This window comes from Brucella daejeonensis, from assembly GCF_014199265.1.
GTDB classification, from domain to species: Bacteria; Pseudomonadota; Alphaproteobacteria; order Rhizobiales; family Rhizobiaceae; genus Brucella; species Brucella daejeonensis.
The window spans coordinates 400,459-455,591 of sequence record NZ_JACIJG010000001.1 but is presented as its reverse complement, the minus strand read 5'-3'; the positions used below and the strand labels follow the sequence as shown (position 1 = coordinate 455,591).

Here is a 55,133-nt window from a genome sequence, read left to right as displayed (position 1 = left end):
CAAGCTGCAGCAGCGACAGAAGGATCTCCAGTCGGACCTGCAGAAGCTGATGGACGACCTGAAGGGCTTGGGCATAGAACCCGGTAAGGATTTTTCGGATGCAGGAAAATCGATGGGCAATGCGACCGACGCGCTGGGCCGCAGCGAAGGTGCGGAAGCGAGCGACCAGCAGGGCAATGCACTCGACGCCCTGCGTCGCGGCGGACGCGACATGCTGCAGAAAATGCAGCAGGCCATGGGCCAGACCGGACAGGGACAAAGCGGAGCCGATGGCAACAAGGGCCGTGACCCGCTTGGCCGCCAGCAGGGTACGGGCGAAAGCGGTCTCAATGACGATGTCGAGATTCCGGGCGAGATCGACATTCAGCGCGCCCGCGAAATCCTCGATGAAATTCGTCGCAAGCTCGGCAATGCGCTGACGCCGCAGATGGAAAAGGAATATCTCCAGCGCCTGCTGAAATTCGATTGAGCCGGGAGGGCCGTCGCAGGGCGGCTTATTCCATCACGCGCCCGACATAGGGCAGTTGCCGGAAAGAGTGCCCGACATCCATGCCATAGCCGACAACGAAGTAATCGGGACATTCGAAGGCCACGAAATCGGCGTCGAGATCGACCTTGCGGCGTACGCTCTTGTCGAGAAGAACGGCGATGGAGACGCTGCGCGCGCCACGTTCCAGCATCAGTTCGCGGACGAACTTCAGCGTTTTCCCGGATTCCAGAATATCGTCGATGAGAAGCACGTCACGGTCGCGGACATCGCTGTCGATATCCCGCAGCAGACGAACCTCCGTGCTGGTCGTGCCCTTGCCATAGCTCGAAACGGTGATGAACTCGACATCGGGCTCCACGCCCGCATCGTGCATCGCGCGAATGAGATCGGCCGCGAAAATAAAGGAGCCCTTGAGGATGGAGATCGTCAGCAGGTTGTGAAATTTGCGTTCGGCAATTGCCTTTGCGAGATCGAGATTACGCTTCGCAATCTCGTCCGGGTTAAAGAGCACTTCTATCGTCTTGCCACCGACTTCGGGCATCTGCCGCTTCTCCTGATCGTTTCAATTCACGCGCCGCTATGGGAAGGCACGCTCTATACCACGCTTTCGCAAAAATGCATCTCGCCCTTTCGGCGCAGCTCCGCTTCTCCATTTCCCGACGCCGTGATTTGATATAGCGTGACTTTCATGCACCCGGACATCATCGAATTACGTTCATTCTACGATACGACACTTGGCCACCTCGCGGAGCGTGCCATCCGCATGGCTCTTTCCGGGCTGTGGGAACGGGTACCGGGAGAACGGCTGGTCGGCATGGGCTACAGCCTGCCCTTTCTCGACCGCTTCAGCGCCGATACGGAGCGCACTTTCGCCTTCATGCCCGCAGGTCAGGGGGCCGTTGCCTGGCCTTCTATGGAAAACCCGTCGACCGCGCTGGTGTTCGACGAAGAATTACCCCTGCCCGACTCGTCCATAGACCGCATCCTGATGGTGCACGCGCTCGAATATGCCGAAAACCCCACCGAAACGCTGAAAGAAATGTGGCGTGTTCTCGCGCCCAATGGCCGTCTCGTCATTGTCGTGCCGAACCGTCGCGGCGTCTGGGCTCGCTTCGAGCATACCCCCTTCGGCAGTGGACGCCCCTATAGCCGGACCCAGCTTGCGACCCTGCTGCGCGAAGCGAACTTTACGGTCAGCACGGTGAGCGACGCCCTGTATTTTCCACCCGCCACGCGCCGCTGGATGATGCGTCCCTGTCTGGCGCTGGAGGGTATGGGGCGGCGGCTCTGGCCCCTCTTCGCTGGCGTTTTGATCGTGGAGGCACAGAAGCGGCTCTATCAGGGGCTGCCTGTCGCCCAGCGTTCGTCCCGCCGCGTATTCGTCCCGGTGCTGGCGCCGCAGGGGACACCTGTCGGCGGATTGCGCAAGACGAACTCCAAGGCCCGCAAAACCTCGTGAGGCTCCGCAGGTTATACCGGGGCACCGAGATGCTAGCGCCATCCAAGCCTTGAAAATGCTCAGTCGCCGCACGGGCTTAACCGCACCCCTGCCCCTGCTGGAGGTACATTTGCGCATCATATCTCGTGAAATCGTGCTGCCTGACTTTCATCCGGCCCTGCCGAACAAGGTTTTTCTCGACTTGCAAGCGTCGGCGGGATATGCCGCCAGCGTAGCTTTAACATCGACCTTTTGGCGGAGCCAAAATCATGACCGATACGCAGAACCTCACCCGTCCCCAGCCCAAGGCAGGACTGCTCGACATTGCAGCCTATCTGCCCGGCAAGGAACATGTGGAAGGCGTCGCCAAGGTTTACAAACTCTCCTCCAATGAAACGCCGCTGGGTCCGAGCCCTCACGCCATCGAAGCCTATCGGCACGCGGGAGAAAAGCTCGAGCTTTATCCCGACGGACAGGCACTGGCGCTGCGGCAGGCCATCGCCGAGACGCAGGGGCTCAACATGGCCAATATTCTCTGCGGTAACGGTTCGGACGAGCTGCTCGGCCTTCTGTGCCAGACCTATCTTGCGCCCGGCGACGAGACCATCATCACCGAACACGGATTTGCGGTCTACAAGATCCAGACGCTGGGTGCCGGCGCCACGCCGGTCACCGTCAGGGAGAAGAACGAGCGGATCGACGTCGATGCCATTCTCGCCGGACTGACCCCGCGCACGAAGATCGTCTTCATCGCCAATCCGGCCAATCCGACAGGAACCTATCTGCCCTTCGAGGAAGTGCGCCGTCTCCATGCCGGTCTGCCGGGGCATGTGCTTCTGGTTCTCGACGCGGCCTATGCCGAATATGTGCGCCGCAACGACTATGAGGCGGGTCTGGAGCTGGTTTCGTCGAACGAAAACGTCGTGATGACGCGCACCTTCTCGAAAATTCATGGGCTTCCGGGACTGCGTATCGGCTGGATGTATGCGCCTCTGCACGTGATCGATGCGGTCAATCGCATTCGCGGGCCGTTCAACATGAACTCGGCCGCCATTGCCGCTGGCGCTGCCGCGATCCGCGACCGCGCGCATGTGGTCAAGTCCGTCGAATATAATGAAAAGTGGCTGTCCTGGCTGAACGATGAATTCACGAAGCTCGGTCTGCGCGTTACGCCGTCGGTGACGAATTTCCTTCTCATCCACTTCCCCGACGGTGCGGCGCATTCCGCCGACAAGGCCGACGAATGGCTTTCCAGCCGCGGTTATATCCTGCGTCGCGTCGGGGGCTACGGCTTCCCCAATGCGCTGCGGATGACGGTCGGTACGGAAGAAGCCAATCGCGGCGTTGTGGCCGCTCTTACGGAGTTTTTGAAGTAAGACGATGTCCACGATCCATTTCGATAAAATCGCACTGGTCGGTATAGGCCTCATTGGCTCGTCTCTGGCGCGTGTCATCCGGCGCGAAAAGCTCGCCGGCCATATCGCCATTGCCACGCGCAGCGCCGACACTCTCAAGCGTGCCGAAGAACTGCATCTCGGCGACAGCTACACAACGGACAGCGCGGAAGCGGTCAAGGATGCCGATCTCGTCATCGTCTCGGTTCCGGTCGGTTCGTCTGGAACCGTTGCACGACAGATTGCGGCAAGCCTCAAGCCCGGCGCCATCGTGACCGATGTCGGATCCACAAAAGCCTCGGTGATCGCGCAGATGCAGCCGGAACTGCCGGAAAACGTGCATTTCATCCCCGGCCATCCGCTGGCGGGTACGGAATATTCCGGTCCCGATGCCGGTTTCGCGGAACTGTTCGCCAATCGCTGGTGCATCCTCACGCCCTTGCCGGACACGGACGAAACGGCACTGGAAAAACTCAGCGCCTTCTGGGCGGCCTGCGGATCGCGGCTTGACCGGATGGACCCGCAGCACCACGATCTGGTGCTCGCCATCGTGTCCCATCTGCCGCACATCATCGCCTATAATATCGTGGGCACGGCAAGCGATCTTGAACAGGTGACGAAGTCGGAAGTCATCAAATATTCCGCTTCCGGTTTCCGCGATTTCACCCGCCTTGCCGCATCCGACCCCACGATGTGGCGCGACGTCTGCCTGCATAACAAGGACGCCATCCTCGAAATGCTCGGGCGTTTTTCGGAGGATCTTGCCTCGCTGCAACGTTCCATTCGCTGGGGAGACGGCGAAGCCCTGTTCGATCTCTTCACGCGGACGCGCGCGGTCCGCCGCGGCATTATCGACGCAGGTCAGGAAGTGGACGCGCCCGACTTCGGACGTCAGGCCGCCTCGCGCGGCGGCGAGCCGGTCAAAGCGCCGGCAGACGACCCAGAGGTATAAAGCCCGCGCTGACTTTTCCCTTGCGAACGGCAATTTCCATCACGGGGTTGCCGTTTTCGTCTTTCGGCATGGCTGAAAGGGCGAAAAGCACGGTCGCTATATTGCCGCCCTGCTCGGGGAATAGCGTCTGCCCCGCCTGCGCCAGCGATTGCGGATTGACCAGCGTCAGCTTCACGTCCGCATCGATCAGTCCGGCCTCATCGACCGAGAACGGGCCTGCGACCGAAATCATGGCTCCGTTGGGCATGGACAGGAAGGCCTGGTTGATGGTGCCGGAATGTCCGCGCAGCCGCTCCCTCAAGGGGGACGGGCTTTTTGCCAGCAGCGTCGCTGCATCGGATACATCTATATCCGCCAGACCGTCGATTTCAGGACTGTTTGCAGTGCCGATTGCCGCCTGGGCCAGTTTCAGCCCGGCAAAACGGCCGTCGATCTTCAAGCTGTCTCCCGCTCCGCTCATACGGAGGTTCATCTGCTCCAGTGTACTGAGAGGCTCGGTTCTGGTGGTTTCGATGCGAAGACCGACCGCTACCTCGCGCGCGACGAGTTCTATATCGGTCGGAAACGGGCGCGCCAGCCGTGTATTGGACGTGAACCTGCTCCAGTTGATTTCCAGAGGCTCCAGTCCGGGAAATTCGATGAAAGCCGGCCCCGTCAGTTCGTTCGTCAGGGAACGCGGCGCGTAAACCGGTGAGCCGGAAGTAAAACGACCGGCGCGGAAGGACATGCCTTCGGACGGGCGCTGCCATGAAATGCTGTCGCAAACAACATTGACCTGCAATGGATAGCCGCCCATGCGAAGGTCCTCGCATTTCACGCCGACGCCCTGTGCGACCAGCCTGGCCATATCCGTCCTGGCTCGCGCTTCGAGCCGGTTGGCAATATAGAACCAGCCCGCCGTGTAGCCCGCGATCAGCACAACGAGGATAACGATGAGCGTTATGGGACGCTTTCTGGATTTCGGTACGTTCATCCCAGTATGCGCCATTTAAAAAGCCTTACATTAATCAAACAGACTCTGAGGGCCGGCAGGGGCCGACAGCAAGTCTCCCGCTCAATATGTTTGCTCCTCCCGACTGTTGGCCATATTATGGCAGGAAAGAGTCCTGTGAAGTGGCGGCACAGAAAAATCGAGGGATATCCGTCGATTGTCGGTGGAAATCAGCATTCACTCAAGCAATATACCCGTTGTATGGCCATACTCCCTGATGAAAAGCGAATGAACGATTTCTGGGTCTTCGGTTACGGCTCGCTGATGTGGCGGCCCGGTTTTGCGCATGTCGAAACCGTACGTGCGCGCCTTTATGGCTACAGGCGCAGTCTGTGCATCTATTCCCATGTCCATCGCGGTACACCGGATCAGCCGGGGCTTGTCCTGGGGCTGGACGCTGGCGGCTCGTGCCTCGGCATCGCGTTTCGCGTGCCCGGCAATATGAGCGGCGAGGTCATGACCTATCTGCGCGAGCGTGAAATGTCGAACAACGTCTATCACGAAAAGCGGCTTCGCCTGCGTCTAGCCGACGGCCGCGACGTCGAAGCGGTCGCCTATGTCGCCGACCGCCATCATATACAATATGCCGGGTCGCTGCAGCCCGAGGATGCGGCGGTCATCGTCGCTTCCGCGCGCGGAGATTCCGGCGCGAATGTCGATTATGTCGCCAATACGCTGGAGCATCTGCGCAATATGCGCGTTCACGACCATGCGCTCGAGCATGTCCACGACCTGATTTTCAGGAGCGCGGGTCGGCAAAGGCATGATGCGGTCTGAGCCTTGCCGCGAGGCGTGGCATTCGTGTGCAATGCCGATCTGACCGGGCGAAACCCCCGGAAGTTCAATTGCCTGCAACACATGCCCTTGTTCTTGCCTCATGCAACCGCTACATCTCGGCTGAAGCACCGATGCCGACCGACTGGTCCGGACAATACGGTGCGCAGATTCAAAGAATTGGGACGTTCCCAGCCGGTCGGGTTCCGGCCTCCGCGTGCCAATCTCCAAGGAGACCTATATGATCGCATTGTTCCGTACCATCGATCTGGCGCTGGATATCTATACCTGGATCATTATCGCTAGCGCCATTTTCTCGTGGCTCTATGCGTTCAACGTCGTCAATTCCGGCAACCGTTTCGTGGCTTCGATAGGCGAGTTTCTCTACAAGGTGACAGAACCCGTCCTGCGTCCGATCCGCAACCTTCTGCCCAATCTCGGCGGCATCGACATTTCGCCGATCATCCTGCTTCTGCTCATCTTCTTCATCCGCCAGTTCATGTGGACGACGTTGCTGCCGCTCATGATGTGATCGTATAATCGGCGCCGCCAAAGCATGAAAAAACGCCCGGACATTGCCGGGCGTTTTTGTTCTAAAGCGGTTCCTGTTTTGACTGAATCGTCGGAACCGCTCTAGCTATTTGTTTTTACGCATTATCCTACGCAAAACCGCTTCGCACTTTTGCTGGAAATGCTCTAGACGGATCGGACGGCTATCGCTTACTTGCCCTTGGCGCGTTCGATAGCTTCGACGATGAACTTGCGGGCGTAGTCTTCATCGCCCCAATCGCCGACCTTGACCCATTTGCCGGGTTCCAGATCCTTGTAGTGTTCGAAGAAATGCGCGATCTGCTTCAGCGTGATCTCCGGCATATCGGTGTAATCGTGGATCTTTTCGTAGCGGCGCGTGAGATGCGGCGACGGAACTGCGATGATCTTCTCGTCCTTGCCGGAATTGTCTTCCATGACCAGAACGCCGATCGGGCGGACATTGATCACGGAACCGGGGACCAGCGGACGGGTGTTGCAGACGAGAACGTCGATTGGGTCGCCGTCTTCCGAAAGCGTATGCGGCACGAAGCCGTAATTGCCCGGATAGGTCATCGGCGTGTAGAGAAAGCGGTCAACGATCAGAGCGCCGGACTTCTTGTCCATCTCGTACTTGATCGGGTGGCCGCCAACCGGCACTTCAATGATGACGTTGACGTCCTCAGGAGGATTGGAGCCGATGGAGATGGCATCAATATTCATGATGTGTCCTTTCGTGTCGGGTTCTGATAACGGGTTTCAGGTTTGCGTGCAAGAAAAACGAAAGTTCAAGAAAACGCGGCGAATTGTCGTTCTCCCAGCCCGGTAAACCGTGATCAGACGATTGGATTTCTGTGAGGATCAGGCGCCGAGTTCGTTCAGTCTCTTAACGGCGGTCGGCGGCATCGGGGGAGGGTTCGGATCGCGGCTGGCGGCGACCAGAAATTCATCGCAGGCCGTCTCGGTCGACTCGATCAGCCGCCGAAGGAATTCGTCCTTCGGCAGACCCGGCGGGATGGGCGGCAGGATGCGGCTGCGAATGGTGCCCGGATAGCGCAGGAACTTACGGCGCGGCCAGTAGAGACCCGCATTGTGAGCAATCGGCACCACAGGCAGGTCAAGCGCCTCATAGAGATGGACGATGCCGTATTTGTACTGCGGCGGAGCGCCCGGCGCCCGTCGTGTCCCTTCGGGATAGATGAGGATCTGGCGCCCCTCGGCTATCGCTTTCTGGGCGCCCTGGGTGATGGAGTGAAGCGCTTTGACGCGTGAGCCGCGGTTCACGGGTATCATCTGCATCTTCGCGATGTACCAGCCGAAAAGAGGGATACGCATCAGTTCCCGCTTCAGGATAAGCACCGGATCGTCAAGATAGGGCAGAAAGGCATAGGTGTCCCACGCGGACTGGTGTTTCGGCGCACAGATATAAGCGCCTTCGGGAATGTTCTCGAGCCCTTCGATCACATAATCGGTGCCCGCAATATACTTGTGAAGCCAGTGATTGACCCGCGCCCAGAGCTTCGGCACGATCCAGGCCTTCTTACGCGGCAACAGGAAATAGAAGGGCGTATAGAGGATCATCTGAGCGAGCGTGCATATGTAAAACGCCGCGTTGAACAAGATTGAGCGCAGATAAAGAAGCATCGTGTCGATGAAGACCCTGGCTAAAGCACGTCCGGCGAGCGTGAAAGAGTTGTGCCGGCAAATGCATATAACAATCGGTATGTGTCTGAATCAATCTTGTCCGGCCTGTCGCGGGTTTTGCTCCCAGCGGGGCAGCAAGGAAACCGACGCGAATTCCAGACTTTCTCCAGAAAGTGACAGCACCGATATATCAGGAAGATCGGTCATTTCCATCAGGAAATCGAAAGCGGGCTGCATGTTTATGTTTGCGGCAAAGTGCTTTCTTCAAGCTGAATTCCAAGCAGTTCCGCAGTTCCCACGCGCACTGCCGCACCCAGATATTTTACATATTCGATGAGGAGCACGCGCAGCGTATCCCCTTCGGCCACCCAGCTACGCCCGTGGCGCTCGCCGTTGACGACGGGAAAGGGAATGAACTCCACATCCTTCATGCGATACGACATTTCAAGCGTGCTGCGCGGGATATGATAGTTGTTGGTGACCAGGATCACGCGACGATAATGGTTGGAGCGTATCCAGCGTTCGCTTTCCGCCGCGTTGCCGACGGTATTGAGCGCGGAACGATCCAGATCGACGCAGCAATCGAACAGGCTCTTGTCCGCATGAGTAGCGCGCTGCAGCGCCTTTTCGTTCGTCGCCGGATGCACGCCGCTGATCAGGAGACGTTTTCCGCGCTTGTCTTTCAGAAGATCGACCGCGGCCTGGATTCTGGATTGCCCTCCGGTCAGAACGATGATCGCATCGGCAGGCTCGCGGATGACCGGAGGCTGCATACCGGTGACCTTTTCGCTGAACGCGACGAAGCCGACGAGAAACGCCAGAAGGATTGCAAACAGAAAGACTGAAACGGGCTGGAAACGTCTGAACATGCGCATCATGACAGACCACAGGAAATCGCGGGATGCAATTGCAAAAACTTGCAGGGAGACGCCGTCCGCGCTGCGGCGCCAGACCACGTCTGCCGCGCGTAAGCTGTCTGCTGTTCGTCTTTGTGCCACTGCATCGTCATCCGACCGGTGCCCGCCCGATAGCGCGCGCGGGATTCGCGACTCGTTTTTTCTTCCATCATAACCGGCAATGCGGCGAGAAGTCGGAGAAAAAGTCGAAAATCGTGTGCGGAGCGCCCCGGTATCGGAGAAGGTCTTCATTCCGCGCGAACTCCCGGACCGTCCATTGTCGCAAGCTGCCGGATGACCGTAAGGCGGCTTGTCAGCATGGTCAGGAAGCTCACCAGAATGATGATGACGGCAGCGCCGATATAGCCCTCTCGCCCGATCGCGAAATTGCCGAACATGGCGGCAGCCTGATCTCCCTCCGGCGTGGCCATACGACTGGATGCCCACCATGAGAAAACCAGGAAGACCAGCATGGCGGCGGCGCCGCCGCACAATGCGCCCTTCAGGGCCGTGCGGAAAAAATGCCATTCGAACTCACGCGCTACGAATTTCGATTCCGCGCCGATGAAATGCAGCACCTCGATGATGTGCCCGTTGCCGGACATCGCTCCACGCGTTGCAAAAATGACGGTCAGTACCGTCGCCGCGATCACGAGCGACAGAACGCCGGTGCCCACGAGAACCGTCGTGCGGGCCATGGAAACGAGCCGGTCGACCCAGGTGCGGTGATCGTCGAACGTAGCGGCTGGAATGGCCCGTGTTATTTCGGTGCGCATGGTTTCGAAATCGGGCGGCGCGTTCTCATCGATGGTGACGATGACAAGTCGCGGGACAGGCAGTTCGTCAATATCGAGGCCGCTGCCAAGCCATGGCTCCAGAAGCCGGGCGGTTGCATCCTTGTCGACGATGCTGGTGCTCCTGACACCGGCAAAACCACGGGCGATCTCGCTCGCCTGCGCCAGCATGGCCTCCATATCCTGACCTTCGACCGGGCGAATCTGAATGGTCGCTTCGCGGGCGATCTGGCTCTGCCAGGCGGCGGCCGAGGCGCGGACCAGCGTCACTCCCCCCATCGTCAGACATGCCAGAAATGTCATGATGGCAATCACGATCACAAGCGCGGTGCCGGTGACGCTACCATCGGGGACGATGGGCGTCGGCCCCTGACGTTTCCTGCGCTTGCCGATGCGGACAAGCAGCATGTCCTTCAGGTCTTCAAAACGGACACGGATATCGTCCAGTGCGCGCTGCCAGGCTCTTCTTGCGTCAATCATAGATATCGAGCCGCCCATGTTCGAGGATCATACGCCGCGCATCGACCTGGTCCATGAGGGAAAGGTCGTGGGTCGCGATGATAACGGCCGTGCCGGAACGGTTTAGTTCGGTGAACAGGCGCAGGAGGCGTTTTGCGAGCGGCGGATCGACATTGCCGGTCGGCTCGTCGGCGAGCAGCAGTTCCGGCTGGTCGATCAGGGCGCGCGCGATTGCGGCGCGCTGCTTCTCACCGCCCGAAAGCACCGGCGGCAGCACATTCATGCGATCGCCGAGGCCCACCCAATGCAGCAGTTCCTCCACTTCGTGGCGGTAGGTCGCTTCCTCCTTGCCGCGCACCCGCAGCGGAAGCGCCACGTTCTCGTAGGTCGTCATATGGTCGAGCAGGCGGAAATCCTGAAACACGATGCCGATCCGGCGACGCAGAAGCGGTATTTCCTTGTGATCGAGCCGCGCAACGTCCTTGCCGAAAATGTTGATAAGGCCGCGTGTCGGCTTCAGCGCCATGAAAAGAAGGCGCATGAGCGAGGTCTTCCCCGCCCCGGAAGGGCCGGTCAGAAACTGGAATGAACGCGGCGGGATATGGAAACTGACATCCCGCAGGATTTCAGGACCCATTCCATATCGCAGGCCGACATTCTCGAAACGTATCACGGGTATGTTTCTCTTGGATTGTCCGCGCGCCGAAAGTCGCGCGGATGACATCGATATCGGATCGACCTTTATCCTCTATGGTTAATGTTGCGTTAAACAAACCCGCGGGAGCTTCAAAAAATCCCGTCATGATGGTCGCCCGAAACATCAGCCGTTGCGGAATTGGTTCGGCCCCGGTCGAAAGGCGCAAGGTGCAAAGGAAGATGACGGCATGATGGCGAGGCGTGAAACGATGCGCGCCCTTGCGGAAGCACGGCGTCGCCCGAAGCAGACACGCCCCGGCGCGCCATGAAAACAGGTCCTGACCGGCAAGCCGCCTTTCGGCGGGCAGACGAGGCTATTCCCAGCAGCCCAGATTGCGGCCCTTGAGATTGTGCGCGTCTATATCGACGACAAGGCGTGGGTCTTCGCGCAGGAGAACCAGCGTCGTGCGCTGTTTCAGATTGATTTTCTGCCAGCCTCCGCATTCGGTCGGCATTGGCGTGGAATCGATACGGACTTTTTCCGTCCATGCCGTTGCCGTACAACCCGATAGCGCAGCCACAAGCGGAACGATTTTGGCCGCTCGCCAGACGAATCCTTCTTCTCTCTCCCAAAGACGCGTTTTCAAGGCTGACGACTCCAATCTGCCCCGCGACAGCGACCGGCCCATCGGCAATTTCCGGCCCGCTTCGCCCATTCAGCACCCATGCTTATAGCGCGCCGGCGGAGGCTTCCGCAATATGGCAACGGGGTCGGAACGGAGCAAAGACAACCCCGAAACCGGCCTCTCCGCGCCAGCCCGCATCCCGATCTGGAAGATGTATAAAAGCAAATACGAATATACAAAGAATAGGCTCTCCGTTTACTGAAACTACAGAAAACATCCACGGTGAAACATCGGTTAATACAAGTTAAACCAGATTGCCGTAAGAAATATCCGATTATATATTTTTCAATGCATGATTCGCATTCGACAGTTGCGCTACACCAACTCAGGGGATTTCCATGTTGAATAAATTGTCGGCAGAGTTCTTCGGAACATTCTGGCTCGTTTTCGGAGGTTGCGGCAGTGCAGTGCTTGCTGCGGCTTTTCCTGATCTTGGCATCGGCTTCCTCGGCGTCGCCTTTGCGTTCGGCCTTACCGTGCTCACCATGGCCTATGCCGTCGGCGGTATTTCCGGCGGGCACTTCAATCCGGCCGTATCGCTCGGCCTCGTCATCGGCGGCAGGCTCCCTGCAAAAGACCTCATCCCTTACTGGGTTGCCCAGGTTCTCGGTGCTATCGCTGCGGCGGCGGTGCTCTATGTGATCGCTTCCGGCAAGGCAGGCTTCACGGCGGGCGGTTTCGCTTCCAACGGTTATGGCGAACTTTCGCCCGGCGGTTACGGCCTGACGGCAGCCCTGCTCATTGAAATCGTTCTGACGGCGTTTTTCATCATCATCATTCTCGGATCGACTTCTTCCATCGCTCCGGCCGGGTTTGCTCCGATTGCCATCGGTCTCGGCCTGACCCTGATCCACCTGATCTCGATCCCGGTAACCAACACCTCCGTCAACCCGGCTCGCTCCACGGGTGTTGCGCTGTTTGCAGAAACGGCAGCCCTGGGCCAGCTCTGGCTGTTCTGGGTCGCCCCGCTGATCGGTGCCGCCATCGGCGCGATCATCTGGAAGGGCCTGCTCGGCAAGGACTGAGCGAAAACATCGACTGCGAAAGGCCGGTTTTGACCGGCCTTTTCATTTTCAGGCCCGCAAACTTGCATATCCGCTCACAAGAAACAGATTCCGATCATGGGAAGGATGGGATAAGTAACGGGCATCTTTCCTCCAGAAGTCCAGAGCAATGTCCTCCTTCACCGATGCATCTACTGCGGATCGCTACGCAGCATTCCGGCATTCTGCCTTCAAGAAATACTGGGGCGCCCGTTTCCTGAGCGCATTCGCGGTGCAGATCGTGAGCGTGTCGGTCGGCTGGCAGATCTATGACCTTACCCGCGACGCCTTCAATCTCGGCATGGTCGGGCTGGTGCAGTTTCTTCCCGCCCTCCTGCTGGTTCTGGTGACGGGAGCCGCCGCCGACCGTTTCGGCAGGCGCTTCATCATGGGCCTGTCGCTCATTCTGGAAAGCATCGTCACGGCCTCGCTGCTGGGCCTCACGCTTGCAGGGCTCTTCGAACCGCTGATCGTCTTCGCCGCACTTGCGGTTTTCGGCGTGGCGCGGGCATTTCTCGGGCCGTCCTCCGCATCGCTGGTCGTCAATCTCGTGCCCGCGGAAGATTTTGCCAACGCGGTCTCCTGGAATTCGTCCGCATGGCAGGTCGCGACGATTGTCGGACCGGTCGCGGGGGGCCTGCTCTACGGCATTTCACCGGAAGCGGCCTATTCGGTCGCCACAGTCTTTCTGCTGCTTGGGTCGTTTTTGATCTTTTCCATTCCCAAACCCAAACAACACACAATTGCCGAACAGCGTTCGCTGTCGAACATGCTGGCGGGCTTCCGCTATATCTGGAAGGAAAAGATCGTCCTCGGCGCCATATCGCTCGACCTCTTCGCCGTTCTCCTCGGCGGAACGGTGGCCCTGCTGCCGATTTACGCGCGCGATATTCTCGATCTCGGCCCATGGGGACTTGGCCTGCTGCGGTCCGCGCCGGGCATCGGCGCAGTACTGACCGCCGTCTGGCTGGCCGGGCATCCGATCCGCGATCATGCGGGACGCGTGATGTTCCTCTTCGTCGGGTTCTTCGGCTTCTTCAATATCGTCTTCGGCGTTTCGACACTCACCTGGCTATCGATCATTGCGCTGGCTCTCGCCGGAGCCGCCGACATGATCAGTGTCTATATCCGCGAAACCCTGATCCAGCTATGGACCCCGGATTACGTCCGTGGCCGTGTGAATGCCGTCAACATGGTCTTTGTCGGCGCATCGAACGAACTGGGTGAATTTCGCGCCGGTCTCATGGCGGCGGCGGTCGGCGCCGTCCCGGCGGTCGTCATCGGCGGATTGGGCTCCATTGCCGTCGCCATCGTCTGGGCGGCGATGTTCCCGCAATTGCGCAAGGCCCGGCATTTGCAGGGGCGAACCTAGAGCATTTCCAGCAAAAGTGCGAAGCGGTTTTGCGTAGGATAATGCGTAAAAATAAATAGTTAGAGCGGTTCCAACGATTCAGTCAAAACAGGAACCGCTCTAAAGTGCGTTGCGTTCAATTATACTGAAGCAACACGCCTTGATTTTTGTTTTCACACATGGGGTTAGTCCCTAAACGATCGGGCCGTGCCGGAACGGTCAGGAAGCGGACGGGCTGCGGCTGGCTGCGCCCATCCGCGTTTCGATGGAGTTCCGGTCTTCTTCGCGAATGCCGACAAGCCCCGCCACACGCCACATGACATCGGCCTCGACTTCGCTCACCCTGCCATCGGCATAGACCATGTCCCACATCAGGGCGACCAGATCGAGACGGGCCTGATAGTCGAGCCGTCTTTTCAGCACCGAGGTGAAATCGGACAGGTCGACGGCTTCCTGATCGGCCTTCTCCGCCGCCCGGATCAACCGCTTCAGACTATCGCCTTTCAGGCCATATTTCTGCGACAGCATTGCGGAAAGCTTCTTGCGCTCGCTTTCCCGCGTTTCGCCATCGGCATCCATGATGTGATAGAGCAATGCCGCAGCGGCCAGTCTCGGATCGTCATTGGAAAATTTTTCGCTCCGGTCGCGAAAACCGTTGGCGGGTAACTCTTTCAGGAAATCCAGAAGACGATCGAACATTCACCCTCGCTGCTGCTCCGCCGGGGCGATACCCGGCACCTGTTTGTTAGCAACGCCGAAGGTAACGGGATGATTGCGTCAGGCAAGGCGACAAACGGTCCGGCAGACCGTTCATCGTTGGAAAGACGCCATGCGTTGTTTTTAGGCAACGATTCATGCCCAGGCGCCAAGATGCTGGCGCGATCCAGGCTGCGAAATGCTCAATCATCGCCGCACGGGAATCGCGGCACGGGCTTAACCAAAGCCAGACGACCGGGATCAGAAGAGCCTCAGGCCGCCCTGGGCATTCTGTGGAGCTTCGCTCTCCTCGACGCCCGGATCGTCCACCACGATATGGGCGCGCCGGGGTTCGTTCCTGCCATCGTCCTCGGAGATTGCGTCATCGCCCGCAGGCGGTCGGACTTCTTCCACCTTCTTCACCGGCGGCTCCGCCGCCTTGACCGGTTCAGCGGCCGGAACGATCACTTCGGCATCTTCGACTTCGGTGACAACCGACGGGCCGGTTTCCTGTTTTGAATCGACCACGACGACCGGATTGTCAGACTTTGCTTCCACCGCGCCCTTGATTTCGGGCTTCTCCGCTTCGATAGCCGGAGCAAGTTCGACGACGGGAACCTTCCACTCGAAGCTGTTCAGGCGACCGGTGACGGGAGATACCGGCGACCATTGTTCGGAAACATAGCCGTCGGCGGTCCAGGCCGGATCGCGTGGTGCCTTGACGGCACGCGCCAGCCATTCACGCACCTTGCCCTGATCGCCGGTTTCGGCTTCCTCGATGTCGGCAAGCAGCAGATAGGCACTTTCACGCGGCGAGGCGCGCAGAACCTGTTCGGCATTGTCGCGCGCCAGACGGTAGTCGCCCGCTTCATAGGCGGCGCGGGCAAGAGCGAGGCTACCCTCCACATTGTTCGATCGCAGCGAGACAAGGTGGCGGGCGCGCTTCAGGCGATCCTGAGTGGTGTCGCCCGCGCGGGCATAAATATAGCTCGAAGCGATGTCGGGATGCGGGAACCGCTTCCATGCCGCTTCGAGAATCTTCGAACCTTTGCGCACGTCGCCATCGGCGAAAAGCGCCCGCGCGGCGATCACGGCCGCCGGCACCAGATCGGGCGCGATCCTGTTTGCCTCCAGCGCCAGCGTCTTTGCCTGCGCGTGATCGACGTCGATCGCCGCCATGGCCTTGGCGGTCAAAAGCGCGGCGCGTTCCTTTTTGACCACGTCCTTGCCATGGGCCAGCGCCTGCTTGCGCGCATCGACGAGTTTCAGCGCCGCATCCCAGTCACCCTCGGCGCAGAGCTGCCCCATCATGGCCGACGAAGCCCATTCGAGCTGCGGCGCCTGCCGGGCAGCTTCGGTCGCATAATGACGGGCGGCCTCACAAGCGCCGACACGTTGCGCTTCGATATAAAGCCCGCGCAGGCCGAGGAGCCGGGTCTCGGGATCGTCCACCATGGCCTCGAACCCCTTGCGCGCATCCTCCGTGCGACCTTCCAGCATCGCCGTCTGCGCTTCCAGAAGCCTGATCAGCGGCTCCTGATCGGATCTCAGCAGCTTGCCTGCCTGTCTGGTCATGCGGCGCGCGGCTTCCGCGTCACCTGCACCGGCGGCAATCAGCCCGGTAGACAGCGACTGGTAGCCCCGGTCGCGCTTGCGCGCACGAAAATGCCTGCGCAGTGTGTAGGGCGACTGGATGATGCTCTTGACCAGCCACCACAGGATGAGAATGGCCGCGACCAGCGCGACAATTCCTGCAACAGCGGTAATGAGCGGCACGTTATAGTGGTTGCCCGCAAAAGTGATATCGAGTTCGCCGGGACGGTCGGCAAGCCAGGCAAAGCTGAAACCGAGCGCAGCAACGACAATGAGATAAAACAGGACGCGCAGCATTGGTCCGCCCCCTTACTGAGCGGTCGGAGCCGGGGCTCCGCCGGTTTCGTCTGCCGCTCTTGGCTTCAGGCTGTCGGCAACAAGGCGCTGCACCAGCGTATCGGCATCGCGCCGCCCCCGCATCTGATCGGCAAATTCCTGCGATACGGCTTTTGCATCGGCGGGCAATTGTTCCCATTCGCTCAAGGCCCGCTCCAGATCGCCGGACTGAAGCGCGGCCTCCATGCGAGCTGTCGTCGGGCCGACGCCAGTGCCGCTGACATTGCCTGCAACCGGACGCACGCTGACCAGACCCTTGGCGCTGGCGACAAGCTGGTCCCACATGCCTGCATCGGCTGGTAGCTTGTTTTCCGTCGCGACAATCCTGTTCGCGACCGGACCGAACCATGCATTCAGATCGGCGATCGTCGGGATGCCACGATCCGCCATGGCGCGTAATTGCCCGACGGTTGCGTCATTCGGTGCCACCGACGCGTAAGTGTCCAGTTCCGCCTTGAATGAACCGCCACGGTCGATTGCCATTTTCAGCGCATTCGCGGCAATCAGCGCCGTTGCGTCAGGCTGACGCGCCGACTGGCTCATCGTTTCCTGCAACGATGTCAGCTTCGATTCGAGCGAGGAGATCGTTCCACTATTACTGGAAACTTCCGCCGATGCCGCTTCGGCGCGGCTTTGCGCAGTCGTAAGCTTGCTTTCCAGCGCGTCCAGACGCTCGGTCAGCCCCGTCATATCGCCGATAGCTCCCGGCTCTGCTTCCTTCGGCAGAGCCGCAAACTGCTGTTGAAGCTCCGAGAAAGACCCAGCGACGGCTTCCGCCTTGATTTCAGCCGCCTGCACGTTTTTCTCCAGAGCCGCCAGTTGTGACCGGCTGGCATCGTCCAGCGGCGCTGGCGTCGGATTGTTGCGCAGATCGGCAATCTGCTGTTCCATTTGGGCGAATTGTTCCGCCGTGCCCCGCGCGCCGGGGGAAGGAATGACGTTGGCCCATTGCAGCGCAAACATGCCGCCAAGCGCGATCGCTCCACCCGCAACGCCCGCCAGAAGGTGGGACACGCCCGGACCGCTCTTTTGCGCGGGCTGGTGGATTTCCGGCTTCACGCCGGAGGTAAAAGGCGGCTTATCCGCTGTCGCGGTTTTTCCCGCTGTTTTTCCGGCAGCGGCAGCTTCCGGTTTTGGCTCGGCCGGTTTCGGGAAGCTTCCGACCGGTTCGGCCTCCGGTGTCGCCTTCGCCGGTTCATCGGCTCGCTTCACATCCGACGGATCGAGATTGATCGTCACAGGATTTCGGGCCGTTTTGGAATGTCGCGGAGTACCGGGTTTCGCCATGGATCCTCTCGAAAATGCCGATTGGTTGGATGAAGTCTAACAGATAAAATCCGCAGATGAAGGAAGGTTGCGTCAAAATAAGTCAAAGTTTGGCAACCAGCCGGAAAAGCGCATCCTCATCGGGATGTTCTGCAACAAGAGCATTTGCCCGCCAGAGCGGCGGCAACCGGTCCGCCACACGAGCCGAAATGCACAGAAAACGCGTTTTCTCATCGATTGGCGGCTCAATCCCTTGCATGACTTCGACGAAGCTTTCCGCCGCGACACCGGAATAAAGCATCACCGCGACAAAAGGCGCACCATCGAGCAGATCGCGGAGCACTGTCGGGGCATAGGAGACCGCCTGCGTGTCATAGACATCGATCGTCTCCATATCGAGGCCCGCCGCGCGCACTTCGTCCTCGAACACCGGCTGGCGCACTCGCCCGGCGAGATAAAGAACGCGGGCCTTTTCCGGAAGATCGCGGCGCATGGCTGCGGCCAGCCGCACCGCATCACCGCCACCGTCGATCACCTGCTGGAACCCCGCGGCGCGCCCGGCAGACGCCGTACCGCCACCGACGGCAAAGAGCGGCAGCCCAAGAAACGGCTTCAGCCGCTCTTCTTCAACATGGAGAAAGGCATTGGCGCTCGTGACGGTCAGGGCCGCGAACCCGTCTTCCGGGATAACGAAAGATAACGGTACCGTTCTGCTCAGCGGAAGCAGGAGCGGCTCGAATCCCTTCGACGCCAGTTTCAAGGCCGTTTTCGAGGCAGCCGGTTGCGGACGCGTCACCAGAACGCGTCCAGGCGAGACGGCCTGTATCTGGCCCGCCAAATCTAATTCCAGCCTTCGAAGAAATGCGGTCCGGCTTTGGCCCGCAGACGCGCCGCGGCATCCTCACCGAGCGCCGCAGCGTCCGAAGCGGAACCTTCCGCCCGCACCTCATGCGCCTCCGAACCGTCCGGCTTCAGGATCATGCCGTGGAAGGAAACCGCCTCGCCGTCGACAATGGCAAGACCGGCAATCGGCGTACGGCAGGACCCGTCAAGCGCTGCCAGAAACGCCCTTTCGCAGGCAAGGGCTATCCCCGTCTCACGGTGGGCCAGCGGTTCCAGCAGCGCATCGATGCGTGTATCGCCGATACGTGTTTCGATGCCGATGGCCCCTTGTCCCGGCGCGGGTGGAAAGCTCTCCAGGTCGACAAGCTCGGTAATCACGTCACCAAGCCCAAGGCGCCGCAGACCCGCACAGGCGAGAAATGTCCCGTCCACTTCGCCAGCTTCCAGCTTGCGCAGGCGGGTATCGACATTGCCACGGAAAATCACCACCTGAAGGTCGGGACGAAGACGGCGGATCAAAGCCTGACGGCGCAATGACGACGACCCGACGGTTGCGCCTTGCGGCAGATCGAGAAGCCGGGGAGCGGTGCGGCCGATAAAGGCGTCGCGCGGATCCTCGCGTTCAAGGAAGACGGAAAGATGAAGACCACCCGGCAGAACGGTCGGCATATCCTTGGTGGAATGGACGGCAAGATCGATTCGCCCGTCTGTCAGCGCCTGTTCGATTTCCTCGGTGAAGAGTCCTTTCCCGCCGATTTCGGAAAGGGAGCGGTCCTGAATGCGATCGCCCGCCGTCGACATGGAAATGATTTCAATCGCTTCTTCCGGCAGGCCGTGGGCCTGCATCAGACGACGGCGCGTTTCATAAGCCTGGGCCAGAGCCAGCTTGCTGCCTCGCGTACCTATCTTCAACGTGCCATTCTTCAAGGATGCTGTTTGCATATTGCCCCGTCCATGATACCGGATTTTTCAACGAATTATGAGACAGGCAGGGTCTAACCGCAAATGCGCATTCTTGGAATAGAAACAAGTTGCGACGAAACAGCCGCCGCCATTGTCGAGCGCGGCGATCACGGCGAAGGACGGATTCTGTCCAATGTGGTCCTCAGCCAGATTGCCGAGCATGAGCCCTATGGCGGCGTCGTGCCCGAGATTGCCGCACGCGCCCATGTCGAGGCGCTGGACCGGCTGGTCGAACGGGCACTCGACGATGCGGGCGTGAGGCTTGACGAGGTGGATGCCGTGGCGGCAACAGCGGGGCCGGGCCTGATCGGCGGGCTGATCGTCGGGCTGATGACCGCCAAGGCGCTGGCCATGGCGGCACAGAAGCCCTTTTATGCAGTCAACCATCTGGAAGGCCATGCGCTGACGGCGCGTCTGACCGACGGGCTGCAATTTCCCTATCTGCTGCTGCTCGTCTCCGGCGGGCATACGCAGATGGTGCTCGTGCGCGGCGTTGGCGACTATGAACGTCTGGGAACCACCATCGACGATGCGCTGGGGGAGGCTTTCGACAAGACCGCGAAGCTCCTGGGCCTGCCTTATCCCGGCGGACCGGCAGTGGAACGCATGGCGCTTCAGGGCGATTCGAAGCGATTTGCGCTGCCGCGTCCGCTGAAGGGCGAAGCGCGCCTCGACTTCTCCTTCTCCGGCCTCAAGACCGCCGTGCGCCAGACCGCGACCGAACTGGCGCCGCTGTCGGATCAGGATGTGGCCGATATCTGCGCCTCGTTTCAGGCGGCGGTCGCCGATACGCTGTCCGACCGGGTGGGGCGTTCGCTTGAACGCTTCAGGACCGAGTTTCCCGATTGCCGGACCCCGTCGCTCGTCGTTGCGGGCGGCGTTGCCGCCAACAAGACGCTGCGCGCAGCGCTGGAAACGCTTTGTGACAGACACGGCTTCAGTTTCATTGCGCCGCCGCTCGACCTGTGCACCGACAATGCCGCGATGATCGCCTGGGCCGGTGCCGAACGCGCAGCGACCCAAACACCCGATTCGCTCAGCCTCGCCCCCCGTTCGCGCTGGCCGCTCGACGAGAAATCGGCTCCGCTGATCGGAGCCGGACGACGCGGAGCCAAGGCATGAACGGACAGAAGACAAAGATCGCCGTTCTGGGCGGCGGCGCCTGGGGCACCGCCCTTGCGGCAATGGCGTCCGGCAGCGGTCATGACACATGGCTTTATGCCCGCGACAGCGAAACGGTTGAGGCCATCAACCGCACGCGCCGCAATCCGCGCTATCTGGGAGAGATCGAGCTTCCGGGCGGCATCAATGCAAGCTCGGATGCAGCCATGGTCGTAGGGCAGGCCGACGCGGTGCTCGCCGTCATTCCCGCGCAGGCCATGCGCAGCGGTCTTTCCGAATTGAGCGCTCTCATCCCGCGGGCCGCACCCATCGTACTTTGTGCCAAGGGGATCGAGCGGGGTACCGGACGGCTGATGTCGGAAGTCGTGGTCGAGGTCATGCCAAATCACAGGATTGCAGCCCTTTCAGGTCCGAGCTTTGCCACCGATGTCGCCCGCGGCCTTCCAACCGCCGTGACGGTCGCCTGCGAGGATGCCGCCGATGCCGACAGGCTGGCCGCATTGCTGTCGGGGCCGGCTTTCCGCTGCTATTCGACAAGCGACCTGAAGGGTGTGGAAATCGGCGGCGCATTGAAAAACGTCCTGGCCATTGCTGCGGGCGCAGCCATCGGACGCGGCTTCGGGGCAAGCGCACAGGCGGCGCTCGTGACTCGCGGCTTTGCCGAACTGCGCCGCATCGGACGGGCCATGGGCGCGCGGCCTGAAACCATCATGGGCCTGTCCGGCCTCGGCGATCTGATACTGACCTGTTCCTCGCCGCAATCGCGCAATTATTCCTACGGGCTGGCGCTCGGACGCGGGGAAGACCTGACCAATCGTCCGCTTGCCGAAGGCGTCGCCACCGCGCCGATTGCCGCCGAGCTTTGCCGCAAGCACAATATTTCCGCACCGATCATCGATGCCGTCGGGGCATTGCTCGATGGAAAAATCACCATCGACGAAGCCGTGACCGCTCTTCTCAACCGACCACTCAAGACCGAGGATTAAAATGCTGTTTGCCCTTCTGTGCAATGACAAGCCTGACCATCTGCAAGTGCGTCTCGACACCCGCCCGGCGCATCTGGACTATCTCAAGGGCCTTGGCGACGAGTTGAAGTTCGCAGGCCCCTTCCTCGGCGCGGATGGCAAGCCGAACGGCAGCCTCGTTGTCGTCGAAGCTGCCGATGAGGCTGCCGCTGAAAAGATCGCCGCCGGTGATCCTTACGCGCTGGCCGGTCTGTTTCAGGATGTGACCGTGCGTCCGTGGAACTGGGCGATCAACAACCCGGCCAATGCCTGAGGCCATGACCAAGGAGCGCGCAATGGCTTACTGGCTGTTCAAATCCGAACCGTTCAAATGGTCATGGGAAATGCAGAAGGCCCGTGGCGAGAAAGGCGAGCAGTGGGACGGTGTGCGCAACTATCAGGCGCGCAACAACATGCGCGCCATGAAACTGGGCGACAAAGGCTTCTTCTATCATTCCAATGAAGGTCTGGAAGTTGTCGGTATCGTCGAGATCTGCGCGCTGGCTCACCCGGACAGCACCACCGACGATCCGCGCTGGGAATGCGTGGATATCAAGGCGGTTCGCGACATGCCGAAGCCGGTGACGCTGAAAGATGTGAAGGCCAATCCGAAGCTGGAGAAGATGGCGCTCGTCACCTCGATGCGCCTTTCGGTCCAGCCTGTGATGGAAGACGAATGGATCGAAGTCTGCCGTATGGGCGGATTGGACGCCAAAGAAGTATGATGCTTGTCCCGGCCCATAAAAGCGCGCGCGATTTCATTCTGGCCAACACCAGTCTGCAAGCGCCGCCGCATGTGCCTGAAATTCTTTTGCATCTGGCCGATGAAGCACACGACCTCTGGCACAAGACAGAGGAAGAGCTCGCCACAATCGGCCTTCCGCCGCCCTTCTGGGCTTTTGCCTGGGCGGGCGGTCAGGGTGTGGCGCGCTATGTTCTGGATCATCCCGAGACGGTGAAAAACAGGACAGTGCTCGACTTTGCGTCAGGTTCCGGCCTCGTCGCCATCGCCGCCATGAAAGCCGGCGCAACAAGCGTGCTCGCATCGGACATCGATCCCTTCGCGCTTCCCGCCATGGAAATCAACGCTTCTGTCAATGGCGTGGTCATCAATCCCTGTGGGGACGACCTGATCGGGCAGGACAGCGGTTGGGATGTCGTCCTTGCAGGCGATGTCTTCTATGAAAAGCCGCTCGCCGAGCGGCTCATACCATGGTTCACGCGGCTTGCCGAACGAGGCGCCCGCATCGTCGTGGGCGATCCGGGCCGCGCCTATCTGCCGAAAGACAGGCTGCAACAGCTTGCCGTCTATACCGTACCCGTCACACGGGCCCTTGAAGACGCGGAAGTGAAACGAACGACCGTCTGGGGCTTTAGCACCACAGTTGCAAATTCGTCAGGCCGTGGTGAAAAGAGTGATTTTCGAGTACCGGAGCGGAGCGTACTTGAAGGTACGTGAGCACCGGAACACAGACAAATTGCTCTTTGCAGCCCGGCATCACGAAGAATGCAACTGTAGTGTTAGGGTCTAAACTCATTCTTTTTGGGATCATGCTCTGGTTAAGCAAACCGCTTGGCACCCGCCACGCAGATGACGACCACCGCTGCCGTCGCGACCATGCCCATACTGACGGGTTCTCCCGCAATACCGGCAGCCAACATAAGCCCAAAGAAGGGCTGGAGAAGCTGCAACTGGCCGACCGTGGCCGCACCGCCTTGCGCCAGACCGCGATACCAGAAGAAAAAGCCGATCAGCATCGAGAATAGTGAGACATAGCCAAGGCTTATCCAGGCCGGAGTACCGATTCCGGCCCATGTCTGCGGGCGTGTCATGGCGGTGAGCGGCAGCATGACCGGCAGGGAGAACACCAGCGCCCAGCAGATCACCTGCCAGCCGCCGAGCCGTTGCGAAAGTCTCGCACCTTCCGCATAGCCGAGACCGCAGGCGATGACCGCAGCGAGCATCAGCGCGTCGCCGAGCACGGTGGACCGGCTTCCCTGCCCATAGGCATAGGAAGCGACAATGAGGCTTCCCGCTACCGAAAACAGCCAGAACATCGGACGCGGGCGCTCCCCGCCGCGCAGGACCGCGAAGATAGCGGTTGCAAGCGGCAGCAGTCCGATGAAGACAATCGCATGGGCCGATGTCATGTGCTGCAAGGCGAGGCCCGTAAGAAGTGGAAAACCGACCACCACGCCCAGCGCGACCACAATCAGCGAAATGGCATCGTTGCGGCGCGGAAAAGGTTCTCGAAAGGCAAGCAGGAGCGCCAGCCCCAGCGCACCGGCAATCGAAGCGCGCGCCATTGTCAGGAAGGTTGGATCGATATCGATCACCGCCAGCCTCGTTGCCGGTAGCGATCCTGAAAAAATCAATACGCCCAAAAACCCGTTGACCCATCCCGCAGTCTTGTTCCCAACATTCTTATGCATTGTGTCTTTTCGGCTTTCTCTTAAATCGTATATGGATTCTTGGGACAATGTCGTGAAACTGCCGAAACAATCAGAGACAGTTTTGGACAATTCTGGCAAACTGTACTGATACAAAGGGTGGTACAGATGATTTCGACGGGCCTGTTACGCAGCCTGGAAGCTGTTGAAGCCGCCTATGCGGGCGAAGGAACGGGGAGCGCCGGAGAAAGCGCAGGCGAAAAAATCCCGCTCGTCGACAAGGTCATGAGCATCGTTCGCGGACGTATTTCGGCGATGAGCCTTGCGCCGGGCGCGCGGCTACCGTCCATCCGCCGCCTTGCCGAAACGATGAATGTTTCGAAATCGACCGTGGTCGAGGCCTATGACCGGCTGGTGGCGGAAGGCATCATCCAGTCGCGGCGGGGTGCGGGCTTTTATGTTTCCGAGCGGGTTCGCCAGCCGTTATCGCTTGCCGCCGGTACGCCGCACAGGGAACGGCAGATCGATCCGTTCTGGGTCATGCGGCAATCGCTCGAAGCGGACGATGGCGCGCTGAAACCGGGATGCGGCTGGCTACCCGACGAGTGGCTTCCGCAGGATGCTATCCGCCGCGCGATGCGCACTGTTGCCCGCAGCGAAACGAGCAATCTTGCCACCTATGGCGAACCGCTCGGCTTTCGCCCACTGCGCCAGCATCTCGCCCATCGGCTGGGTGAACAGGGCATCGATATTTCGAGCGGAGAGATATTGCTGGCCGATTCCGGCACCCATGCCATCGATCTTATCTGCCGCTATCTGTTGCAGCCGGGCGATACCGTTCTGGTCGACGATCCGTGCTATTTCAACTTTCAGGCGGTTCTCCTGACGCACCGCGTGAAGCTCGTCGGCATTCCCTATACCCCAATCGGCCCGGACCTGGAAACCTTTGCCCGGATCGCCGCCGAACATGCGCCCAAACTCTATATTTCCAACGCCGGGCTTCACAATCCAACCGGCGCCTCGATGACACCGGCAACCGCGCACCGTCTGCTGAAACTTGCGGAAACGCATGGCATTACACTCGTCGAGGACAATATTTTCGGGGATTTTCATCCTTCGCCCGCGCCGCTCCTTGCCGAACTCGACGGGTTCGATCGCGTGCTCCATATCGGCAGCTTTTCCAAGACGCTCTCCGCGGCGGCGCGCATCGGCTATATTGCCGGACGCCGCGACTGGATCGACGGGCTGACCGACCTGAAGCTCGCCACAAGTTTCGGCGGCAATGCGCTGTCGCCGCAGATCGTGCACGTTCTCCTGACCGACGGAACCTATCGCCGCCATGTCGAGAGCCTGCGCGCCAAGCTTGCCGATGCGATGACGCTCACCGCCAATCGCCTGAAAGCGGAAGGCCTCACTTTGTGGACAGAACCGCAAGGCGGCATGTTCCTGTGGGCGGAATTGCCGGCGGGGCTGGACTCCGGTCGCATCGCCCGTCATGCTCTTGAAAAAGGCGTGGTTCTGGCGCCCGGTGACGTCTTCAGCCCGTCGCGGTCGGCAGGCAGTTTTCTGCGTTTCAATGTGGCGCAATCACTGGAACCCTATATTTTCGCCGTGCTGCGCGATGCGATGAAAGCGGTTCGCGATCAGGCCGCAGGGGTCTGAAGAGCGGGACCGATTAGCGCTTTCGCATCGAAAACAATTTCAATCAAAAGACACACAGTCATCCGGGCGGCTCCGGTTATACTCCTGCGACATGTCTTTGGAGGAGACATTGCGCATCCTGTCGTCGGTCGGGCGGTATCGAACACCGTTGCCGGACGGATTTCGCGCAGGGAGAACGGAGAGAGCAGGCGGGCGACCGCCCATTGCCTGCCGGGAGGGAGTAGCATTGAATACGCACCAGTCCGGGGCGGACGTTGTTTTGCGTCCCGAAGATGAAAAACTGACAGCCGGCGCCAATCTTGCCTATGGTTTCCAGCATGTGCTGACCATGTATGGCGGCATTGTCGCGGTCCCCCTGATCATCGGTCAGGCGGCGGGCCTCAGCCCGGCCGAAATCGGCCTTCTGATCACAGCTTCCCTGTTTGCAGGCGGCGTCGCCACAGTCCTGCAAACCATCGGCATACCGTTTTTCGGTTGCCAGCTTCCGCTGGTTCAGGGTGTTTCCTTTTCCGGCGTCGCCACCATGGTCGCCATCGTCACATCAGGCCAGTCGGGCGAAGCCGGACTGCAGGTCGTCCTTGGCGCAGTTATCGCCGCCGCGGCGATCGGCCTTGTCATCACGCCGATATTTTCGCGCATCACGCGCTTTTTTCCGCCGCTCGTGACCGGCATCGTCATCACCACCATCGGCCTGACATTGATGCCCGTCGCGGCGCGCTGGGCCATGGGCGGCGACAGCAGCAGCCCCGAATTCGGCAGCATGGCCAATATCGGTCTGGCGGGACTCACGCTGATCATCGTCCTGATTCTCAGCAAGATGGGGAATGCCACGATCTCACGGCTTTCCATCCTGCTCGCCATGGTTATCGGCACGGCTATCGCCTGGGCGCTCGGCATGACCGATTTTTCGCGGGTAAGCGAAGGTTCGATCATGGCAATGCCGGAAATTTTTCATTTCGGTATGCCGGTCTTCAGCCTTGCCGCCACATTGTCGATGTTCATCGTGATCATGGTCACGCTTGTCGAAACTTCCGCCGACATTCTGGCGGTAGGCGAAATCATCGGCACAAAGGTCGATTCCCGTCGCCTGGCCAACGGGCTGCGCGCGGACATGCTTTCCAGCATCCTGTCGCCCGTCGTCGGCTCCTTCACGCAAAGCGCATTCGCGCAAAATGTCGGTCTTGTCGCGGTAACGGGCATAAAAAGCCGCTATGTCGTGGCAACCGGAGGACTGATACTCATCACGCTCGGTCTCCTGCCGGTGATGGGACGCGTGATCGCCTGCGTTCCTCCGGCCGTTCTGGGCGGCGCGGGCATCGTGCTATTCGGAACCGTTGCCGCCAGCGGCATCCGCACCCTGTCGAAGGTGGACTACGAAAACAATATCAACCTGATCATCGTCGCGACCTCGATCGGCTTCGGCATGATCCCGATTGCCGCGCCGCAGTTCTACCATCAGTTTCCGACCTGGTTCGAAACCATCTTCCATTCCGGCATCAGCTCGGCGGCATTGATGGCAATAGCACTCAATCTGATGTTCAACGAATTCAGCTTCGGCAATAGCGACCGCATGTCGGTCTTCTCGGAAGGAACCGAACGCATCATCCGTCACCAGAACATTTCCGAACTGCATGACGGAGACTATTTTCTGAACGGAAAACTATACGATGCCAATGGCAACGAAGTCAGGATAGTGGCCGCGCATTAGAGCGGGATGATTTTAAGTCGGATCACCATCCCGGTCTGACTATTTGTTTGAGCATGATCTTTTTCCAAAAACCGGCTCCCACTTTTTGGGATCACGCTCTGGAACCTGCCGCTCTGACGGAAACGGCACCTGAAATGGCAGGATGCGCCCGCAACGAAGCCAGCCGGGTGCCCGCCCTGCCCGCGGATCACCTGAGGACGCGGATTACCGTCCGGTCCGTCAGATGAGGCAGGAGGCGCGCCATATCGGCGCGCTTCAATGCTATGCAGCCTTCGGTAGGCGTATAGCCCGGTCGCGCCAGATGAAAGAAGATCGCGCTGCCGCATCCGCGCCGGCGTGGCGCGATATTCCAGTCCATGACGATGCAGATATCGTAAAGATCGTCGCGCCGCCACATATCCTCGTGGCTCGCCGCGCTGGGCAGTCGTACCGGGCGATTGTAGTTCGGGTCGCAAGGCGCATCGCACCACCCGTCCAGACGGCGCACACGATGGAATGGCAGGCGCGACGACGGCAGTGATCGCTTGTCCCCACGGCGGTATCCATAAAGCAGCCGCATGGTGGCGAGAGGCGTCGCACCGTCGCCTTCGCGCTTGAAAGCGCTGATTCCCCCCTTGCCAAGAGCACATTCCAGCACCAGATTGCCCGCAACAAGCAAGCCACGGGTCCTATGGCCCGGTTTGGCCCGTACGTCGATAATGCCCACACCCCGGCTAATTTCGTATCTGGCCAAGTCCCCGCCTCCGTGTCATGCATGTTGGCGACGAGAGCGAAATCTCTTTCGCCGCTTCAACTTAACCCGATTAAATGCCATAAAACACCAAGAGCCATTTAAATCAAAGATTAACGAGGACAGGCATGACAGGCCGTACGATACTGATTGTGGACGATGACGAAGATCTCCGTTCCATCCTCGTCGAACAGCTGGAGCTGTGCGAAGAATTCCAGATATTGCAGGAAGACAATGCCACCAAGGGCATACAGACCGCACGAAACGGCGTCGTGGACCTGCTCATCATGGATGTCGGCCTGCCGGACATGGACGGACGCGAAGCCGTGAAGCTTCTGCGCAAGGGCGGTTTCAAGGCCCCGATCATCATGCTCACCGGTCACGATACTGAATCGGACACGATCCTCGGCCTCGAATCGGGCGCCAACGACTATGTGACCAAACCTTTCAAGTTCGCGGTTCTTCTGGCGCGCGTACGCGCGCAGTTGCGCCAGCACGAACAAAGCGAAGACGCGACCTTCATCGTCGGTCCCTATACTTTCAAGCCGGGCCAGAAGCTGCTTATCGATGAAAAAGGCAGCAAGATTCGCCTGACCGAGAAAGAAGCGGCAATCATCAAATATCTCTATCGCGCCGGCGACAAGGTCATCGGACGCGACGTCCTGCTTGAAGAAGTGTGGGGCTACAATTCAGGCGTCACCACGCATACGCTGGAAACCCATGTTTACCGTCTGCGTCAGAAAATCGAAAAGGACCCGTCCAATGCGGCGCTTCTGGTTACAGAAAGCGGGGGATACAAGCTTGTCCCATGATGGACAGCGCCCGGTGCAGGTGTATTGACGATCCATGGCGCTTGACGACGATATACGCATTCTGGGTTCCGTAGGTCTGTTCGGGTCTTTTACGCCCGAACAATTGCGCCTGCTCGCCTTCGGTGCAGAACGTCTCGTCCTCAGGGCGGGGCGTGAGCTTTTCCGCGAGGGACAGAGTGCGGATTGCGGTTACGTCATAGTCTCCGGCAATATCACGCTGTTTCACGATAGCGAAGAAGGGCGGGTCACGATCCGCTCCGTAGGTCCTGGCGCAATGATCGGCGAAATGGCGCTGATCGCCCAGGCTTCGCGCCTGACAGGCGCTCTCGCTGAAGAGGAAACGGAAGTTATCCGCATCAGCCGCAGCATCTTCCGGCGCATTCTAGAAGAATATCCGGATGCGGCAGCCGCGCTGCACACGCATATCAGCAAAAGCCTGCTTCAGCTTATCGGCGATATAGAAAAAGTCGCGCCGCGCCTCGTCAGCGACGACTGATTCGCAGGAAAATCCCATTCAGTTCAGATTGAATGTGGCGATGACCGGCACATGGTCGGACGGACGATCCCAGCCGCGTGCGTCGCGCAGGATCTGCAAGCCCTGCATATGGCCTTCCAGATCGGCAGAACCCCAGATGTGGTCGAGCCTGCGACCACGATCCGATTCGGCCCAATCCTTGGCGCGATAGCTCCACCAGGTATAAATCTTCTGCTCGGCGGGGATGATCTGGCGCATCAGATCGCTCCAGCCGCCCTTGATGCGCAAGTCCTCCAGCGTTTCGGTCTCAACCGGCGTGTGGCTGACGATCTTGAGCAATTGCTTGTGCGACCAGACATCGTTTTCGAGCGGGGCGATATTGAGATCGCCAACGAGAACCGATGAATGTCCGTCTTGCCGGTCGGCGACAATGGCGCGCATTTCGTCCAGAAAAGCCAGCTTGTGCGCGAACTTCGGATTGATCTGCGGGTCCGGCTCGTCGCCCCCCGCCGGAACATAGAAATTATGGATGCGGAGCTTTTTGGCGCCCGCCTCGACCACCGCGCTCAGGTGCCGGCAATCGCCCATCTCGCAAAATCCGATCTTCTCCACGCCGTCCAGCGGGCGCTTCGAAACAGTCGCCACGCCATGATAGCCCTTCTGGCCGCTGATCGCGATATGCTCATAACCGAGCGCGCGAAAGCCCTTGAACGGGAACAGGTTGTCGGGGCATTTCGTTTCCTGGAGGCACAGAACATCCGGTTGATAGTCGCGCAGAAACTGCTCGACCAGCGGCATACGCAACCGAACGGAATTGATGTTCCAGGTAGCAACAGAAAAGGCCATGGGAAGGACTCGCGACTTTTGACAGGACGCCGCGAACCTAATCATTTATCCGGCAAATGCAAACACGCCGCACATTACAATGATGACAACTACCGACCTTTGCGCTTCATGGCGATGCGCTGGTAATCGATCTTGAACATATCGTCCGTAAAACGCACGCCGCTGCGCACGTTGAAGATCATCACCGTCGTGTCGAGCTTCTGTGCGTCGGTGATCGTCCACTGCTTCAGCTCGTAGGATTTGGGATCGAACATCATCGTGATTCTGGAATCGCCGAAGACCGATTTGTCACCCAGCACGAGCGTGGTCATATCCGGCTCCTGCTTCACATTCTGGAGACGTCCGCCGCCAAGGTCGATCCGGTCCGCGAGAAGCAGCTTCAGCGGCGTCTTCGAAAGCGGATAAAGATCCCACGTATCGAGCTTGCGATTGTTGATGACCACCGATTCGCCATCCGAGATCACGCGGATCGGCGAATTGTTGTAGTTGAAGCGAATCTTGCCCGGACGCTCGATATAGAACGTGCCGCCCGTCTGTTCGCCCTTGGGGCCGAACTGCACGAATTCACCCGTCATGGTGCGAACGGACGAGAAATGATCCGCGATCTGCTGCGCCGCGGCGCCGGCCCCTTGCGCCTGCGCCACGGCGGGCGTCAGGACCGGTAGCGCCATGCCCAAAGCTCCCGCCAATGCGCTTATGCCCAGCACGGCGGCGAGACGGCCAGCTTTTGCAAACGCGGACAAACGGAAGAGTATCATCGACAAACTTTCTCTTTTGATCATGCTATTCAATTAGTCCGCCAGTTTGGCGCGAGTATGGCCATTCAATATTCGTCTTCTGTCGGCACCAGTATTTCGCGCTTTCCGGCATGATTGGCGGGGCCGACGATACCCTCCTCTTCCATGCGCTCGATGATCGAGGCGGCACGGTTATAGCCGATGCCGAGACGGCGCTGGATATAGGATGTCGATGCCTTTTTATCGCGCAGGACAACGGCGACGGCCTGATCGTAGGGGTCGTCGGAATCTTCCATATTGGAGGTTCCAGCCGGGCCGCTGCCGCCCTCGTCGTCGTCCTCATCCTCGGTGATGGCATCGAGATATTCCGGCACCCCCTGAAGTTTCAGATGCTGCACGATGCGCTCCACCTCGTCGTCGCCGACGAATGGGCCGTGCACACGCTGGATGCGCCCGCCACCTGCCATGAACAGCATGTCGCCCTGGCCGAGCAACTGTTCCGCACCCTGTTCGCCCAGAATGGTGCGGCTGTCGATCTTCGACGTGACCTGGAAGGAAATACGGGTCGGGAAGTTGGCCTTGATCGTGCCGGTAATGACATCGACCGACGGACGCTGCGTCGCCATGATGACATGGATACCGGCGGCACGCGCCATCTGCGCCAGACGCTGGACAGCACCCTCGATATCCTTGCCGGCGACCATCATCAGGTCGGCCATCTCGTCTATGATGACGACGATATAGGGCATCGGTTCGAGGTTGAGCTCTTCCGTCTCGTAGATCGCCTCGCCGGTATTGCGGTCGAAACCGGTCTGCACTGTCCGGGCAATCGGCTCGCCCTTCTTCTGTGCGACGCCGACACGCTGGTTGAAACCGTCGATGTTGCGCACGCCCACCTTCGACATCTTGCGATAGCGGTCCTCCATCTCGCGCACGGTCCATTTGAGCGCGACGACGGCCTTTTTCGGATCGGTCACGACCGGGGTCAGGAGATGCGGAATGCCGTCATAGACGGAAAGTTCCAGCATCTTCGGATCGATCATGATCAGGCGGCATTCCTGCGGCGTCATGCGATAGAGAAGCGACAGGATCATCGTGTTGATCGCCACCGACTTGCCCGAGCCGGTGGTGCCGGCCACAAGCACATGCGGCATCTTGGCAATGTCGGCGATCACCGGTTCACCATTGATGGTCTTGCCGAGCGCAAGCGCCAGTTTCGCCTTGGATTGCTCGAAATCGCGGCTTGCCAGCATTTCGCGCAGGTAGACCATTTCACGCTTCGGGTTCGGCAATTCAATGCCGATGGCGTTGCGTCCCGGAATGACTGCCACGCGCGCCGCAATCGCGCTCATCGAACGGGCGATGTCGTCAGCAAGGCCGATGACACGGGAAGACTTGATACCCGGCGCAGGCTCCAGTTCATAAAGCGTCACGACGGGACCGGGCTTCACATTGATGATTTCCCCGCGCACGCCGAAATCTTCCAGCACGCCTTCGAGCAGGCGCGCATTCTGTTCGAGCGCATCCTTGGAAAGCGCGGGATCGCGCTGGACCAGCTTCGGCTCGGCAAGGAAATGCAGCGACGGCATTTCGAAGACACCGCTATCCTTGAGGAAGGAAGGCTGTGCCTCGCGCTGGGCGCGCGGGCCGGGCTTCGGCGACGGCGCGGCCTGTTCCACGCGAGCCTTGCGGCTGCGGGGCGGCGGCGCATCGTGCCATTCCTGACCGGCGAGCGGCGCGCCGTCATCCATATCGTCAATGTCGAAAGGCGGTTCGTCATCGGCAGCGGCAGGCGCTCCGAAACCGGGTTCACGGCGCGATGCATTGCGCGCTTCCGCGCTGCGGCGCACAACGCGCATATCATCCTCGCGGGCGCGGCGGCGTCCAATACCCGTCAGGCGCTTGAAATTCGCGCTCGTGGTCAGGGCCAGATGCGTCAGCGCGCCGACAAACTGGAAACCGCCACCGGCAGAAGCTTCGTCATCTTCGTCATTGGCGGCGAAATCGTCTTCCGCCGCATTGCCACGCGCCGAACGCGGCGCGGCATTGACGATGCCCGCCCCACGCCCCACGATGCCGCTGGCAAAAAGGCAGAGCCAGAGAGCGGGAAACAGGAGCACGAGCGCGATGCCCGAAGCGATGGCGCCCTGCGGAAAGCTGCCGATGAAAAGACCCGGAAATCTGAGGAGCATGTCGCCGAATACGCCACCGAGACCGATTGGCATCGGCCAGCTTTGGGGAACCGCGAAACAGCTCGCTATCGCCGCAAACAGCAATGCCGCGCCAAGCCAGGCGAAACCGCGCTTCGCCACGCGACCTATGCCGCCACGCGTCATCAAAAGGAGCGACCAGACGGCGAGCGGCAAAAGGGCGGGGACGCTCGCCAGTCCGAAGAACTGCATGGCAATATCGGAGAATACGGCGCCCGGATAGCCAAGGGCATTGGTCACCGGATTGTCGGTTGCGTGGCTGAAACTCGGATCGGCGACATTCCAGGTAGCCAGCGCACCGACCGCCATGCCGGTAAGCGCCAGGAGCGCCAACCCGAACAGAATATAGAACTGCCGGCGGAAAAGATTGGCCAGTTTCAGCCTGTCTTCCGTAATCCGCTCGTCACGCAGCGGGTATGATGGCGAATATCCTTGCCGCATATAGCCTGTCCCGAACCGAATTTATACGCGCACTGGAACGGAAATGCTCCGGGCACACTGAATCGGCCCGATCCTAATCGCCGGATGGTTAATTCCCCATTAACCATGCAGGCCGCCGACGGCGGATCCCGCCTGAGAAATGAAAAAGGCGCGGTTTCCCGCGCCTTTTTCTTCTTGGACAACTCCGTTCTACTGAACGGACTCGCCGTGCAAAGCGATATCGAGGCCCTCGATTTCGGCCTGCTTGCTGGGACGCAACCCCATAATGGCCTTGACCGCATAGAGAATGATCGCAGTCGCGACAGCCGTGTAGATGACAGTGATGGCCGCACCCAGGAACTGCTTGCCCATGGTCGCGCCCTCGCCCGCCGAATTGATCGTGGCATCGGCAAAGAGCCCGGTCAGCACCGCACCGACAAACCCGCCCACGCCGTGTACGCCGAAGGCGTCGAGCGAATCGTCATAACCGAGCGCATGTTTGATCTTCACCGCCGCAAGGTAGCAGATCGCACCGGCGACAATGCCGATAATGAGCGCACCCATCGGATTGACGAAACCGGCAGCGGGCGTGACGGCGACAAGGCCGGCAACAGCACCCGAAATGATGCCGAGAACGCTCGGCCTGCCTGCAATCGCCCATTCCACGAACATCCAGGCCAGGGCGGCGCCTGCGGTCGCGACCTGCGTATTGAGCATCGCGACGCCCGCAAGCGCATTGGCTCCGACGGCGGAACCGGCATTGAAACCGAACCAGCCCACCCACAAGAGAGCAGCGCCGATAACCGACAGGACGAGATTGTGCGGCGCCATGTTGGTGTGGCCATATCCGTCGCGCTTGCCGATGATGAGTGCTGCGACAAGACCGGCAACACCGGCATTGATATGAACGACCGTACCGCCGGCGAAATCGAGCACACCGTCAGATGCCATGAAGCCACCGCCCCAGACCCAGTGCGCGACCGGAATATAGACGATGAACAGCCACAGGGTCAGAAAGACCAGCATGGAAGAAAACTTCAGGCGTTCGGCAAAGGAACCGGCAATCAACGCGGGCGTGATGATGGCGAAGGTCATCTGGAAAGTGATGAACACATATTCCGGGGTGGTTCCGCTCAGCGACTCCATGGTCACGCCGGAAAAGAATGCCTTGGAAAGACCGCCAATGTAGGAGTTGAGCGAACCGCCATCGGTGAAGGCGAGTGAGTAACCTGCAACCATCCAGAGAATGGACATGAGGCAGGTAATGGCAAAGCTCTGCATCACGACCGACAGCACGTTTTTCTTGCGCACCATGCCGCCGTAAAACAGCGCCAGCCCCGGTATGGTCATCATCAACACGAGCGCGGTTGAAGTCAGCATCCAGGCCGTATCGCCCGTATCAAGCGCAGGCGTGGACGCGTCCTGCGCCATTGCCGTTCCGGCCATCGCGAAAAGCACAGGCAGGGCCGCCAATGCCGTTTGCTTGTTTCTTCCTGTTATGAGCATCGAATATCTCCGTCGAATGGCGGCTTCAAACGCGACTGCGCTGAATAGGCCGGTTCAAACAGAGAGAAACAAAATTCATGCCAATTGACGGAAAGCTGTAAATTATCGACGATTTTTTCGATATCAATGCATCTGCGGACCGGATTAGCCGAAACAATGGGCGGCGCCAATCAGATGCGCACCCGACGCCACCGCCATAAAATGCCTAAAATTTATACAGATTCACAGCGTGCGATTAATAAATGATCATTTCTGCTTATCGTGCACACGGATCAATCCTTCCTGGGCTACCGATGCAATCAAGACGCCGTCACGCGTATAGAACGCACCTCGATTGAAGCCGCGCGCGCCGGAAGCGCTCGGCGTGTCCTGCGTATAGAGCAGCCAGTCGTCCAGCCTGCACGGACGATGGAACCACATGGCATGATCGAGGCTGGCAACCTGAAGGTCCCGGTCGAAAATCGTGCGGCCATGGGGATGCAGCGAAGTATCGAGCAGGGTCATATCCGAAAGATAGGCAAGGATGGCCGCCTGAAGCGCGCGGTCGTCGGGGACGATGCCGGTCGCCCTGACCCAGACGTGCTGGACCGGCTCAAGCTTCTCGCGAGAGAAATAATGCGTAAGCGACACCGGCTTGATTTCGATGGGCCGTTCGCGCTCCCAGTATTTGCGCACATTGGCTGGCGCCATATGAAGATATTGTTCCTTGAGTTCGCGTTCGCCGACAAGCTGCTCGGGCTGCGGCAGTCCTTCCGGCAAAGGGCGCTGATGGTCGAGCCCGCCCTCGTCAACCTGAAACGAAGCGGAAAGGGAGAAGATCGCCTTGCCGTGCTGCTTGGCCAGAACGTGTCGCGTGGTGAAGCTCGAACCGTCACGAATGCGGTCCACCTCATAGATGATGGGTATTGCCGGATCGCCGGGCCGCACGAAATAGGCATGGAGAGAGTGGACGTGACGCTGCGGATCGACCGTGCGCTGCGCCGCGATCAGCGCCTGTCCGATCACCTGCCCTCCGAACACCCGTTGCCAGCCGACCTGCGGGCTGTTGCCGCGGAAAAGATCGACCTCGAGCGTTTCCAGATCGAGAATGGAAAGGAGCTCGCGCATGGCTCCGGTCTGAATTTCCGTTTTTTCCCGGCTGGGCTTTTCCTGATCGGTCATGGACAGCCTGTCTCCTGCAACCATATATATCCTGGGTGCATGTTTGGGCCGGAGCATCGGAGCCTGTCAAGAACCGCGCGGGAAAAGTGCCGTCACCGGGGCAATTCCCGCTTCGCGAAGAGAGGCCGGATTCGCGCCGCGGCAAAATATAGGGTTCCCTGAACGGCGATATGTGCCAAAACACCGCTGGTGAGATGGATTCTCGAAAGGAAATGACGATGGCTGGCCGAAACAAGCAGGAAGCAGCACGCGGTAACGATGTGGTGATTGCGGGCGGCGGCTATGTGGGGCTGGTCACGGCGGTTGCGATCAAATCGGCAGCGCCGCACCTTTCCGTCACCGTGATCGACGGCGCCCCGGCCGGGGCGTGGAAGAACGATCCGCGCGCGTCCTCCATCGCCGCAGCCGCCTCGCGTATGCTCGATCGGCTCGGCTGCTGGCAGGAAATCCTTCCCGAAGCCCAGCCCATCACGGAAATGGTAATTACCGACTCCCGTACATCCGATCCGGTACGCCCGGTATTTCTCACCTTCGAAGGCGAAGTGGAGCCCGGCGAACCTTTCGCCCACATGGTCGAAAACCGGGTGCTCAACACCGCCCTTCACAACAAGGCCGATGCGCTTGGCATCGCTTTTCTGGAAGCGGTCAGCGTGGAAAGTTTCACCACCCTGCCCGAGAACGTGACGGTTACGCTCTCCAATGGCAACACGCTTGAAACGCGCCTGCTGATAGCGGCGGACGGCGCGCGCTCGCGCCTGCGCGATCTTGCGGGCATCAAGACAGTCAACTGGGACTATGGCCAGTCCGGCATCGTCTGCAATGTCAGTCACGAACGCCCGCATGGCGGCCGCGCCGACGAGCATTTCCTGCCAGCGGGTCCTTTTGCCATTCTTCCGCTCAAGGGCAATCGCAGTTCGCTCGTCTGGACCGAACGCACCGCAGACGCCGAACGCCTCATCCGGGAGGATGATTTCGTTTTCGAGGCGGAACTGGAACAGCGCTTCGGTCACCGCCTCGGCGCCCTGCATGTCGAGGGCCCGCGCCGGGCCTTCCCGCTCGGGCTGACACTTGCGCGTGAATTCGTGAAGCCGCGCTTCGTACTGGTCGGCGATGCCGCCCACCGCATCCACCCCATTGCAGGCCAGGGCCTCAATCTCGGGTTCCGCGATGCGGCGGCGATTGCCGAAGTCGTGGTCGAAACCGATCGCCTCGGTCTCGACATCGGTTCCTTTGCCGCGCTTGAGCGCTATCAGTCGTGGCGACGCTTCGACATCGTGCAGATGGGCGTCACGACCGATATCCTGACCAGGCTTTTCTCCAACGACAATCCGGCGGTGCGCTCGATCCGCGATATCGGTCTGGGCCTCGTCGACCGTGTCCCGACGCTGAAATCCTTCTTCATCAAGCAGGCCGCCGGTCTTTCCGGCGATACGCCACGCCTGTTGAAAGGACAGTCCATTTGAATTCTGGCTGATCGCTGGACCCGTTCCCTCCGCGCCCTATATCGGAAACGAAATCCCAACCGAGAGGAGAGCGTCTCATGGACAGAAAAGCAACCGCCGTCTGGCAAGGCACGCTGAAGGAAGGCAAGGGCACCCTCGATACGCAAAGCGGTGCGCTGAAGGACCTTCCCTATGATTTCAAGGGGCGTTTTGTCGATGAAAGCGGACGTTCGGGCACCAATCCGGAAGAACTTCTGGGCGCGGCACATGCCGGCTGCTTCGCCATGCAGCTTTCCGCATTTCTGGCCGAGCACGGGACGCCGGCGGAAAAGCTCGAAGCGACAGCCACCGTCAAGATTGGTCCCGCGGAGGGCGGCGGTTTCGAAATCAGCCGCAGCGCGCTGACGCTCAACGCCGCCATTCCCGGAATCTCGGTCGAGGATTTCGAAGCCCTCGCCAACAAGGCCAAACAGTCCTGCCCGCTTTCGAAAGCACTGGGCGCCATTGAAGTGACGCTGGATGCCAGGCTGGCCTAACTCCAACAATTTTCAGGGAGTAGTTTTCTACTCCCTATCTTCGCGAGTTTTCAGGAATAAAGAAAAAAGATAGAGTGAATTACTTTCTGTAAAAACAAAAGCGTTCTTATAGAAATATTTGTATTATTTTTTAGCAGGATATTGTAAATGAAAAATAGGCTTATTTACTCGGCAATTATATCCATGACATTATTCACTTCTTCTTTCGCTTATTCTGAAACAGGAAACATCAGAACATCTCTTGACAATGATCAGAGAGCTATTGGCACCCATGCGTTTACCGCTTCGGATTATAAGCCGGGCGCCATCCAGCACATCGTTCTCTTCAAATATAAGGAAACGACTAGCCCGGCTCAAATCAAGGAAGCCCGGGAACGGTTCCTCGCTCTTGAGAATCAGGCAAAGAGAAACGGAAAGCCCTATATTCAGCGAATCGAGGCCGGTTCGCAAATAAGCGGCGAAGGCGTGGATCACGATTTTCAGGAAGCTTTTATTGTCACCTTTCGCTCCGAAGGCGACCGGAACTACTATGTTGGCACACCAGTGGTGACCGACCCGAAATTCTACGATCCAGCCCATCAGAAGTTTAAGGATTTCGTCGGGCCGCTTCTTGCCGAAGAAAACGGCGTATTGGTCTTCGACTTCAAGGCACGGTAGAAATAGGCGAACTATGAAAAATGAGCGGGCGCAAGCCCGCTTTCTCATTCCGGCAAATGACAGACCGCTTCGATATTGTGGCCGTCCGGGTCGATAACGAAGGCTGCGTAATAATCGGGATGGTAATCGGCGCGCAGGCCCGGCTTGCCATTATCCGCACCGCCTGCGGCAAGGGCGGCATCGTAGAAGCGGTGGACCTCGGAACGCGTTCCGGCCGAAAAAGCGACGTGCAGGACACCGTCGAGCTTCGCGCCCTTCTGCTTGCCGATCCAGAATTCCGGCTTTCCGTTACGCCCATAGCCGACCCAATCACCGAATTCCATGGCCCGCGAGATGCCAAGAGGAGCCAGCGCAGCATCATAAAAGGCACGCGATCTGGGCATGCTGGAAATGTTGAAACCGATATGATCGAGCATGAAAGCACCACCTTTACGCTAGTCATTATCCAATGAAATATCGGCATGAGGGCAAAGGTCAAGCCCACATGGCCAAGCATGGTGGTTGTAGTCAAACGTAACGAAAAAGGGGAAAGTCAAAGCCTTCCCCTTTACAAATCCGGGCGGACAGTGATTGCCGCGACTACACGCGGCGTTCGACCATCATCTTCTTGATTTCGGCTACAAGAGGCGTGGAGGCCGCAGGCCGACAGGGAAATAAACAAGAGGCGTGGAGCGCCCCGGCGCGACAGGGATCATAAAAAAAGAGGCGATTGCCGCGACTACACGCGGCGCTCGACCATCATTTTCTTGATTTCGGCAATCGCCTTGGCCGGATTCAATCCCTTCGGGCAGGTCTGCGCGCAGTTCATGATGGTGTGGCAACGATAAAGCCGGAACGGATCTTCAAGATTGTCGAGACGTTCGCCCTTGGCTTCGTCTCTGGAGTCGATCAGCCAGCGATAGGCCTGAAGCAGCACGGCGGGGCCGAGATAACGATCGCCGTTCCACCAGTAGCTCGGGCACGAGGTCGAGCAGCAGGCGCACAGGATGCATTCGTAAAGACCGTCGAGCTTCTGGCGATCCTCATGGCTTTGCAGCCATTCCTTCTGCGGCTCCGGCGAAACCGTCTTGAGCCATGGCTCGATGGAACGGTGCTGGGCGTAGAAATTGTTGAGGTCCGGCACAAGGTCCTTCACCACCGGCATATGCGGCAACGGATAGACCTTGATGGCGCCCTTGATGTCGTCCATGCCCTTGGTGCAGGCCAGCGTGTTGGCGCCATCGATATTCATGGCGCACGAACCGCAAATGCCTTCGCGGCACGAGCGGCGCAGCGTCAGCGTCGGGTCGATCTTGTTCTTGATATAGAGCAGACCATCCAGAACCATCGGGCCGCAATCGTCGCGATCGACATAATAGGTGTCGATGCTCGGATTGGCGTCGTCATCCGGCGACCAGCGATAGATACGGAATTCCGTGACATGGCTGGCGCCATCAGGACGCGGCCAGGTCTTGCCTTCCTGGACGCGGGAATTCTTGGGAAGTGCGAGTTCAACCATTGCTCTTTCCCCTAATCAGTAAACGCGCTTCTTGGGCGCAATCTTGGCGAGGCTGATGCCGCCTTCCTCTTCCGTGGTCAACGGATCGAGGTGAACGGCGCGATAGCCAAGCTTCACCTTGCCGTCCGGCGACAGCCAGGACAGGGTGTGCTTGCGCCATTCGGCATCGTTGCGGTCAGGGAAATCCTCACGCGCATGGGCGCCACGGCTTTCGTGACGAGCCTCCGCCGACACCACCGTGGTGATCGCGTTGGCCATGAGGTTTTCCAGCTCCAGCGTCTCAACGAGATCGGAGTTCCAGATCATGGAGCGGTCGGTGACCTTGATGTCCGGCAGTTCGTGCCAGATCTTTTCCATGCGCTCGCAACCCTGCTGGAGCGATTCCGACGTGCGGAACACAGCAGCGTCTTCCTGCATCGTGCGCTGCATCTTTTCGCGCAAGCTGGCCGTCGGCGTCGAGCCGTTGGCATGGCGCAGGCGGTCGAAGCGATCCATGATCTTTTCGCAGGCAACTTCGTTGATGTCCGGGATTTTCGCATCGCGATCGATGACCTGACCGGCGCGGATTGCAGCCGCGCGGCCAAACACCACCAGATCGATCAGAGAATTGGAGCCGAGACGGTTCGCACCGTGCACCGAAGCGCAACCGGCTTCGCCAACGGCCATCAGGCCGGGCTGGACGCGGTCGGGATCTTCCGGCGTCGGGTTCAGCACTTCGCCCCAGTAATTGGTCGGGATGCCGCCCATATTGTAGTGAACCGTCGGGATGACCGGGATCGGTTCCTTGGTCACATCGACGCCCGCGAAAATCTTGGCCGATTCGGAAATACCCGGCAGGCGTTCTTGCAGCACCGCCGGATCGAGATGGTCGAGATGCAGGAAGATGTGATCCTTGTTCTTGCCCACGCCGCGACCGGCGCGGATTTCCATGGTCATGCAGCGCGAGACGACGTCACGCGAGGCAAGGTCCTTGGCCGATGGTGCATAACGCTCCATGAAGCGCTCGCCTTCGGAATTGACCAGGTAACCGCCTTCGCCGCGCGCGCCCTCGGTGATGAGGCAGCCAGCGCCGTAAATTCCGGTCGGATGGAACTGCACGAATTCCATGTCCTGAAGCGGCAGACCGGCGCGCGCCACCATGCCGCCGCCGTCGCCGGTGCAGGTATGGGCCGAGGTTGCGGAGAAAAAGGCGCGGCCATAACCGCCCGTCGCCAGAACCACCATCTTGGCGGAGAAGCGATGGATCGTGCCGTCATCCAGGTTCCACGCCACGACGCCGGTGCACACACCGTCGGTCATGATCAGGTCGAGCGCGAAATATTCGATGAAGAACTGCGCGTTGTTCCTGAGCGACTGGCCGTAAAGCGTGTGCAGGATCGCGTGACCGGTACGGTCGGCAGCGGCACAGGTGCGCTGCACAGCCGGGCCGTCGCCGAAATTCTGCATGTGACCGCCGAAGGGACGCTGATAGATCTTGCCCTCTTCGGTGCGCGAGAACGGCACGCCATAATGCTCAAGCTCGTAGACGGCGGCCGGCGCTTCACGCGCCAGATATTCCATCGCGTCGGTATCGCCCAGCCAGTCCGATCCCTTGACGGTATCGAACATATGCCACTGCCAATGATCCGGCCCCATATTGCGCAGCGATGCGGCAATGCCGCCCTGTGCCGCGACCGTATGGGAACGGGTGGGGAAAACCTTGGTGATACAGGCCGTCTTGAGACCCTGCTCGGCCATGCCGAGCGTGGCACGAAGGCCCGCGCCGCCGGCTCCGACCACCACCACGTCGAACTTGTGATCGATGTAGGTGTACTTGCTCGCCGCCGTGGACGCCGTTTTGTTTACTGCACTAGCCATCGGGCTATCAACCTCCGAAGCTCAGCTTGAGGATCGCGAAAAGGCAGGCAAAGCCGACCACCGCCGCAAAGAAGGTGTTCAACATCACCAGCACGATCTTCATGCCTTCGCCATGCACATAGTCTTCGATAATGACCTGCATACCCAGACGCATGTGATAGACGCCGGTCAGAACGAACAGCGCCATGACGATGGCGGTCAGGGGATGCGAAAGAGCGGCCCGGACTTCCGCGAAGCTTGCGCCATTGAGCGAAATCACCAGACCGATGAAAAACAGGACCAGCGGCACCAGGGCCACGGCCGTCACGCGCTGATACCAGAAATGGCCAGTGCCTTCCTTGGCGGAGCCAAGACCGCGAACCTTGCCAAGCGGGGTCCGCATATCCTTATTCATGCCGTTCATGAACCGGTTCCTCCTAGCGCACCGAATAGGCGACGATCCAGACGAGGATCGTGGCAATCACGGAAAAGACCACCGAAGCCCAGGCGATCCTTGAAGCGGTGTGCTTTTCAAGACCGGCGCCGGTATCCCAGATGAAATGGCGAACACCGCCGGCCAGATGGTGCAGCAGCGCCCAGGTATAGCCGAACAGGACCAGGCGGCCGATCCACGAACCGAAAACGGCGTTGACGGCGTTGAAGCACTCTTCGCCCACCGCAGCCGAGATCAGCCAGGCCGCAAGCAGCAGGGTGCCGAGATAAAGTGCACCGCCCGTAATGCGATGCACGATCGACATCGTCATCGTGATGACCGGCTTGTAGATGGACAGATGCGGCGACAAAGGACGCTGACGCGTTGCGATCGGTTGTGTCATGGCTCTCGTTTGCCTCTCGTGGGGCTTCCCTGACGTTTCCCCGGCCAACACCCCGCCGACGAAAATCAGCGAAGCGACCGGGCAGAGGGTTCTCCCGAACCCTTGTTCGATGCCGCCCCCAAGCATGAGGAAAACAGAAGTTTCGATCCCCGCCCGGGCACGACTCAAGAAAATGTGGCTGGACCGTGGCATACGGCCCTATGTGCCGCTTTCTACTGCTCTTTCACCATCACGTCAAAGAAGCTTTTTCACGAAAAGACTAACAATTGGTCGCACCTGGACGACACATTGCCGTGATTGCGGCATTCAAACGATTGAAGATCGCAACCGGCAAAAACATGTGTAATTTCATCCACTTTCAGAAAATCGACTATGCGCCGAATCGAATCACATAGCTCGACCAATCGGCGGCCGTGGCGATCTGTTCATAGAGCTTGCGGCCATCTTCCGGCACGCGCGGCGCGTTGAGCACAAGCTTCGACCAGCTCCGCTCTTCGGCCTTGTCCGCCAGCACATCGATCAGCGCCTTGGCTATGCCTTTGCCGCGATGGTCGTGATGAACGTAGATATGGTCGACCTGCCCGGCGCGCAGGCCCGTCACCGGTTCCGGCAGATCGTAGAAGATCACGAAACCGACCAGATTTCCGTCGACCCGGGCCCCCAGCGTTTCGGCGGCGCGATCCTGCAACAGATGCTCCGCATAGAATTCGTCGGGACGGCGCGGCGCACCGCGCTTCAGCGCCTGTGCATAGCTGGCGAGAAGCGGCGCGAATTCATGGGCATCCCGCAAATGAAGAAGCGCGATATCGACAGCATGATCTTTGGTCATTGAACGATCCTTGATACGGCAAAGCTCACGCGATTGTATCCAGTGAAGATGACAAAGGCAAAGAAGGGGAGCGGTAATCCGCAAACTCTTTTCACAGCACATGAAAAAACCGCCGGACTGAGCCGGCGGTTTTTCAAATCACGACGGTACGACGAATGGATCAGTTCCACTCGCGAATATCAACGAAGTGACCGGCAATTGCGGCGGCAGCGGCCATGGCGGGCGACACAAGATGTGTGCGGCCCTTGAAACCCTGACGGCCCTCGAAATTGCGGTTGGACGTCGAAGCGCAACGTTCGCCCGGCTTCAGGCGGTCGTCATTCATGGCAAGGCACATGGAGCAACCTGGCTCGCGCCAGTCGAAACCGGCTTCGATGAAGATCTTGTCCAGACCTTCGGCTTCCGCCTGTTCCTTCACAAGACCGGAACCGGGAACGATCATGGCATTGACGCCGGCGGCGACCTTCTTTCCTTCCGCCATGCGGGCGGCATCACGCAAATCCTCGATGCGGCCATTGGTGCACGAGCCGATGAAGACACGGTCGATCTTGATGTCGGTCATCCTGGTGCCCGGCTTCAGGCCCATATAGTCCAGCGCACGCCACTTCGATGCACGCTTGGTTTCGTCGCTGATGTCGTCCGGGTTCGGCACGATATCGGTGACGAAGACGACATCTTCCGGCGAAGAGCCCCAGGAGACGACCGGCGAGATTTTTGCGGCGTCCAGTTCGACGATCTTGTCGAAATGCGCGCCTTCATCCGAACGCAGCGTCTTCCAGTAGGCAATCGCCTGTTCCAGCGCCTCGCCCTTCGGCGCGCGCGGCTTGTCCTTGATATAGGCGAAGGTCGTCTCGTCCGGCGCGATCAGACCGGCGCGGGCACCGCCTTCGATGGACATGTTGCAGACCGTCATGCGGCCTTCCATCGACAGCGAACGGATGGCATCGCCCGCATATTCGATCACATAGCCGGTACCACCAGCCGTGCCGATCTCGCCGATGATGGCAAGCGTGATGTCCTTGGCCGTGACGCCGGGAGCGAGTTCGCCATTCACACGCACCAGCATGTTCCTGGCCTTCTTCTGGATCAGCGTCTGGGTTGCCAGAACGTGCTCCACTTCCGACGTGCCGATACCGTGGGCCAGCGAGCCGAAGGCACCGTGGGTCGAGGTATGGCTATCGCCGCAAACGATGGTCATGCCCGGCAGCGTAAACCCCTGTTCCGGCCCGACGATATGCACCACGCCCTGACGGCGGTCACGCTCGGAATAATATTCGACGCCGAAATCCGCCGCGTTCTTCGCCAGCGCTTCGACCTGAATACGGCTTTCCTCATTCTTGATGCCGTTGATCCGGTCGGGCGAGGTCGAGACATTGTGATCGACCACGGCGAGCGTCTTTTCCGGGTGACGGACCTTGCGTCCCGCCATGCGCAGACCTTCGAAAGCCTGCGGGCTTGTCACTTCATGGACAAGATGGCGATCGATATAAAGGAGGCAGGTTCCGTCGTCCTGCTGATCCACTACATGGTCGTCCCAGATCTTGTCATAAAGTGTACGCGGCGCGCTCATTGCGAGAGTTCCTTTGAACGGTTCTTAATTTGGCCTGTCATATGCACCTGCCATCTCATTTCGTCAAGAAAATGAAACCGCAACAGGGTGTCGCAGTAACAATCTTTCGAGATGTTGGCAAAATTATGCGATATGTTACGCTGGGTAACAGGTTTGGCAAATAAAAAAGGCGACCGAAGGCCGCCTTTTTCGAACAGATCGCCGTGACGCTTATTCAGCGGCGGCGGCAGCCTTTGCGGCGGCATCGCGTTCAGCAGCGCGCTTGTCAGCTTCGCGTTCGGCCTTGGTGCGATTGTCCTTCTTTTCAGCGATACGCGCAGCCTTACCGGTGAGGCCACGGAGGTAGTAGAGCTTCGCGCGACGGACCTTACCGCGGCGGACGAGTTCAACGCCTTCAACGATCGGCGAGTAAACCGGGAATACGCGCTCCACGCCTTCGCCGTAGGAAATCTTGCGGACGGTAAAGTTTTCGTTGAGGCCAGCGCCGGAGCGGGCAATGCAGATGCCTTCATAGGCCTGCACGCGGGTACGCGTACCTTCGGTCACGCGAACCTGAACGCGAACGGTGTCGCCCGGCTGGAAATCTGGAAGCTTGCGCTTTTCTTCGATCTTTGCTGCCTGTTCGGCTTCAAGCTGACGAATGATGTCGGTCATCGTCGGACTCCTTCTTAAATTCTTCTCAAACAGTCAGAGCGCTCTGCACTTGCCGCCGGGCAATCCTGGCCTTGCGACTATGCCTTCAATTACAGGCAGGAGCGGTACACCATTTATTCGTTTCGAGTGTCGGGCAAGGCCCGAACGGGTTTTCAGCGGTCGGATTTCCCGATCCGGCAGGCACATACAGCATCGCGACGGATTTGTCACGCCCTGTCATAAATTTTCGTAGCCAGCCGCCGGGAGCTGTGACACAGTCATTGTCGACAATAAAAGCCATAATCATAAGCAAAATGTAAAATACAACATAAAACGGGAACACTATGACGGCGAAAAATCCTTCACCCTCCTTGTATAATGAAGACTTGGCACCTGCTGAAGAACGAAAATGGGGTGCCTTCAGTATTTTCAACGTCTGGACGTCGGACGTACACAGCCTTTGGGGCTATTATCTCGCCGCGAGCCTTTTTCTGCTTTGTGGAAGCTTTCTCAATTTCATAATTGCGATAGGCATCGGCTCGCTGGTCATCTTCTTCCTGATGAGTCTGGTCGGAAACGCCGGCGTACGCACGGGCGTTCCCTTCCCGGTGCTGGCGCGCGCGTCCTTCGGTACGTTCGGCGCCAATTTTCCCGCACTTGTTCGCGGCGTTGTCGCCTGTTTCTGGTACGGCGCGCAAACCGCCGCTGCTTCCGGGGCCATCGTAGCGCTGCTGATCCGCAATGAAGACATGCTGTCCTTCCACCAGAACAGCCACCTTCTCGGCCATTCGACGCTGGAAGTCATGTGCTATGTCTTCGTCTGGGCAGCGCAGTTGCTCATCATCCAACGCGGCATGGAGACGGTGCGCAAGTTTCAGGACTGGGCCGGTCCGGCTGTCTGGATCATGATGCTCATCCTCGCGGTCTATCTGGTGATCAAATCCGGTACCTTCTCCTTCGGCAGCGAAATTCCGCGCGATGTCCTTCTCGAAAAGACCAGGGACGCGGGCGTGACCGGCGAGCCCGGCTCCTTCGCAGCCCTTGCAGCGGTCGCGGCCACCTGGATCACCTATTTCGCAGCGCTCTATCTGAACTTCTGCGACTTTTCACGATATGCTAGGGATGAGGCATCGTTGCGGCGCGGCAATCTGTGGGGCCTGCCGGTCAATCTTCTGGCCTTCTGCCTTGTGGCGGGCGTAACCACCACGGCCGCCTTCACTGTCTATGGCGAAGTCCTGCTTCATCCCGACCAGATTTCGGCGAAATTCGATAGCTGGTTCCTGGCGCTTCTTGCGGCTCTCACCTTTACGGTGGCAACGCTCGGCATCAATGTCGTCGCAAACTTCGTGTCTGCCGCCTTCGACTTTTCCAACGTCTTTCCGCAGAAGATTTCGTTCAAGGGCGGCGGCGTCATCGCTGCGCTGATCGCGCTTGTGCTTTATCCTTTCGCACCGTGGGAAACGGGTGCGGCGCATTTCGTCAATTTCCTCGGTTCGACCATGGGGCCGATCTTCGGAATCATCATGGTCGATTACTATCTGCTGCGCCGCGGCAGGCTGAACGTGGCCGACCTTTATCAGGAGAACGGAGAATTCCGGTTCCAGAACGGCTGGCACGTCAAGGCCTTCATCGCGTTTGCAATCGGCGCCCTGTTCTCGTCCGTCCTGCCGATGGCCACCAATATCCTGCCTGCCTGGTGGGCGACCTATGGATGGTTCTTCGGCGTGGCAATTGGCGGCGGCGTCTATTTCATACTTCGCAAGCCAGAGGCGGAACTTCGTGCATCCGCCACACAGCACACGGCCTGATTCCAAAAAAAGTGCCCGGCACTGCCGGGCATTATTCATCTGCGCTTTCCCGCCGGCTGCGCCTCGACATAGGCTTCCCAGAGATCGGGACGGCGCTCGCGCGTGATGCGCTCCGCCTGTTCGTGCCGCCATTTGTCGATAGCGCCATGATTGCCGGAGGTCAGGACATCCGGGATCGAGCGCCCTTCCCATTCCTGCGGCCGCGTATAGTGGGGATGCTCCAGAAGGCCGGTCTCGAAGCTCTCGGTCTCGCCGGATTCGCGATTGCCCATCACGCCCGGCAAAAGCCGCACGATAGCATCGAGGAGAACGATTGCGGCAGTCTCCCCGCCCGACAGGATGTAGTCGCCGATGGACACTTCCTCAAGCGCGCGTGCCTCGATGACACGCTCATCCACGCCTTCGAAGCGACCGCACAAAATGATCGCGCCCGGCCCTTCGGCCAGTTCACGCACACGCTTTTGCGTCAACGGCTTTCCGCGTGGGCTCATAAGCAGCATCGGACGGTCGTCTGCGACCGAATCGAGCGCCCGCGCCACCACATCGGGCTTCATCACCATGCCCGCGCCGCCGCCGGACGGCGTATCGTCCACCATCCGGTGCCTACCTTCGGCAAAGTCGCGGATCTGCACCGTATCCAGCGACCATGTTCCCTCCTGAAGCGCCTTGCCCGCAAGCGAAACGCCGAGCGGCCCCGGAAACATTTCGGGATAGAGCGTCAGTACGGATGCATGAAAGGAACCGGCCTCGTCTTCGACCTTGAAAATTTCGGTCATGACTTCTTCGGCTTCTTCTTTTCGGCCTTCGGACGCTCGCCCTCATCGTCGGCGATCAGCCCGGCGGCATGAGGCTCCACCAGCAGCGTGCCCTTGTCGAAATCGATTTCGGGAACCGCCGCTTCGGTGAAGGGGATGAGCATCGGGCGTTTCCCCTTCTCGCTCAACTCGATGAGATCGCCGCCGCCGAAATCGAACAGGGCGCTCACCACGCCATAGGTCTTGCCATCGGCATCCACCGCGAGCAGGCCGATCAGATCGGTCTGGAAATATTCGTCCTCGTCCAGTTCGTCATCCGGCAGTTGCGAGCGGTCGATAAACAGCTCCGTACCGTTCAGCGCCTCGGCGGCATTGCGGTCGTTGACGCCCTTGAAGCGGACGACCACCACATTCTTGGCAGGACGGGCTTCAAGCACTTCGTAACTCTTGCCCTGTTCATCGTAGAGCAGGCCGTAATCGGTAATTGCCAGCGGATCGCCGGTAAAGGTCTTCACTCTCACTTCGCCCCGTGTGCCGTGCGCGGCACCGATGACGGCGAGCTGGATCGGGTTTTCTGGACGCGGCATTGGCAACCTTGTTCTGCTGCTCGGATTGATATTTTCCGTTCAATAGCTCTTTCGCGTGCCCAATTCACGTCAAATCGTAACAAAACCGCGATCTTCCGCGTAATTGCGGGCCTTTTGCCTCGCCTCAACCAGCCGGTAACCTATCCCTGGCAGACTGGGACCAGATTGAAACATGAGCGACCGCGACCCATGACGACCAACGGAGAATTCCTCATCCCTGCCCGTGCCGACCTTGCGGCGGCGCGGGAGGAATGGCTGAAAACGCTGAAGGATGCGCGTCGCCTGTCGGTCAACACGCTGGAGGCCTATGAGCGCGACACGCGCCAGTTTCTCAATTTCCTGACCGGTCATCTTGGTGAGCCGCCATCGCTGAAAGATGTCGGCAGCCTGCGCATTGCGGATCTGCGTTCCTTTCTCGCCAGCCGCCGTAACGAGGGCGTCGGCGCGCGAACGCTTGGACGCGGGCTTGCAGGCGTGCGCTCGCTGCTGCGTCATCTCGAAAAGCGCGGCCTCGCCAATGCCGCGGGAGCCGGCGCCATGCGCGCGCCGCGCCAGCCGAAGTCTCTGCCGAAGCCGCTCACGGCTGACGATGCCCGTCGCGTGGTTGCCGCCGATGGCCAGCTTGCCGAAGAACCCTGGATCGCGGCACGCAACGCCGCCATCCTGACGCTGCTTTATGGCTGCGGCCTGCGCATATCCGAGGCGCTGGGGCTTTCCGGCGATGCCTTGTCGGATGCAGATGCTCTCTCCATCACCATTACCGGCAAGGGCGGGAAAAGCCGCCTCGTCCCGCTTCTGCCGGTGGTTCACAGGGTTGTGGCGCAATATCGCGCGCTCTGTCCCTACGATCTTTCCGCCGACAAGCCACTGTTCCGCGGTGCCAGGGGCGGTGTGCTTCACCCGGCGATCATCCAGCGCGAAATGCAGAGACTGCGCGGCGCCCTCGGCCTGCCCGACAGCGCCACGCCCCATGCGCTACGCCATTCCTTCGCGACTCATCTTCTGGGCCGCGGCGGTGACCTTCGAACCATTCAGGAACTGCTCGGCCATGCGAGCCTTTCCACCACGCAGGTCTATACCGGCGTCGATACGGAACGGCTGCTGGAAGTCTACGACAAGGCCCATCCGCGCGCCTGACCGAGCCGGAGCTTCATCCCCTTCCTGACGGTTCTATCTCGCATCGGCGGAAACCGGACCCTACATGATGGTCATGAAAAAGCTGCTTCTCGTTCTCCTCTATGCCTGTCTGGCGGGCGCCGCCTCGGCCCAAACCGACGTCCTGCCCGTCGTCTGCACGACGCATGGCGTCAACGTCGTCGAAGGCCTGAGAAAGGACAATCCCGCCATATGGCGGGAATTGCGGCGGGAAGCAGATGCCATTCCCAACCACATGGGCCTGATCTGGAAGATCGAAAAGGAGGACATCGAACCGTCCTATCTGTTCGGCACGATCCACCTGACCGATCCGCGCGTCCTGAAATTGCCGAAGGAGGTCGGGAACGCCTATCGCGCGGCCAACACGGTCGTCATCGAGACGACGGACATTCTGGACCCTGGGGTATTCCTGCGGCTGAAACTCGAACAGCCCGACCTTCTGCTCTTCACCGATGGCAGCACACTCAAATCTCATATTCCCGAAGACCGGCGCAAGGAAATAGAAGCGAAACTCGCGCAACAAGGCATCGTTCTCGACGCGGTGGCGAAGATGAAGCCATGGGTCCTGACGAACCTTCTCACCCTCCCCAAATGCGAGCGGGAACGAACGAATGACGGCGAAAAGTCGCTCGATGAGCGTCTTGCCCGCGATGCGCAGGCCGAAGGTCGTAACGTGCGGGGGCTGGAAAGCGCTGCAGAGCAACTCACGGCCATGAACAGGATGCCGCTCGACTTCCATATCCGCAACCTGATCGCCACCGTCGAATATGGTGACAGGATCGAGGACGCGATGGAAACCATGACAGCGCTTTACCTCGACGGCGAGGTCGGCATGATCATGCCCGCACTACGGAAGATTGTTCCCGATGATCTGTCCGACGCGGATTACAGCCTGTTCCTGAAGCATCTCGTCATCGACCGCAACCACGTCATGGCGGACCGCGCCGCACCGCTGATCGATCGGGGAAGCGCGTTCGTGGCCATCGGCGCAATGCATCTTCCGGGGAAGGAAGGAGTGGTCGAATTGCTGCGCGATAAGGGCTACCACATCACCCCGGTTCCCCCGCTCGATTGAGCCCCCGGCGGAACTATCCGCTTTTTCTCACGTTGAACAGGTTCACGGGTTTGTGATCGACATCGTCGCTATCGCAAGCCAGACGCGCGAAAAGACAAAAGATCGGAGTCTGATCCGATTTCATCGGACCGTGCTTCAACTCCATTTGTCAGCCCACGTCGCTTCCAGGACGGAAGGGGCCATTGGAGGAACCTGTTATGGTCGATCCCCTCGATCCGCGGACCAGCGATCCGCGAAACGATCCACGTACAACGTCCGATCCCCGCCTTTCAGATCCGTCAGGGATGCCACCGGTGCCGCCGCCACGCGGAGGAAGCACTTACCTGCTTGGCGCCGTACTTCTGGCGGCAATCATCATCCTCGGCTATTTCTTCTACCAGAACGGCAGCGGAACCGACACGGCTGCGCCACCGCCGCCTGCGACACAGAGCGAACCGTCGACACCGGCCCCGCCGGCACAGAATTAGCTATAAATGCAAAAGGCCCGCACGAGCGGGCCTTCGACGATTGCGCCATGAAAGACCGATTACATATGGATCGGCTTGGCGAAGGTTGCGAGCGCAGATTCGCGCACGGCTTCCGACATGGTCGGATGCGCGTGGCAAGTGCGGGCCAGATCTTCCGACGAGCCGCCGAATTCCATCAGGACGGCCAGTTCGTGGATCATCTCACCGGCATTGTATCCGAGGATATGCGCGCCCAGAACACGATCCGTCGCCTTGTCGGCGAGAATCTTCACAAAGCCATCCGTATGCTGCATGGCGCGGGCGCGACCATTGGCCGTGAACGGGAATTTGCCGATCTTGTAGTCGATGCCTGCGGCCTTCAGCTCTTCTTCGGTCTTGCCGACGGAAGCCACTTCCGGCTGCGTGTAGACGACGCTCGGAATGACGTCGAAATTCACGTGACCGACCTGACCGGCAATGATTTCGGCGACCGCGATACCTTCGTCCTCGGCCTTGTGCGCCAGCATCGGCCCCTGCACGACATCGCCGATGGCATAGATGCCTTCGACATTGGTGCGCCAGTGATCGTCAATCGCCACGCGGCCGCGATCGTCGATATTGACACCCGCTTCCTGAAGGCCGAGAGCGTCCGTATAGGGACGACGGCCGGTCGCAATCAGCACGGCATCGGCTTCAAGCACTTCGGCGTCACCGCCCTTGACCGGCTCAAAAGTCACCTTTGCGCCCCCAGAACCCGTCTTGCCCGATTTTTCAACTCCAGTCACCTTCGCGCCGAGCTTGAAGACAATGCCCTGCTTTTCCAGAAGGCGCTGGAACTGCTTCGACACTTCGCCGTCCATCGGGCCGAGCACCTTGTCGAGATATTCGACGACCGTGACTTTCGCACCGAGGCGCGCCCAGACGGACCCGAGTTCCAGGCCGATGACGCCGCCGCCGACCACGATCAGATTGCCCGGAACCTTGTCGAAGGAAAGAGCGCCGGTGGAGGACACGATGACCTTTTCGTCAATATCGACCTTCACGCCGGGGATGCCCGCGACATCCGAACCCGTGGCGATGATGATGTTCTTCGCCTCGATTTCCTGGACCGCGCCGTCTTCGGCCGTCACGGAAACCTTGCCCTTGGCGACGATCTTGCCGGTGCCGATATAGGGCGTGATCTTGTTCTTCTTGAACAGGAATTCCACGCCCGAGACATTGGCCTTAACGGTCGCGTCCTTGTGGGCCAGCATCTTTTCGAGGTTCAGCTTCGGCGTGCCGACTTCGACGCCGAGCGTGTCGAAGGAATGACCGGCTTCGGCAAAGACTTCCGATGCATGAAGCAGGGCCTTGGAGGGAATGCAGCCGATGTTCAGGCAGGTGCCACCAAAGGTCTTGCGCTTTTCCACCACAGCGACCGAAAGGCCCAGCTGTGCGGCCTTGATGGCGGCGACATAACCGCCGGGGCCGGTACCGATGACAACCACATCGTAAGACATTGAACTATCCTTCTTCAGTCTGTCCTGAACGTTTTCGGACGCCCGGTCCATCCGGGCTCGTCCTTTTCATTCAAATTCATTCACATGCAACCGGCATTGCTCGATGCCGGTCATTCCGGTTCGGGCGAGCATCCCTGAAAGCGGAAGCTTTCCCACTGAAGCGGCTTTTCGGGCTTTGCCGCTCCAAAATCATAACCGTCGAGCGCCGTCACCAGATCGGGCAGCAGGATCGCCTGCGCCGCCGGCTCGTCCGCCTTGGGCAGGACGTCCGCTTCCGCACCTTCCTTCAGCGCATAGACGACACTTTGCCAAATGCTGCAATCGTCGAGGTCTTCCGGATTGGAACCGTCGCCCTTGCAGTCGAACGTCAGCAGCGCATAGGGGCGCGCCACGCCTTCCTCGGGCCAGATCACCATGCCGTCGAGCTTGAACTCCGGCTTGTCGTTCGCCGTGATCGTGAATTCGTTCGTCGGTGCGGGCGACATTTTGAGATCGTTCGTCTGTTCCGGCCGGAAAGTCAGCGTATAGGCATCGTCACGGTCGCGATAGATCGCCCGGTTCTGCGTACATGCAGCCTGCACCGCCGTCGAGAATACCGACACGGCGACGGCTGAAACAGCCGTAATCCTGAGAAGCTTTGTTGCAGCGTGCATTCGTCAGTTCTCCCTGATCTGGTCCGGCAGCGAATCCTGTCGCCTCTTACATAGCCTTTTCAGTGGCAAGTTTCAGCCCAAGAGCGATAAACACCACGCCGCTCGTCCGATCGATCCATTTTGAGGCGCGCGAGAAGGCCGCGCGCATCTTGGGCGTCGTCATGAAAAGGCTGACGCCGACGAACCACGCGATCAGGGCGGTCGCCATCACCAGGCCGTAACCGAGCTTCACCTCGACCGGCGTATGCGCATGAACCACGGTCGAAAAGATCGACAGGAAGAAGAAAACGGCCTTGGGGTTCAGCGCATTGGCGGCGAAGCCAAGCCCGAACGCCTTGGCGAAGCTCTGTTTCCTGCGCGGCTCGTGCGCGCCCGTCTCCACATCGATCTTCGTCGTGCCGGCGCGCAACGCCTTGATGCCAATATAGACCAGATAGGCCACGCCACACCATTTGACGATATTGAACAGATAGATCGATTTGGAAATGATGAGACCGAGGCCCAGAACCGTGTAGGTGACATGCATCATCAGCGCGGTGCCGATACCGAAACTCGTGATGATCGCCTCGCGACGGCCATGCATCAGCGATTGCCGGATGACCATGGCGAGATCGGCGCCCGGTGAAACGATGGCGAAAACGAAAATCGCCATCAGCGAAGCCAGTTCGAACAGATAGGGATGCATCACGTCTCCTTCGCCTCAAACCCGTGTCCTGCCGTCAGAGGACGGCGGCCAGAAACATCAGCGCCAGACCGGCCAG

General features: G+C 59.6%; 58 protein-coding genes and 1 pseudogene (2 of these 59 only partly in view). 24 read left to right on the top strand and 35 right to left on the bottom strand.

What is annotated here, in order from left to right:
* Positions 1-469 carry the final stretch of a TIGR02302 family protein gene (locus FHS76_RS02155; protein ID WP_183647380.1) on the top strand. 2,156 nt of this gene lie to the left of the window's left edge, so 469 of the gene's 2,625 nt are visible here — the last part of the coding sequence; the start codon falls outside the window, past its left edge; its stop codon occupies positions 467-469.
* A 25-nt stretch (positions 470-494) separates the two neighbouring features.
* Here the strand turns inward: FHS76_RS02155 and hpt are convergent, their stop codons facing one another.
* A complete protein-coding gene (gene hpt, locus FHS76_RS02150; protein ID WP_183647377.1) occupies positions 495-1,031 on the bottom strand; it encodes a hypoxanthine phosphoribosyltransferase in 537 nt (178 codons plus the stop codon).
* A 147-nt stretch (positions 1,032-1,178) separates the two neighbouring features.
* On the opposite strand from hpt, the gene FHS76_RS02145 reads away from it, so the two are divergent.
* From FHS76_RS02145 to FHS76_RS02135, 3 genes are all read left to right on the top strand, one after another.
* Positions 1,179-1,949 carry a class I SAM-dependent methyltransferase gene (locus tag FHS76_RS02145; protein ID WP_183647493.1) on the top strand — a complete coding sequence of 257 codons (771 nt, stop codon included), beginning with the start codon at positions 1,179-1,181 and terminating at the stop codon, positions 1,947-1,949.
* Positions 1,950-2,197: 248 nt separating this feature from the next.
* A complete protein-coding gene (hisC, locus tag FHS76_RS02140; protein ID WP_183647374.1) occupies positions 2,198-3,304 on the top strand; it encodes a histidinol-phosphate transaminase in 1,107 nt (368 codons plus the stop codon).
* 4 nt (positions 3,305-3,308) lie between these two features.
* Positions 3,309-4,274: a prephenate/arogenate dehydrogenase family protein gene (locus tag FHS76_RS02135; RefSeq protein WP_183647371.1), complete on the top strand. Its 966-nt coding sequence runs from the start codon at positions 3,309-3,311 to the stop codon at positions 4,272-4,274.
* Here the strand turns inward: FHS76_RS02135 and FHS76_RS02130 are convergent.
* Positions 4,243-5,262 (bottom strand): DUF2125 domain-containing protein, encoded by a 1,020-nt coding sequence (locus FHS76_RS02130; protein ID WP_183647368.1) that lies wholly within the window; start codon positions 5,260-5,262, stop codon positions 4,243-4,245. The genes FHS76_RS02135 and FHS76_RS02130 overlap by 32 nt on opposite strands.
* A 231-nt stretch (positions 5,263-5,493) precedes the next feature.
* Here FHS76_RS02130 and FHS76_RS02125 point away from each other — a divergent pair, with 231 nt between their 5' ends.
* Both FHS76_RS02125 and FHS76_RS02120 read left to right on the top strand, forming a co-directional pair.
* Positions 5,494-6,042: a gamma-glutamylcyclotransferase gene (locus tag FHS76_RS02125; RefSeq protein ID WP_183647365.1), complete on the top strand. Its 549-nt coding sequence runs from the start codon at positions 5,494-5,496 to the stop codon at positions 6,040-6,042.
* 238 nt (positions 6,043-6,280) lie between these two features.
* Positions 6,281-6,571 carry a YggT family protein gene (locus FHS76_RS02120; RefSeq protein ID WP_183647363.1) on the top strand — a complete coding sequence of 97 codons (291 nt, stop codon included), beginning with the start codon at positions 6,281-6,283 and terminating at the stop codon, positions 6,569-6,571.
* Between the two features lie 188 nt (positions 6,572-6,759).
* Here the strand turns inward: FHS76_RS02120 and ppa are convergent, their stop codons facing one another.
* The 7 genes from ppa to FHS76_RS02085 form a co-directional block, all read right to left on the bottom strand.
* Complete coding sequence (gene ppa / locus FHS76_RS02115) at positions 6,760-7,290, bottom strand: inorganic diphosphatase (RefSeq protein WP_183647359.1); 531 nt, start codon at positions 7,288-7,290, stop codon at positions 6,760-6,762.
* A 138-nt stretch (positions 7,291-7,428) separates the two neighbouring features.
* Positions 7,429-8,211 (bottom strand): lysophospholipid acyltransferase family protein, encoded by a 783-nt coding sequence (locus FHS76_RS02110; protein WP_183647356.1) that lies wholly within the window; start codon positions 8,209-8,211, stop codon positions 7,429-7,431.
* 90 nt (positions 8,212-8,301) lie between these two features.
* Positions 8,302-8,448, bottom strand: coding sequence for a hypothetical protein (locus tag FHS76_RS02105; RefSeq protein WP_183647353.1), 147 nt, complete (start codon positions 8,446-8,448; stop codon positions 8,302-8,304).
* A 2-nt stretch (positions 8,449-8,450) separates the two neighbouring features.
* Positions 8,451-9,359: a YdcF family protein gene (locus tag FHS76_RS02100; RefSeq protein WP_183647351.1), complete on the bottom strand. Its 909-nt coding sequence runs from the start codon at positions 9,357-9,359 to the stop codon at positions 8,451-8,453.
* Positions 9,356-10,381, bottom strand: coding sequence for a cell division protein FtsX (locus tag FHS76_RS02095; RefSeq protein ID WP_235992527.1), 1,026 nt, complete (start codon positions 10,379-10,381; stop codon positions 9,356-9,358). The genes FHS76_RS02100 and FHS76_RS02095 overlap by 4 nt, the downstream gene beginning before the upstream one ends.
* On the bottom strand, positions 10,374-10,997 hold the full coding sequence (ftsE, locus tag FHS76_RS02090; protein WP_235992536.1) for a cell division ATP-binding protein FtsE: 624 nt from the start codon (positions 10,995-10,997) through the stop codon (positions 10,374-10,376). Before ftsE ends, FHS76_RS02095 begins: the two co-directional genes overlap by 8 nt.
* A 373-nt stretch (positions 10,998-11,370) precedes the next feature.
* On the bottom strand, positions 11,371-11,643 hold the full coding sequence (locus FHS76_RS02085; RefSeq protein ID WP_183647343.1) for a hypothetical protein: 273 nt from the start codon (positions 11,641-11,643) through the stop codon (positions 11,371-11,373).
* Between the two features lie 377 nt (positions 11,644-12,020).
* On the opposite strand from FHS76_RS02085, the gene aqpZ reads away from it, so the two are divergent.
* Together aqpZ and FHS76_RS02075 are read left to right on the top strand one after the other, a co-directional pair.
* Positions 12,021-12,707: an aquaporin Z gene (gene aqpZ, locus FHS76_RS02080; RefSeq protein WP_183647340.1), complete on the top strand. Its 687-nt coding sequence runs from the start codon at positions 12,021-12,023 to the stop codon at positions 12,705-12,707.
* A gap of 148 nt (positions 12,708-12,855) precedes the next feature.
* The gene (locus tag FHS76_RS02075; RefSeq protein WP_183647338.1) at positions 12,856-14,097 is read left to right on the top strand and encodes an MFS transporter; all 1,242 of its coding nucleotides are present in this window, start codon (positions 12,856-12,858) and stop codon (positions 14,095-14,097) included.
* A 198-nt stretch (positions 14,098-14,295) separates the two neighbouring features.
* Here the strand turns inward: FHS76_RS02075 and FHS76_RS02070 are convergent, their stop codons facing one another.
* The 5 genes from FHS76_RS02070 to hemC form a co-directional block, all read right to left on the bottom strand.
* Positions 14,296-14,775 (bottom strand): tellurite resistance TerB family protein, encoded by a 480-nt coding sequence (locus tag FHS76_RS02070; RefSeq protein ID WP_183647336.1) that lies wholly within the window; start codon positions 14,773-14,775, stop codon positions 14,296-14,298.
* 258 nt (positions 14,776-15,033) lie between these two features.
* A complete protein-coding gene (locus tag FHS76_RS02065) occupies positions 15,034-16,662 on the bottom strand; it encodes a heme biosynthesis protein HemY (RefSeq protein WP_183647334.1) in 1,629 nt (542 codons plus the stop codon).
* 12 nt (positions 16,663-16,674) lie between these two features.
* Entirely contained in the window at positions 16,675-17,988 is a 1,314-nt protein-coding gene (locus FHS76_RS02060) for a COG4223 family protein (RefSeq protein ID WP_183647332.1), read from the bottom strand.
* Between the two features lie 82 nt (positions 17,989-18,070).
* Positions 18,071-18,805, bottom strand: a complete 735-nt coding sequence (locus tag FHS76_RS02055; RefSeq protein ID WP_183647330.1) for a uroporphyrinogen-III synthase — start codon at positions 18,803-18,805, stop codon at positions 18,071-18,073.
* A 2-nt stretch (positions 18,806-18,807) separates the two neighbouring features.
* Positions 18,808-19,752 (bottom strand): hydroxymethylbilane synthase, encoded by a 945-nt coding sequence (gene hemC / locus FHS76_RS02050; RefSeq protein WP_183647328.1) that lies wholly within the window; start codon positions 19,750-19,752, stop codon positions 18,808-18,810.
* Between the two features lie 63 nt (positions 19,753-19,815).
* Between hemC and tsaD the strand changes: the two genes are divergently transcribed.
* The 5 genes and pseudogenes from tsaD to FHS76_RS02025 all read left to right on the top strand — a co-directional run.
* The gene (tsaD, locus tag FHS76_RS02045; RefSeq protein WP_183647325.1) at positions 19,816-20,895 is read left to right on the top strand and encodes a tRNA (adenosine(37)-N6)-threonylcarbamoyltransferase complex transferase subunit TsaD; all 1,080 of its coding nucleotides are present in this window, start codon (positions 19,816-19,818) and stop codon (positions 20,893-20,895) included.
* Positions 20,892-21,881, top strand: a complete 990-nt coding sequence (locus FHS76_RS02040) for an NAD(P)H-dependent glycerol-3-phosphate dehydrogenase (protein ID WP_183647322.1) — start codon at positions 20,892-20,894, stop codon at positions 21,879-21,881. The genes tsaD and FHS76_RS02040 overlap by 4 nt, the downstream gene beginning before the upstream one ends.
* A 1-nt stretch (position 21,882) precedes the next feature.
* Positions 21,883-22,173, top strand: a complete 291-nt coding sequence (locus FHS76_RS02035; RefSeq protein ID WP_183647320.1) for a YciI-like protein — start codon at positions 21,883-21,885, stop codon at positions 22,171-22,173.
* A gap of 22 nt (positions 22,174-22,195) precedes the next feature.
* Positions 22,196-22,624, top strand: a complete 429-nt coding sequence (locus FHS76_RS02030) for an EVE domain-containing protein (RefSeq protein ID WP_183647317.1) — start codon at positions 22,196-22,198, stop codon at positions 22,622-22,624.
* Positions 22,624-23,274 (top strand): annotated as a pseudogene (locus tag FHS76_RS02025) (class I SAM-dependent methyltransferase); the annotation flags it as partial. The gene FHS76_RS02030 and the pseudogene FHS76_RS02025, both read left to right, overlap by 1 nt.
* A 185-nt stretch (positions 23,275-23,459) precedes the next feature.
* Here FHS76_RS02025 and FHS76_RS02020 read toward each other — a convergent pair.
* The gene (locus FHS76_RS02020) at positions 23,460-24,332 is read right to left on the bottom strand and encodes a DMT family transporter (protein ID WP_183647314.1); all 873 of its coding nucleotides are present in this window, start codon (positions 24,330-24,332) and stop codon (positions 23,460-23,462) included.
* Between the two features lie 126 nt (positions 24,333-24,458).
* Between FHS76_RS02020 and FHS76_RS02015 the strand changes: the two genes are divergently transcribed.
* On the top strand, positions 24,459-25,952 hold the full coding sequence (locus tag FHS76_RS02015; protein WP_183647311.1) for an aminotransferase-like domain-containing protein: 1,494 nt from the start codon (positions 24,459-24,461) through the stop codon (positions 25,950-25,952).
* Between the two features lie 226 nt (positions 25,953-26,178).
* Positions 26,179-27,660, top strand: a complete 1,482-nt coding sequence (locus tag FHS76_RS02010) for a nucleobase:cation symporter-2 family protein (protein ID WP_183647307.1) — start codon at positions 26,179-26,181, stop codon at positions 27,658-27,660.
* A 187-nt stretch (positions 27,661-27,847) separates the two neighbouring features.
* Here the strand turns inward: FHS76_RS02010 and FHS76_RS02005 are convergent, their stop codons facing one another.
* Positions 27,848-28,393, bottom strand: coding sequence for a L,D-transpeptidase family protein (locus FHS76_RS02005; protein WP_183647304.1), 546 nt, complete (start codon positions 28,391-28,393; stop codon positions 27,848-27,850).
* Between the two features lie 125 nt (positions 28,394-28,518).
* Between FHS76_RS02005 and FHS76_RS02000 the strand changes: the two genes are divergently transcribed.
* Together FHS76_RS02000 and FHS76_RS01995 are read left to right on the top strand one after the other, a co-directional pair.
* Complete coding sequence (locus FHS76_RS02000) at positions 28,519-29,202, top strand: response regulator transcription factor (RefSeq protein ID WP_183647301.1); 684 nt, start codon at positions 28,519-28,521, stop codon at positions 29,200-29,202.
* A 34-nt stretch (positions 29,203-29,236) separates the two neighbouring features.
* Positions 29,237-29,698 carry a cyclic nucleotide-binding domain-containing protein gene (locus FHS76_RS01995; protein WP_183647298.1) on the top strand — a complete coding sequence of 154 codons (462 nt, stop codon included), beginning with the start codon at positions 29,237-29,239 and terminating at the stop codon, positions 29,696-29,698.
* 18 nt (positions 29,699-29,716) lie between these two features.
* Here the strand turns inward: FHS76_RS01995 and xth are convergent, their stop codons facing one another.
* The 5 genes from xth to tesB all read right to left on the bottom strand — a co-directional run bounded on the left by xth (position 29,717) and on the right by tesB (position 36,557).
* Positions 29,717-30,523: an exodeoxyribonuclease III gene (gene xth, locus FHS76_RS01990; RefSeq protein WP_183647295.1), complete on the bottom strand. Its 807-nt coding sequence runs from the start codon at positions 30,521-30,523 to the stop codon at positions 29,717-29,719.
* A gap of 89 nt (positions 30,524-30,612) precedes the next feature.
* Positions 30,613-31,281 (bottom strand): outer membrane lipoprotein carrier protein LolA, encoded by a 669-nt coding sequence (locus tag FHS76_RS01985; RefSeq protein ID WP_183647292.1) that lies wholly within the window; start codon positions 31,279-31,281, stop codon positions 30,613-30,615.
* 65 nt (positions 31,282-31,346) lie between these two features.
* Positions 31,347-33,911, bottom strand: a complete 2,565-nt coding sequence (locus FHS76_RS01980; protein ID WP_183647289.1) for a DNA translocase FtsK — start codon at positions 33,909-33,911, stop codon at positions 31,347-31,349.
* Between the two features lie 189 nt (positions 33,912-34,100).
* Positions 34,101-35,396 (bottom strand): ammonium transporter, encoded by a 1,296-nt coding sequence (locus FHS76_RS01975; protein WP_183647286.1) that lies wholly within the window; start codon positions 35,394-35,396, stop codon positions 34,101-34,103.
* Positions 35,397-35,642: 246 nt separating this feature from the next.
* A complete protein-coding gene (gene tesB / locus FHS76_RS01970; RefSeq protein ID WP_183647283.1) occupies positions 35,643-36,557 on the bottom strand; it encodes an acyl-CoA thioesterase II in 915 nt (304 codons plus the stop codon).
* 218 nt (positions 36,558-36,775) lie between these two features.
* Here tesB and FHS76_RS01965 point away from each other — a divergent pair, with 218 nt between their 5' ends.
* The 3 genes from FHS76_RS01965 to FHS76_RS01955 all read left to right on the top strand — a co-directional run bounded on the left by FHS76_RS01965 (position 36,776) and on the right by FHS76_RS01955 (position 39,192).
* Entirely contained in the window at positions 36,776-38,020 is a 1,245-nt protein-coding gene (locus FHS76_RS01965; RefSeq protein WP_183647280.1) for a ubiquinone biosynthesis hydroxylase, read from the top strand.
* A gap of 77 nt (positions 38,021-38,097) precedes the next feature.
* On the top strand, positions 38,098-38,535 hold the full coding sequence (locus FHS76_RS01960) for an OsmC family protein (protein WP_183647277.1): 438 nt from the start codon (positions 38,098-38,100) through the stop codon (positions 38,533-38,535).
* 147 nt (positions 38,536-38,682) lie between these two features.
* Positions 38,683-39,192: a Dabb family protein gene (locus FHS76_RS01955; RefSeq protein ID WP_210305969.1), complete on the top strand. Its 510-nt coding sequence runs from the start codon at positions 38,683-38,685 to the stop codon at positions 39,190-39,192.
* Between the two features lie 44 nt (positions 39,193-39,236).
* Here the strand turns inward: FHS76_RS01955 and FHS76_RS01950 are convergent, their stop codons facing one another.
* The 8 genes from FHS76_RS01950 to rplS form a co-directional block, all read right to left on the bottom strand.
* Complete coding sequence (locus FHS76_RS01950) at positions 39,237-39,608, bottom strand: VOC family protein (protein WP_183647275.1); 372 nt, start codon at positions 39,606-39,608, stop codon at positions 39,237-39,239.
* A 302-nt stretch (positions 39,609-39,910) separates the two neighbouring features.
* Positions 39,911-40,690, bottom strand: coding sequence for a succinate dehydrogenase iron-sulfur subunit (locus tag FHS76_RS01945; protein WP_183647272.1), 780 nt, complete (start codon positions 40,688-40,690; stop codon positions 39,911-39,913).
* Between the two features lie 15 nt (positions 40,691-40,705).
* Positions 40,706-42,547: a succinate dehydrogenase flavoprotein subunit gene (gene sdhA / locus FHS76_RS01940; protein ID WP_183647269.1), complete on the bottom strand. Its 1,842-nt coding sequence runs from the start codon at positions 42,545-42,547 to the stop codon at positions 40,706-40,708.
* Between the two features lie 7 nt (positions 42,548-42,554).
* A complete protein-coding gene (sdhD, locus tag FHS76_RS01935; protein WP_183647266.1) occupies positions 42,555-42,950 on the bottom strand; it encodes a succinate dehydrogenase, hydrophobic membrane anchor protein in 396 nt (131 codons plus the stop codon).
* Positions 42,951-42,963: 13 nt separating this feature from the next.
* On the bottom strand, positions 42,964-43,362 hold the full coding sequence (sdhC, locus tag FHS76_RS01930; RefSeq protein WP_183647263.1) for a succinate dehydrogenase, cytochrome b556 subunit: 399 nt from the start codon (positions 43,360-43,362) through the stop codon (positions 42,964-42,966).
* A 370-nt stretch (positions 43,363-43,732) separates the two neighbouring features.
* On the bottom strand, positions 43,733-44,191 hold the full coding sequence (locus FHS76_RS01925; protein ID WP_183647260.1) for a GNAT family N-acetyltransferase: 459 nt from the start codon (positions 44,189-44,191) through the stop codon (positions 43,733-43,735).
* Positions 44,192-44,351: 160 nt separating this feature from the next.
* Positions 44,352-45,761, bottom strand: a complete 1,410-nt coding sequence (gene leuC / locus FHS76_RS01920) for a 3-isopropylmalate dehydratase large subunit (protein WP_183647257.1) — start codon at positions 45,759-45,761, stop codon at positions 44,352-44,354.
* Between the two features lie 210 nt (positions 45,762-45,971).
* The gene (rplS, locus tag FHS76_RS01915) at positions 45,972-46,415 is read right to left on the bottom strand and encodes a 50S ribosomal protein L19 (protein ID WP_183647254.1); all 444 of its coding nucleotides are present in this window, start codon (positions 46,413-46,415) and stop codon (positions 45,972-45,974) included.
* A 323-nt stretch (positions 46,416-46,738) separates the two neighbouring features.
* On the opposite strand from rplS, the gene FHS76_RS01910 reads away from it, so the two are divergent.
* Positions 46,739-48,202 carry an NCS1 family nucleobase:cation symporter-1 gene (locus tag FHS76_RS01910; RefSeq protein WP_183647251.1) on the top strand — a complete coding sequence of 488 codons (1,464 nt, stop codon included), beginning with the start codon at positions 46,739-46,741 and terminating at the stop codon, positions 48,200-48,202.
* A 35-nt stretch (positions 48,203-48,237) separates the two neighbouring features.
* Here the strand turns inward: FHS76_RS01910 and trmD are convergent, their stop codons facing one another.
* The gene (trmD, locus tag FHS76_RS01905; protein WP_183647248.1) at positions 48,238-48,978 is read right to left on the bottom strand and encodes a tRNA (guanosine(37)-N1)-methyltransferase TrmD; all 741 of its coding nucleotides are present in this window, start codon (positions 48,976-48,978) and stop codon (positions 48,238-48,240) included.
* Positions 48,975-49,544 carry a ribosome maturation factor RimM gene (gene rimM, locus FHS76_RS01900; RefSeq protein WP_183647245.1) on the bottom strand — a complete coding sequence of 190 codons (570 nt, stop codon included), beginning with the start codon at positions 49,542-49,544 and terminating at the stop codon, positions 48,975-48,977. Before rimM ends, trmD begins: the two co-directional genes overlap by 4 nt.
* A gap of 189 nt (positions 49,545-49,733) precedes the next feature.
* Between rimM and FHS76_RS01895 the strand changes: the two genes are divergently transcribed.
* From FHS76_RS01895 to FHS76_RS01885, 3 genes are all read left to right on the top strand, one after another.
* Positions 49,734-50,681 carry a tyrosine recombinase XerC gene (locus tag FHS76_RS01895; RefSeq protein ID WP_183647242.1) on the top strand — a complete coding sequence of 316 codons (948 nt, stop codon included), beginning with the start codon at positions 49,734-49,736 and terminating at the stop codon, positions 50,679-50,681.
* Positions 50,682-50,754: 73 nt separating this feature from the next.
* Positions 50,755-51,774, top strand: coding sequence for a TraB/GumN family protein (locus FHS76_RS01890; RefSeq protein WP_183647484.1), 1,020 nt, complete (start codon positions 50,755-50,757; stop codon positions 51,772-51,774).
* A 197-nt stretch (positions 51,775-51,971) separates the two neighbouring features.
* On the top strand, positions 51,972-52,241 hold the full coding sequence (locus FHS76_RS01885) for a hypothetical protein (RefSeq protein WP_183647239.1): 270 nt from the start codon (positions 51,972-51,974) through the stop codon (positions 52,239-52,241).
* A gap of 59 nt (positions 52,242-52,300) precedes the next feature.
* On the opposite strand, the gene lpdA is transcribed toward FHS76_RS01885, so the two are convergent.
* The 4 genes from lpdA to FHS76_RS01865 form a co-directional block, all read right to left on the bottom strand.
* Positions 52,301-53,719 (bottom strand): dihydrolipoyl dehydrogenase, encoded by a 1,419-nt coding sequence (lpdA, locus tag FHS76_RS01880; RefSeq protein ID WP_183647236.1) that lies wholly within the window; start codon positions 53,717-53,719, stop codon positions 52,301-52,303.
* Positions 53,720-53,829: 110 nt separating this feature from the next.
* Positions 53,830-54,372 (bottom strand): hypothetical protein, encoded by a 543-nt coding sequence (locus FHS76_RS01875; protein ID WP_183647232.1) that lies wholly within the window; start codon positions 54,370-54,372, stop codon positions 53,830-53,832.
* 46 nt (positions 54,373-54,418) lie between these two features.
* The gene (locus FHS76_RS01870) at positions 54,419-55,057 is read right to left on the bottom strand and encodes a LysE family translocator (RefSeq protein ID WP_183647229.1); all 639 of its coding nucleotides are present in this window, start codon (positions 55,055-55,057) and stop codon (positions 54,419-54,421) included.
* A 34-nt stretch (positions 55,058-55,091) separates the two neighbouring features.
* A protein-coding gene (locus tag FHS76_RS01865) for an MAPEG family protein (protein WP_183647226.1) crosses the window boundary here: on the bottom strand, positions 55,092-55,133 show its final stretch. It continues 372 nt past the right edge of the window; the window shows 42 of its 414 coding nt (coding positions 373-414); its start codon lies beyond the right edge, outside the window; the stop codon is at positions 55,092-55,094.

What these genes read in the sequence shown, in the direction of transcription:
- FHS76_RS01895 (WP_183647242.1), top strand. Translation starts at nt 49,734, where the DNA reads ATGACGACCAACGGAGAATTCCTCATCCCTGCCCGTGCCGACCTTGCG.
- FHS76_RS01960 (WP_183647277.1), top strand. Translation starts at nt 38,098, where the DNA reads ATGGACAGAAAAGCAACCGCCGTCTGGCAAGGCACGCTGAAGGAAGGC.
- sdhA (WP_183647269.1), bottom strand. Translation starts at nt 42,547, where the DNA reads ATGGCTAGTGCAGTAAACAAAACGGCGTCCACGGCGGCGAGCAAGTAC.
- FHS76_RS02060 (WP_183647332.1), bottom strand. Translation starts at nt 17,988, where the DNA reads ATGGCGAAACCCGGTACTCCGCGACATTCCAAAACGGCCCGAAATCCT.
- FHS76_RS02130 (WP_183647368.1), bottom strand. Translation starts at nt 5,262, where the DNA reads ATGGCGCATACTGGGATGAACGTACCGAAATCCAGAAAGCGTCCCATA.
- FHS76_RS01965 (WP_183647280.1), top strand. Translation starts at nt 36,776, where the DNA reads ATGGCTGGCCGAAACAAGCAGGAAGCAGCACGCGGTAACGATGTGGTG.
- ftsE (WP_235992536.1), bottom strand. Translation starts at nt 10,997, where the DNA reads ATGGGTCCTGAAATCCTGCGGGATGTCAGTTTCCATATCCCGCCGCGT.
- FHS76_RS02110 (WP_183647356.1), bottom strand. Translation starts at nt 8,211, where the DNA reads ATGCTTCTTTATCTGCGCTCAATCTTGTTCAACGCGGCGTTTTACATA.
- FHS76_RS01910 (WP_183647251.1), top strand. Translation starts at nt 46,739, where the DNA reads ATGACGGCGAAAAATCCTTCACCCTCCTTGTATAATGAAGACTTGGCA.
- FHS76_RS01875 (WP_183647232.1), bottom strand. Translation starts at nt 54,372, where the DNA reads ATGCACGCTGCAACAAAGCTTCTCAGGATTACGGCTGTTTCAGCCGTC.
- FHS76_RS01870 (WP_183647229.1), bottom strand. Translation starts at nt 55,057, where the DNA reads ATGCATCCCTATCTGTTCGAACTGGCTTCGCTGATGGCGATTTTCGTT.
- rimM (WP_183647245.1), bottom strand. Translation starts at nt 49,544, where the DNA reads ATGCCGCGTCCAGAAAACCCGATCCAGCTCGCCGTCATCGGTGCCGCG.
- FHS76_RS01890 (WP_183647484.1), top strand. Translation starts at nt 50,755, where the DNA reads ATGAAAAAGCTGCTTCTCGTTCTCCTCTATGCCTGTCTGGCGGGCGCC.
- rplS (WP_183647254.1), bottom strand. Translation starts at nt 46,415, where the DNA reads ATGACCGACATCATTCGTCAGCTTGAAGCCGAACAGGCAGCAAAGATC.
- tesB (WP_183647283.1), bottom strand. Translation starts at nt 36,557, where the DNA reads ATGACCGATCAGGAAAAGCCCAGCCGGGAAAAAACGGAAATTCAGACC.
- lpdA (WP_183647236.1), bottom strand. Translation starts at nt 53,719, where the DNA reads ATGTCTTACGATGTGGTTGTCATCGGTACCGGCCCCGGCGGTTATGTC.
- FHS76_RS02135 (WP_183647371.1), top strand. Translation starts at nt 3,309, where the DNA reads ATGTCCACGATCCATTTCGATAAAATCGCACTGGTCGGTATAGGCCTC.
- FHS76_RS02075 (WP_183647338.1), top strand. Translation starts at nt 12,856, where the DNA reads ATGTCCTCCTTCACCGATGCATCTACTGCGGATCGCTACGCAGCATTC.
- FHS76_RS02015 (WP_183647311.1), top strand. Translation starts at nt 24,459, where the DNA reads ATGATTTCGACGGGCCTGTTACGCAGCCTGGAAGCTGTTGAAGCCGCC.
- FHS76_RS02145 (WP_183647493.1), top strand. Translation starts at nt 1,179, where the DNA reads ATGCACCCGGACATCATCGAATTACGTTCATTCTACGATACGACACTT.
- FHS76_RS01985 (WP_183647292.1), bottom strand. Translation starts at nt 31,281, where the DNA reads ATGATACTCTTCCGTTTGTCCGCGTTTGCAAAAGCTGGCCGTCTCGCC.
- FHS76_RS01975 (WP_183647286.1), bottom strand. Translation starts at nt 35,396, where the DNA reads ATGCTCATAACAGGAAGAAACAAGCAAACGGCATTGGCGGCCCTGCCT.
- FHS76_RS01980 (WP_183647289.1), bottom strand. Translation starts at nt 33,911, where the DNA reads ATGCGGCAAGGATATTCGCCATCATACCCGCTGCGTGACGAGCGGATT.
- FHS76_RS01955 (WP_210305969.1), top strand. Translation starts at nt 38,683, where the DNA reads ATGAAAAATAGGCTTATTTACTCGGCAATTATATCCATGACATTATTC.
- FHS76_RS02065 (WP_183647334.1), bottom strand. Translation starts at nt 16,662, where the DNA reads ATGCTGCGCGTCCTGTTTTATCTCATTGTCGTTGCTGCGCTCGGTTTC.
- FHS76_RS02000 (WP_183647301.1), top strand. Translation starts at nt 28,519, where the DNA reads ATGACAGGCCGTACGATACTGATTGTGGACGATGACGAAGATCTCCGT.
- sdhC (WP_183647263.1), bottom strand. Translation starts at nt 43,362, where the DNA reads ATGACACAACCGATCGCAACGCGTCAGCGTCCTTTGTCGCCGCATCTG.
- FHS76_RS02095 (WP_235992527.1), bottom strand. Translation starts at nt 10,381, where the DNA reads ATGATTGACGCAAGAAGAGCCTGGCAGCGCGCACTGGACGATATCCGT.
- ppa (WP_183647359.1), bottom strand. Translation starts at nt 7,290, where the DNA reads ATGAATATTGATGCCATCTCCATCGGCTCCAATCCTCCTGAGGACGTC.
- FHS76_RS01885 (WP_183647239.1), top strand. Translation starts at nt 51,972, where the DNA reads ATGGTCGATCCCCTCGATCCGCGGACCAGCGATCCGCGAAACGATCCA.
- FHS76_RS01950 (WP_183647275.1), bottom strand. Translation starts at nt 39,608, where the DNA reads ATGCTCGATCATATCGGTTTCAACATTTCCAGCATGCCCAGATCGCGT.
- FHS76_RS02070 (WP_183647336.1), bottom strand. Translation starts at nt 14,775, where the DNA reads ATGTTCGATCGTCTTCTGGATTTCCTGAAAGAGTTACCCGCCAACGGT.
- xth (WP_183647295.1), bottom strand. Translation starts at nt 30,523, where the DNA reads ATGGCCTTTTCTGTTGCTACCTGGAACATCAATTCCGTTCGGTTGCGT.
- FHS76_RS02035 (WP_183647320.1), top strand. Translation starts at nt 21,883, where the DNA reads ATGCTGTTTGCCCTTCTGTGCAATGACAAGCCTGACCATCTGCAAGTG.
- FHS76_RS02040 (WP_183647322.1), top strand. Translation starts at nt 20,892, where the DNA reads ATGAACGGACAGAAGACAAAGATCGCCGTTCTGGGCGGCGGCGCCTGG.
- FHS76_RS01945 (WP_183647272.1), bottom strand. Translation starts at nt 40,690, where the DNA reads ATGGTTGAACTCGCACTTCCCAAGAATTCCCGCGTCCAGGAAGGCAAG.
- sdhD (WP_183647266.1), bottom strand. Translation starts at nt 42,950, where the DNA reads ATGAACGGCATGAATAAGGATATGCGGACCCCGCTTGGCAAGGTTCGC.
- aqpZ (WP_183647340.1), top strand. Translation starts at nt 12,021, where the DNA reads ATGTTGAATAAATTGTCGGCAGAGTTCTTCGGAACATTCTGGCTCGTT.
- FHS76_RS02105 (WP_183647353.1), bottom strand. Translation starts at nt 8,448, where the DNA reads ATGCAGCCCGCTTTCGATTTCCTGATGGAAATGACCGATCTTCCTGAT.
- tsaD (WP_183647325.1), top strand. Translation starts at nt 19,816, where the DNA reads ATGCGCATTCTTGGAATAGAAACAAGTTGCGACGAAACAGCCGCCGCC.
- FHS76_RS01995 (WP_183647298.1), top strand. Translation starts at nt 29,237, where the DNA reads ATGGCGCTTGACGACGATATACGCATTCTGGGTTCCGTAGGTCTGTTC.
- FHS76_RS02125 (WP_183647365.1), top strand. Translation starts at nt 5,494, where the DNA reads ATGAACGATTTCTGGGTCTTCGGTTACGGCTCGCTGATGTGGCGGCCC.
- leuC (WP_183647257.1), bottom strand. Translation starts at nt 45,761, where the DNA reads ATGAGCGCGCCGCGTACACTTTATGACAAGATCTGGGACGACCATGTA.
- hemC (WP_183647328.1), bottom strand. Translation starts at nt 19,752, where the DNA reads ATGCAAACAGCATCCTTGAAGAATGGCACGTTGAAGATAGGTACGCGA.
- FHS76_RS02020 (WP_183647314.1), bottom strand. Translation starts at nt 24,332, where the DNA reads ATGCATAAGAATGTTGGGAACAAGACTGCGGGATGGGTCAACGGGTTT.
- FHS76_RS02100 (WP_183647351.1), bottom strand. Translation starts at nt 9,359, where the DNA reads ATGAAGACCTTCTCCGATACCGGGGCGCTCCGCACACGATTTTCGACT.
- hpt (WP_183647377.1), bottom strand. Translation starts at nt 1,031, where the DNA reads ATGCCCGAAGTCGGTGGCAAGACGATAGAAGTGCTCTTTAACCCGGAC.
- FHS76_RS02030 (WP_183647317.1), top strand. Translation starts at nt 22,196, where the DNA reads ATGGCTTACTGGCTGTTCAAATCCGAACCGTTCAAATGGTCATGGGAA.
- FHS76_RS01925 (WP_183647260.1), bottom strand. Translation starts at nt 44,191, where the DNA reads ATGACCAAAGATCATGCTGTCGATATCGCGCTTCTTCATTTGCGGGAT.
- FHS76_RS02120 (WP_183647363.1), top strand. Translation starts at nt 6,281, where the DNA reads ATGATCGCATTGTTCCGTACCATCGATCTGGCGCTGGATATCTATACC.
- hisC (WP_183647374.1), top strand. Translation starts at nt 2,198, where the DNA reads ATGACCGATACGCAGAACCTCACCCGTCCCCAGCCCAAGGCAGGACTG.
- trmD (WP_183647248.1), bottom strand. Translation starts at nt 48,978, where the DNA reads ATGACCGAAATTTTCAAGGTCGAAGACGAGGCCGGTTCCTTTCATGCA.